At 39.1% G+C, this 57,671-nt stretch carries 54 protein-coding genes and 3 pseudogenes (2 of these 57 only partly in view); 28 read left to right on the top strand and 29 right to left on the bottom strand.

The genetic code is table 11. From position 1 onward, the window contains the following. On the bottom strand, positions 1-1,638 hold the 5' portion of the coding sequence (locus tag AC0L6R_RS05300; protein ID WP_473270235.1) for a sensor histidine kinase. The gene continues 138 nt to the left of window position 1, outside the view; 1,638 of the gene's 1,776 nt are visible here — the first part of the coding sequence; the start codon lies at positions 1,636-1,638; its stop codon lies beyond the left edge, outside the window. Positions 1,639-1,935: 297 nt separating this feature from the next. Here AC0L6R_RS05300 and AC0L6R_RS05295 point away from each other — a divergent pair, with 297 nt between their 5' ends. From AC0L6R_RS05295 to AC0L6R_RS05285, 3 genes are all read left to right on the top strand, one after another. Next, positions 1,936-4,197, top strand: a complete 2,262-nt coding sequence (locus tag AC0L6R_RS05295; RefSeq protein WP_283412983.1) for an aconitate hydratase — start codon at positions 1,936-1,938, stop codon at positions 4,195-4,197. 283 nt (positions 4,198-4,480) lie between these two features. Further along, positions 4,481-5,380 (top strand): hypothetical protein, encoded by a 900-nt coding sequence (locus AC0L6R_RS05290; RefSeq protein WP_473270234.1) that lies wholly within the window; start codon positions 4,481-4,483, stop codon positions 5,378-5,380. Beyond that, entirely contained in the window at positions 5,377-6,720 is a 1,344-nt protein-coding gene (locus AC0L6R_RS05285) for an ATP-binding protein (protein WP_473270233.1), read from the top strand. Before AC0L6R_RS05290 ends, AC0L6R_RS05285 begins: the two co-directional genes overlap by 4 nt. On the opposite strand, the gene AC0L6R_RS05280 is transcribed toward AC0L6R_RS05285, so the two are convergent. The 11 genes and pseudogenes from AC0L6R_RS05280 to AC0L6R_RS05230 form a co-directional block, all read right to left on the bottom strand. After that, positions 6,708-7,643 carry a tetratricopeptide repeat protein gene (locus AC0L6R_RS05280; protein ID WP_473270232.1) on the bottom strand — a complete coding sequence of 312 codons (936 nt, stop codon included), beginning with the start codon at positions 7,641-7,643 and terminating at the stop codon, positions 6,708-6,710. The two genes, AC0L6R_RS05285 and AC0L6R_RS05280, sit on opposite strands and share 13 nt — an antisense overlap. After that, entirely contained in the window at positions 7,627-8,733 is a 1,107-nt protein-coding gene (locus AC0L6R_RS05275) for an AI-2E family transporter (RefSeq protein WP_473270231.1), read from the bottom strand. The genes AC0L6R_RS05280 and AC0L6R_RS05275 overlap by 17 nt, the downstream gene beginning before the upstream one ends. 245 nt (positions 8,734-8,978) lie before the next feature. After that, positions 8,979-11,017 (bottom strand): annotated as a pseudogene (locus AC0L6R_RS05270) (M3 family metallopeptidase). Positions 11,018-11,107: 90 nt separating this feature from the next. Next, positions 11,108-11,368, bottom strand: a complete 261-nt coding sequence (locus AC0L6R_RS05265) for a hypothetical protein (protein ID WP_473270230.1) — start codon at positions 11,366-11,368, stop codon at positions 11,108-11,110. Then, entirely contained in the window at positions 11,365-12,411 is a 1,047-nt protein-coding gene (locus AC0L6R_RS05260; protein WP_473270229.1) for a tetratricopeptide repeat-containing protein, read from the bottom strand. Before AC0L6R_RS05260 ends, AC0L6R_RS05265 begins: the two co-directional genes overlap by 4 nt. 116 nt (positions 12,412-12,527) lie before the next feature. Further along, positions 12,528-14,063 carry a zinc-dependent metalloprotease gene (locus AC0L6R_RS05255; RefSeq protein WP_473270228.1) on the bottom strand — a complete coding sequence of 512 codons (1,536 nt, stop codon included), beginning with the start codon at positions 14,061-14,063 and terminating at the stop codon, positions 12,528-12,530. A 61-nt stretch (positions 14,064-14,124) separates the two neighbouring features. Continuing rightward, positions 14,125-14,670, bottom strand: coding sequence for a DUF5117 domain-containing protein (locus AC0L6R_RS05250; RefSeq protein ID WP_473270227.1), 546 nt, complete (start codon positions 14,668-14,670; stop codon positions 14,125-14,127). A gap of 37 nt (positions 14,671-14,707) precedes the next feature. Beyond that, positions 14,708-14,956, bottom strand: a complete 249-nt coding sequence (locus AC0L6R_RS05245) for a DUF5118 domain-containing protein (protein WP_473270226.1) — start codon at positions 14,954-14,956, stop codon at positions 14,708-14,710. Positions 14,957-15,021: 65 nt separating this feature from the next. After that, positions 15,022-17,124: a ComEA family DNA-binding protein gene (locus AC0L6R_RS05240; RefSeq protein ID WP_473270225.1), complete on the bottom strand. Its 2,103-nt coding sequence runs from the start codon at positions 17,122-17,124 to the stop codon at positions 15,022-15,024. After that, positions 17,124-17,942 (bottom strand): PorV/PorQ family protein, encoded by an 819-nt coding sequence (locus AC0L6R_RS05235; RefSeq protein ID WP_473270224.1) that lies wholly within the window; start codon positions 17,940-17,942, stop codon positions 17,124-17,126. Before AC0L6R_RS05235 ends, AC0L6R_RS05240 begins: the two co-directional genes overlap by 1 nt. A gap of 82 nt (positions 17,943-18,024) precedes the next feature. Then, positions 18,025-19,449, bottom strand: coding sequence for a POTRA domain-containing protein (locus tag AC0L6R_RS05230; protein WP_283412974.1), 1,425 nt, complete (start codon positions 19,447-19,449; stop codon positions 18,025-18,027). 102 nt (positions 19,450-19,551) lie between these two features. On the opposite strand from AC0L6R_RS05230, the gene yidD reads away from it, so the two are divergent. Continuing rightward, complete coding sequence (gene yidD, locus AC0L6R_RS05225; RefSeq protein ID WP_283412973.1) at positions 19,552-19,776, top strand: membrane protein insertion efficiency factor YidD; 225 nt, start codon at positions 19,552-19,554, stop codon at positions 19,774-19,776. Here yidD and AC0L6R_RS05220 read toward each other — a convergent pair. The 5 genes and pseudogenes from AC0L6R_RS05220 to AC0L6R_RS05200 form a co-directional block, all read right to left on the bottom strand. Beyond that, positions 19,773-20,876: a prolipoprotein diacylglyceryl transferase gene (locus tag AC0L6R_RS05220; RefSeq protein WP_473270223.1), complete on the bottom strand. Its 1,104-nt coding sequence runs from the start codon at positions 20,874-20,876 to the stop codon at positions 19,773-19,775. The genes yidD and AC0L6R_RS05220 overlap by 4 nt on opposite strands. Positions 20,877-20,886: 10 nt before the next feature. Next, entirely contained in the window at positions 20,887-22,725 is a 1,839-nt protein-coding gene (gene nadE, locus AC0L6R_RS05215; protein WP_473270222.1) for an NAD(+) synthase, read from the bottom strand. A gap of 32 nt (positions 22,726-22,757) precedes the next feature. Beyond that, positions 22,758-23,417 (bottom strand): ribonuclease III, encoded by a 660-nt coding sequence (rnc, locus tag AC0L6R_RS05210; RefSeq protein ID WP_473270221.1) that lies wholly within the window; start codon positions 23,415-23,417, stop codon positions 22,758-22,760. A gap of 89 nt (positions 23,418-23,506) precedes the next feature. After that, positions 23,507-24,758, bottom strand: a pseudogene (fabF, locus tag AC0L6R_RS05205) (beta-ketoacyl-ACP synthase II). A 19-nt stretch (positions 24,759-24,777) separates the two neighbouring features. Beyond that, complete coding sequence (locus AC0L6R_RS05200) at positions 24,778-25,014, bottom strand: acyl carrier protein (RefSeq protein WP_057940051.1); 237 nt, start codon at positions 25,012-25,014, stop codon at positions 24,778-24,780. A 152-nt stretch (positions 25,015-25,166) separates the two neighbouring features. Between AC0L6R_RS05200 and AC0L6R_RS05195 the strand changes: the two genes are divergently transcribed. Next, a complete protein-coding gene (locus AC0L6R_RS05195; RefSeq protein WP_283412968.1) occupies positions 25,167-25,595 on the top strand; it encodes an IPExxxVDY family protein in 429 nt (142 codons plus the stop codon). A 7-nt stretch (positions 25,596-25,602) separates the two neighbouring features. Continuing rightward, a pseudogene (gene pyk, locus AC0L6R_RS05190) lies at positions 25,603-27,028 on the top strand (pyruvate kinase). 182 nt (positions 27,029-27,210) lie between these two features. Here the strand turns inward: pyk and AC0L6R_RS05185 are convergent. From AC0L6R_RS05185 to AC0L6R_RS05165, 5 genes are read right to left on the bottom strand one after another with little or no spacing between them, the layout of a single operon-like run. Beyond that, the gene (locus AC0L6R_RS05185) at positions 27,211-28,791 is read right to left on the bottom strand and encodes an NFACT RNA binding domain-containing protein (RefSeq protein ID WP_473270220.1); all 1,581 of its coding nucleotides are present in this window, start codon (positions 28,789-28,791) and stop codon (positions 27,211-27,213) included. Continuing rightward, positions 28,791-29,555, bottom strand: coding sequence for an MBL fold metallo-hydrolase (locus tag AC0L6R_RS05180; protein WP_283412965.1), 765 nt, complete (start codon positions 29,553-29,555; stop codon positions 28,791-28,793). The genes AC0L6R_RS05185 and AC0L6R_RS05180 overlap by 1 nt, the downstream gene beginning before the upstream one ends. After that, a complete protein-coding gene (locus AC0L6R_RS05175; protein ID WP_283412964.1) occupies positions 29,552-29,830 on the bottom strand; it encodes a hypothetical protein in 279 nt (92 codons plus the stop codon). The genes AC0L6R_RS05180 and AC0L6R_RS05175 overlap by 4 nt, the downstream gene beginning before the upstream one ends. A gap of 2 nt (positions 29,831-29,832) precedes the next feature. After that, positions 29,833-30,210 carry a response regulator gene (locus AC0L6R_RS05170; protein WP_283412963.1) on the bottom strand — a complete coding sequence of 126 codons (378 nt, stop codon included), beginning with the start codon at positions 30,208-30,210 and terminating at the stop codon, positions 29,833-29,835. Further along, entirely contained in the window at positions 30,207-30,950 is a 744-nt protein-coding gene (locus AC0L6R_RS05165; RefSeq protein ID WP_473270219.1) for a response regulator, read from the bottom strand. Before AC0L6R_RS05165 ends, AC0L6R_RS05170 begins: the two co-directional genes overlap by 4 nt. A gap of 46 nt (positions 30,951-30,996) precedes the next feature. Between AC0L6R_RS05165 and miaA the strand changes: the two genes are divergently transcribed. After that, positions 30,997-31,905: a tRNA (adenosine(37)-N6)-dimethylallyltransferase MiaA gene (gene miaA / locus AC0L6R_RS05160; RefSeq protein WP_473270218.1), complete on the top strand. Its 909-nt coding sequence runs from the start codon at positions 30,997-30,999 to the stop codon at positions 31,903-31,905. Here the strand turns inward: miaA and AC0L6R_RS05155 are convergent. Both AC0L6R_RS05155 and pfkA read right to left on the bottom strand, forming a co-directional pair. After that, positions 31,893-32,228: a hypothetical protein gene (locus AC0L6R_RS05155; RefSeq protein WP_283412961.1), complete on the bottom strand. Its 336-nt coding sequence runs from the start codon at positions 32,226-32,228 to the stop codon at positions 31,893-31,895. The genes miaA and AC0L6R_RS05155 overlap by 13 nt on opposite strands. A gap of 1 nt (position 32,229) precedes the next feature. Continuing rightward, positions 32,230-33,204 carry a 6-phosphofructokinase gene (gene pfkA / locus AC0L6R_RS05150; protein WP_283412960.1) on the bottom strand — a complete coding sequence of 325 codons (975 nt, stop codon included), beginning with the start codon at positions 33,202-33,204 and terminating at the stop codon, positions 32,230-32,232. Positions 33,205-33,431: 227 nt separating this feature from the next. Here pfkA and AC0L6R_RS05145 point away from each other — a divergent pair, with 227 nt between their 5' ends. The 3 genes from AC0L6R_RS05145 to AC0L6R_RS05135 all read left to right on the top strand — a co-directional run bounded on the left by AC0L6R_RS05145 (position 33,432) and on the right by AC0L6R_RS05135 (position 38,786). Then, on the top strand, positions 33,432-34,322 hold the full coding sequence (locus AC0L6R_RS05145; protein ID WP_473270217.1) for an aldo/keto reductase: 891 nt from the start codon (positions 33,432-33,434) through the stop codon (positions 34,320-34,322). A 77-nt stretch (positions 34,323-34,399) separates the two neighbouring features. After that, a complete protein-coding gene (locus AC0L6R_RS05140) occupies positions 34,400-36,586 on the top strand; it encodes an acylase (RefSeq protein ID WP_473270216.1) in 2,187 nt (728 codons plus the stop codon). A 208-nt stretch (positions 36,587-36,794) separates the two neighbouring features. Then, positions 36,795-38,786 carry a M1 family metallopeptidase gene (locus tag AC0L6R_RS05135; RefSeq protein WP_473270215.1) on the top strand — a complete coding sequence of 664 codons (1,992 nt, stop codon included), beginning with the start codon at positions 36,795-36,797 and terminating at the stop codon, positions 38,784-38,786. A gap of 488 nt (positions 38,787-39,274) precedes the next feature. On the opposite strand, the gene AC0L6R_RS05130 is transcribed toward AC0L6R_RS05135, so the two are convergent. Together AC0L6R_RS05130 and AC0L6R_RS05125 are read right to left on the bottom strand one after the other, a co-directional pair. Next, positions 39,275-41,584, bottom strand: coding sequence for a GH92 family glycosyl hydrolase (locus tag AC0L6R_RS05130; RefSeq protein ID WP_473270214.1), 2,310 nt, complete (start codon positions 41,582-41,584; stop codon positions 39,275-39,277). 177 nt (positions 41,585-41,761) lie between these two features. Then, positions 41,762-42,133 (bottom strand): single-stranded DNA-binding protein, encoded by a 372-nt coding sequence (locus AC0L6R_RS05125; protein WP_283412955.1) that lies wholly within the window; start codon positions 42,131-42,133, stop codon positions 41,762-41,764. A gap of 249 nt (positions 42,134-42,382) precedes the next feature. Between AC0L6R_RS05125 and AC0L6R_RS05120 the strand changes: the two genes are divergently transcribed. The 6 genes from AC0L6R_RS05120 (at position 42,383) to AC0L6R_RS05095 (ending at position 47,270) form a co-directional block, all read left to right on the top strand. Then, positions 42,383-43,012, top strand: coding sequence for a hypothetical protein (locus AC0L6R_RS05120; protein WP_473270213.1), 630 nt, complete (start codon positions 42,383-42,385; stop codon positions 43,010-43,012). A 216-nt stretch (positions 43,013-43,228) separates the two neighbouring features. Then, positions 43,229-44,122, top strand: coding sequence for a ligand-binding sensor domain-containing protein (locus AC0L6R_RS05115; RefSeq protein WP_473270212.1), 894 nt, complete (start codon positions 43,229-43,231; stop codon positions 44,120-44,122). A gap of 99 nt (positions 44,123-44,221) precedes the next feature. Further along, complete coding sequence (locus tag AC0L6R_RS05110; RefSeq protein ID WP_473270211.1) at positions 44,222-44,479, top strand: hypothetical protein; 258 nt, start codon at positions 44,222-44,224, stop codon at positions 44,477-44,479. A 441-nt stretch (positions 44,480-44,920) separates the two neighbouring features. Further along, complete coding sequence (locus tag AC0L6R_RS05105; protein ID WP_473270210.1) at positions 44,921-45,622, top strand: hypothetical protein; 702 nt, start codon at positions 44,921-44,923, stop codon at positions 45,620-45,622. A gap of 15 nt (positions 45,623-45,637) precedes the next feature. After that, on the top strand, positions 45,638-46,498 hold the full coding sequence (locus AC0L6R_RS05100; protein ID WP_473270209.1) for a hypothetical protein: 861 nt from the start codon (positions 45,638-45,640) through the stop codon (positions 46,496-46,498). Positions 46,499-46,559: 61 nt separating this feature from the next. Continuing rightward, positions 46,560-47,270, top strand: a complete 711-nt coding sequence (locus tag AC0L6R_RS05095; RefSeq protein ID WP_473270208.1) for a TonB family protein — start codon at positions 46,560-46,562, stop codon at positions 47,268-47,270. Positions 47,271-47,361: 91 nt separating this feature from the next. Here the strand turns inward: AC0L6R_RS05095 and AC0L6R_RS05090 are convergent, their stop codons facing one another. Continuing rightward, the gene (locus AC0L6R_RS05090; protein WP_473270207.1) at positions 47,362-47,733 is read right to left on the bottom strand and encodes a single-stranded DNA-binding protein; all 372 of its coding nucleotides are present in this window, start codon (positions 47,731-47,733) and stop codon (positions 47,362-47,364) included. A gap of 251 nt (positions 47,734-47,984) precedes the next feature. Here AC0L6R_RS05090 and AC0L6R_RS05085 point away from each other — a divergent pair, with 251 nt between their 5' ends. From AC0L6R_RS05085 to AC0L6R_RS05070, 4 genes are all read left to right on the top strand, one after another. Next, entirely contained in the window at positions 47,985-48,398 is a 414-nt protein-coding gene (locus tag AC0L6R_RS05085; RefSeq protein WP_473270206.1) for a hypothetical protein, read from the top strand. Positions 48,399-48,610: 212 nt separating this feature from the next. Continuing rightward, entirely contained in the window at positions 48,611-49,444 is an 834-nt protein-coding gene (locus AC0L6R_RS05080; protein WP_473270205.1) for a hypothetical protein, read from the top strand. Positions 49,445-49,570: 126 nt separating this feature from the next. Continuing rightward, a complete protein-coding gene (locus AC0L6R_RS05075) occupies positions 49,571-49,975 on the top strand; it encodes a hypothetical protein (protein ID WP_473270204.1) in 405 nt (134 codons plus the stop codon). Positions 49,976-49,982: 7 nt separating this feature from the next. Beyond that, complete coding sequence (locus AC0L6R_RS05070; protein WP_473270203.1) at positions 49,983-50,291, top strand: hypothetical protein; 309 nt, start codon at positions 49,983-49,985, stop codon at positions 50,289-50,291. Positions 50,292-50,445: 154 nt separating this feature from the next. Here AC0L6R_RS05070 and AC0L6R_RS05065 read toward each other — a convergent pair whose 3' ends face one another. Beyond that, entirely contained in the window at positions 50,446-50,643 is a 198-nt protein-coding gene (locus tag AC0L6R_RS05065) for a single-stranded DNA-binding protein (protein ID WP_473270202.1), read from the bottom strand. 281 nt (positions 50,644-50,924) lie between these two features. On the opposite strand from AC0L6R_RS05065, the gene AC0L6R_RS05060 reads away from it, so the two are divergent. Then, positions 50,925-52,373, top strand: coding sequence for an MBOAT family O-acyltransferase (locus AC0L6R_RS05060; RefSeq protein ID WP_473270201.1), 1,449 nt, complete (start codon positions 50,925-50,927; stop codon positions 52,371-52,373). Between the two features lie 3 nt (positions 52,374-52,376). Next, on the top strand, positions 52,377-53,423 hold the full coding sequence (locus AC0L6R_RS05055) for an alginate O-acetyltransferase AlgX-related protein (RefSeq protein WP_473270200.1): 1,047 nt from the start codon (positions 52,377-52,379) through the stop codon (positions 53,421-53,423). A gap of 156 nt (positions 53,424-53,579) precedes the next feature. Here AC0L6R_RS05055 and AC0L6R_RS05050 read toward each other — a convergent pair whose 3' ends face one another. Further along, a complete protein-coding gene (locus AC0L6R_RS05050) occupies positions 53,580-53,951 on the bottom strand; it encodes a single-stranded DNA-binding protein (RefSeq protein WP_283412955.1) in 372 nt (123 codons plus the stop codon). Positions 53,952-54,198: 247 nt separating this feature from the next. Here AC0L6R_RS05050 and AC0L6R_RS05045 point away from each other — a divergent pair, with 247 nt between their 5' ends. The 6 genes from AC0L6R_RS05045 to AC0L6R_RS05020 form a co-directional block, all read left to right on the top strand. Beyond that, complete coding sequence (locus AC0L6R_RS05045; protein ID WP_473270199.1) at positions 54,199-54,660, top strand: hypothetical protein; 462 nt, start codon at positions 54,199-54,201, stop codon at positions 54,658-54,660. Between the two features lie 153 nt (positions 54,661-54,813). Further along, positions 54,814-55,380, top strand: a complete 567-nt coding sequence (locus AC0L6R_RS05040) for a hypothetical protein (protein ID WP_473270198.1) — start codon at positions 54,814-54,816, stop codon at positions 55,378-55,380. Between the two features lie 103 nt (positions 55,381-55,483). Beyond that, positions 55,484-55,993 (top strand): Pycsar system effector family protein, encoded by a 510-nt coding sequence (locus AC0L6R_RS05035; RefSeq protein ID WP_473270197.1) that lies wholly within the window; start codon positions 55,484-55,486, stop codon positions 55,991-55,993. Then, entirely contained in the window at positions 55,994-56,731 is a 738-nt protein-coding gene (locus AC0L6R_RS05030) for an adenylate/guanylate cyclase domain-containing protein (protein ID WP_473270196.1), read from the top strand. A gap of 226 nt (positions 56,732-56,957) precedes the next feature. Next, positions 56,958-57,377: a hypothetical protein gene (locus tag AC0L6R_RS05025; RefSeq protein WP_473270195.1), complete on the top strand. Its 420-nt coding sequence runs from the start codon at positions 56,958-56,960 to the stop codon at positions 57,375-57,377. A 155-nt stretch (positions 57,378-57,532) separates the two neighbouring features. Beyond that, on the top strand, positions 57,533-57,671 hold the 5' portion of the coding sequence (locus tag AC0L6R_RS05020) for a hypothetical protein (RefSeq protein ID WP_473270194.1). Its footprint extends 305 nt past the window's final position; only the first 139 of its 444 coding nucleotides appear in the window; its start codon is at positions 57,533-57,535; the stop codon falls past the right edge of the window.

Raw genomic sequence — 57,671 nt, 5'->3', positions numbered from 1 at the left:
AGACTCATTGTTTTCTCCTACTGTAGTAAAGGATATTCCTTCATTTATTTTCGCAAGATTTTCGGAGGAAATTCCTTTTCCGTAATCTTCAATGCAAATCTTTACTAAGCCTAATTCATCGTGAGTGGAGATTTTGATTTTTCCTCCTTTCTTGGAAAACTTAATTGAGTTACTCATTATGTTTCTGAGTGCTAATTCAATCATGTTTTTATCTGCGATCACCTTTGCGTTTGCGTTGGCTTTTATTTCAATTTCTATATGCTTTTCAGTAGCTATTCGTTCCAAAATACTCTTTTGCTGCTCCAGGATTTTATGAATATCAAATTCCTGGGGCTTTACCATTTCACCTCCTTTTAGCTGAGAGCTAGACCAAGCTAAAAGATTTTCTAATAGCATTGCAACCTGTTCCATGTTTCTGGAAACTTCTGGCAGCATACTCATAAATTCATCTTGTGCGACCATTCCTGAATTAGTCAGGTGGATCAGTTCCTTGATACCGAAAATTGGTCCTTTAAGATCATGCGAAATAATACTGAAATATTTGTCCTTTAATTCATTTAGTTGCTGAAGTTCTTGTTTTTGGTTTTTTAAAGTTTGGTTGATGGATTTTTGTTCTGTAATGTCATCAAAAAGTAATACTAAGCCACTATTTACTGTTTTCTTGTCTAAAAGTGGAATGGCTTCTATTTTGAAGACTTTCATGTTTTTATTGGATCCGGTCGTGGTCTCGATGATATTGGCCTCCCCTTCGTTGATCAATTTGAGGATATCGAGACTATTTTCGAAAATCTCCTCCGCTTTTAGGGCAATTTTCGCCTTGCTACCTATTTCAGGAAAGGTTAAGAAAGCTGGGTTGAAATCTACAATTTGGGTTTGGGAATCTAAGACCAAAACACCTTTTGTAATGGCCTCAATCACTTTGGTACGAGCAATCGGTTTCAAGCTGAAAAGTTGGTGTTTTAGGATAGCAAATCCCAAAACTAAGTAGGTGACCAAAAATGCATAAGGAGTTAAATCTATAACTTCAAATGGTCTGAATAGGTGGGTTTGGTAAACAAGATTAAATATCAGCGGAAAAATTCCTGCTAATAACATGAGTCTAGTTTGAGTTTTGAAAAGCTGATCAGAAAATCGGAATCTTCTCCAGATTATCAAGCTTCCAAGTAAATATACAATGTAAGTATAAATTAAATTGACAATGTACCAAGGCCCTATTTCGATGTTGGCTATCGAGAGCGCGCCAGATTCAATAATCGTAATTGATTTATAGAAGAGGCGATGCGACTCATTGGTCAGTACCATGACATAAGTCAGGATAGGAATCAACAGGATTAAGACTAGCAAAATGCGATAATATTTTGTCCTAAAACTGGTGTAAATCAAGCTAAAAATTAGCCAAAAGGCACCTAAAAATGAGATTCCTAAGTATTCAAGTTTAATAAAAATCAATATGGCTTCCCGAGTAGACACGCTAAGTTCGAGACCATAGAAAAAACCCCAAATAGACGCGCAAAGCATGGTAAGTGCAATCCACCTCGTAGATCCTTCTACCTTGACGGAGATATAAATTGACAGTGCTCCTACAAGTAATCCGGAAATAATAAGCGTTACTGAAAATGGATTGAGAATAAACTCCATTCAAATATTTAGTTGTTGACGCAAAGTAAATATTATCTGACTATAATTATAGCTGAGATTTATTTCCTTTTCGAAATCTATCCTTCTGTTTTTCGAAATTTCATCCTTCTATTTACTATTTGACTTAAAATTAAGCAATACTATTAAAGTACTATGATTTAAAGCAAAGCTAAAATGGTTTTAAATAAGGAAAAGGATACTTTACACTGGGTAAATGGTTACAGATTATTGGGCTAACTTCCTATATTTGCAGTCGTTAAAATCGAAACTTTTACCAAACAAAAAAATCCCTATACAATGGCTTTTGATATTGAAATGATCAAAAAGGTGTATGCCAGATACCCTGAGCGTATCGAAGCAGCTCGTAAGGCTGTGGGGCGTCCACTTACTTTGACTGAAAAGATTCTTTATGCACACCTAAGCGAAGGTGCCGCTTCACAGGCATATGACCGTGGTGTTTCTTATGTTGATTTTCAACCAGATAGGGTTGCAATGCAAGATGCTACAGCACAGATGGCTTTGCTGCAGTTTATGCAAGCTGGCAAAAGTCAAGTAGCAGTGCCTTCTACTGTACACTGTGATCACTTGATCCAGGCTGAAGTAGGTGCAGTTCAGGATTTGACCAAAGCAAAAGACAAAAACAAGGAAGTTTATGATTTCTTGGCTTCTGTTTCTAATAAATATGGTCTTGGTTTCTGGAAACCAGGAGCAGGTATTATTCACCAGGTAGTTTTAGAAAATTATGCATTTCCCGGTGGAATGATGATAGGTACGGATTCTCATACGCCTAATGCTGGTGGTCTAGGAATGGTAGCTATCGGTGTCGGGGGAGCAGATGCATGTGATGTAATGGCAGGACTTCCTTGGGAACTGAAATTCCCTAAGTTGATCGGAGTAAAACTTACCGGTAAACTTTCCGGTTGGACTTCAGCCAAAGATGTGATTTTGAAAGTAGCTGGAATTCTAACTGTAAAAGGTGGAACCGGAGCAATCGTCGAATATTTTGGGGATGGCGCTAAGTCACTTTCTGCTACTGGAAAAGGCACTATCTGTAACATGGGGGCTGAGATCGGGGCAACTACTTCAATCTTTGGATACGATGAAAAGTCAGCTGCTTACTTAGCATCAACAGAAAGAGCTGATGTCGCTGAATTGGCAAATGGAATCGCTGAACACCTTACTGGTGATGACGAGGTTTATGCTAATCCTGCTACTTACTTCGACGAAGTAATCGAGATCAACCTTTCTGAATTGGAGCCTCATGTGAATGGACCATTCACTCCTGATTTGGCTTGGCCTATTTCAAAATTTGCTGCTGCTGTGAAAGAAAACGGCTGGCCAGCAAAATTGGAAGTTGGTTTGATCGGCTCGTGTACGAACTCTTCTTACGAGGATATTTCAAGAGCTGCATCGCTTGCTCAGCAAGCAGTAGATAAAAAGCTTGTTGCTAAATCTGAATATACAATCACTCCAGGGTCTGAGCAGGTGAGATTCACCGTTGATAGAGATGGTTTCTTGGACACTTTCGGTCAAATGGGCGGAGTAGTTCTTGCAAATGCTTGTGGACCTTGTATCGGACAGTGGGCTCGTCATGGAGCTGAGAAACAAGAGAAAAATTCTATTATCACATCCTTCAACAGAAACTTTGCAAAGCGTGCGGATGGAAATCCAAACACTCACTCTTTCGTAGCGTCTCCTGAGATCGTGACCGCATTGGCAATCGCGGGAGATTTGACATTCAATCCTATGACAGATAGTCTAGTGAATGAAGAGGGGGTGTCTGTGATGTTGGATGAGCCAAGCGGACTTGAGCTACCTACTAAAGGTTTTGCAGTGGAAGATGCTGGTTACCAGCAGCCAGCAGAAGATGGATCTAATGTCACGGTGGTTGTCAGTCCAACTTCAGATCGTCTTCAATTGCTTGATTCCTTTAAGCCATGGGAAGGTACAGATCTGAAAGGTCTAAAACTCCTCATCAAAGCAAAAGGAAAGTGTACAACAGATCATATTTCTATGGCTGGACCATGGTTGAGATACAGAGGTCACTTAGATAATATCTCCAATAATATGCTTATTGGGGCTGTTAATGCTTACACTGATGCTACTAACTCCGTGAAGAATCAGTTGACTGGAGTATATGGTGAAGTTCCAGCAACGCAGAGAGATTATAAAGCAAATGGAATCGGTTCTATCGTTGTAGGTGACGAAAACTATGGAGAAGGTTCTTCTAGAGAGCATGCGGCAATGGAACCTAGATTCCTTGGTGTACGAGCTATCTTGGTGAAATCTTTTGCGAGAATTCACGAAACTAACTTGAAGAAGCAAGGTATGTTAGGATTGACGTTTGCTAATCCAGCTGACTATGACTTGGTTCAGGAAAATGATTCTATAGATATTCTTGGCCTGACTACTTTTGCTCCAGGCAAGCAATTGCAAGTAGTGCTAAACCATTCAGATGGGTCTTCTGATACTATCCAAGTAAATCATACTTACAATGAAGGACAGATAGAATGGTTTAAAGCCGGATCAGCACTAAACCTGATCAAAGCCAAAGCCTAATAATATTTGCTAATAATTTCAAAGCCGTAACAGAATTGTTACGGCTTTTTTTTGTCTAACTAATTCTAGAAAATCTAATTTTTGGATTAAACTAAGCAGTACTTGTAAAGAGTAGTGATTTATCTAGTTTGCCGGCCATCAAAATAATGTCAAATAAATGTATTTATAAATCAAATAGTTTGCTACGAAATACAAATTGCTGTATGTTTACGTCATAATTAGTCGTCCCAACGAATTATGGTTTTATCAAGATCATAGCTCAAGCTAAGTAAGCACCATTTCAATGCAGGAAAGAGGAATTAACAGTACATTCAAGAAACTTATTTACGAGTCATCCGAGATGGTGTTTCTTGCCGATGATACCTTCCCTTATCCTATTTTTTATACCAATAAAGCTTTTGAAGATCAAATTGGGGCAAATTTGACAGATAGGAGTCTCGTTGGGTTGGGGTTGGACATTAGCAGTTTTATTTTCAAAGAAACCTTAGAACTAAGTCATGATGGAAATGAGTATAATTTCCAAATTGAACTTCCCCAGGATAGCTCAACAAACTATTTTCTTTTTTATAAAGGCGAACAAGTTAGGAAACAAGGCTTACCCACTACTGAAGAATTTCAACAGTTTTTACTAGAATCTCCAGATCCTCAATTAGTGCTTAAGCCAAGTGGAGAGGTATTTCTTTCAAATACCGAAGCGTTGAGCCTTTTTGGATATTCTGGTGAAAAAAAAATACATCATTTAAGTGAGGTGCAAGGGTTGTTTGATGATCCTCTTCAATGGGGGAATTGGTTGAGTAGTGCAGTATCTGACCATAAAATTCATCGTTTTTATACCATCCTTACTATTTCCTCCGGTTCTCCACTGAATCTTGAAATTGCCTCAAAGCAGCTTAAAGTGGACGGGATTCAGTATGTTTTGCTATCATTTAAAAATATTTCTGAAAAAGTTCTATTGGAGAAGAATCTGGAGGACAGTAGCAATTTCTTGATTAACCTAACTGAACAAGTTCCAGGTGGATTGTATCAATTGGTGATGGATTCAGACGGGAAAATGAATTTTTCATTTTTATCCAAAGGGATAGCACAGGTATTAGGCTTAAAAGCAGAGGAGCTTGAGAATTTTTCAGATATTTCTATGGCAATTTTCGTGTTCATCCAGTTGACCTGCCTCAGGTCATCATGAGTTCAATTGCTTCAGCTAAAAAAGTTGAACCATGGCAATGTCAATTCAGAGTAAACGCTGATCCTAAATCTGAAGATTATCGCTGGATTCTGGGAGCTGCCAGACCACAAGTTCTCGAGAATGGAGATATGGTTTGGTATGGATATTTGACAGATATCAGTAGTCAGAAGGAGTTTGAATCAACCTTGGACGAATCAAGGAAGGCAGCCGAAAAGGCTAATCAGATCAAATCTGATTTCCTTTCCATGATTAGTCATGAACTTCGTACGCCATTGAATGCAATTTCAGGTTCTACGTATTCCTTAATCCATGATCATCCGCAAGTCCATCAAAAATCCGAGTTAGATACGATCAATTTTGCAGTGGATAATCTGATCATTATGATCAATGATCTGCTGGATTTTCAGAAAATAGAAGCAGGTAAACTAACAATAGAAAAAGCACCTTTCCATCTCAGTTCCTTTGTCAATCAAATAATCAAAGGCTTGACATTTCATGCTAGAGACAGTAAAAATAAATTAGAAGTCAAGCTTTCCGAAGGGTTGGATATCACGGTGTCTGGAGATAAAACCCGGCTTTCTCAAATCTTAAATAATCTTATTACTAATGCCCTCAAATTCACAAATGAAGGAGAAGTAAAGGTTAATGTTAGTTTGACCGAAAGAAGAAATGGTAAAGCAAGAGTATACTTTGAAGTTAGTGATAACGGGATAGGTATAGCGTCTGAACATCAGGATAAAATATTTGATGATTTCGATCAAGTAAGGCCCACCTTTAGTACAAAATATGGCGGAACTGGCCTAGGGCTTTCTATCACAAGGAAGCTATTGAATCTGATGGGAGGAGAAATTGGGCTTGATTCTGTAATAAACGAAGGAAGTAAATTCTACTTTGAATTAGAATTCGAGATTTCGGAAATGCAGCTGGAGAAACCTACACTTACTAAGGGATATAGCTACCAAAATTCATCCCTTCATTTATTAATGGCTGAGGATAATGATGTGAATGCATTAGTTCTTGGTAAAATTATTAATAAGTGGGGCTTCACCTACGAGCGAGTAACAAATGGCTTAGAAGCGGTTAATGCTGTAAAGCATACCAATTTTGATTGCATTTTGATGGATATTCAAATGCCTGAAATGGACGGTTTTGATGCAACCTTAGCGATCAAAAAAATCTCCGAAGCACCAGTCATAGCACTTACTGCGGCTGCTAAGCTTGAAATAAAAGACAGAATAAAAGAGTGTGATTTTGACGGTTTTGTAGCTAAGCCTATTGATGCTTCAGAGCTGCAGAAAATTATTCAAGAAGTTATTTTTGAGCGAAATCAGAGCGCCTGAGCCTTCTCTAAATATTCTTTTACCAAGTCCATATCTGGATAATTTTGGCTCAATTCCACTAAATACTGCAAGGCAGAAACTTTGTCTCCTTCCATTACATAGTAGATCCCTTTATTTCTGAAAGCAAAAGGATTGGTTGGATCCATTTGTATACTTTGGTTAATCAGGTTCAAACCTTCTTCTTTTTGATCTAGAAACAGGAGATATAGCCCTTTGTTATTGTAGAAATAAGGTTGACTCTTATCGAGAGAAATCGCTTTTTCCACAGCATCCAATGCTCCTGCATAATTTTGTTCATCAAAAAGGATCATTGATTGTAAATTATGAAGATTGGGTTCTAAGGGATTGACCGTTGTGGCTTTGCTTAAAATCTTTTTGGCAGCTTCAAAATCTTTCTGGTAATATAGGATTGTCGCCTGGTTTACGAGCAAGTCCGAGTTTTCGGGATTGAGTTTCGATGCCTCTCCAAATGCCGCTAGTGCCTCCGGGAAATTGGTTAGTTTTTCTTCAACTAAGCCAGTTAAAAAGTAGCTTCTCCAATTTTTATTATCAAGAGAGATTAGCTGCTTGGCATCTTCTCTAGCGTTATAAAACTCGCCATTGTCGAGGTAGCTTAAGCCTCTTTGGAAAATAGCATCATAATATCCAGGTTTAAATTTGATTGCTAAACTGAGATCCTGAATACTTGCTGTCAATTGATTTAGCTGAATATGGGCAAGTGCCTTATTGTAATAAGCTTCAGCATAAGTAGAATCCATTTCAAGCGCTTCTGCATAGAATTCCATGGCTCCTTTAGGGTCATTTTCTTCCATTTTCTCATTACCTTTTAGCAGAAATCTACCTTTTTTGCTCTCGTCTGAATCACAGGAAAGTGTTGTTCCTATCGTAATAAGAAGCAAAAGTGTTTTAAGCGTTGTTTTCATCTTCTATCTCTTCTATCTCTTCTATTTTTTCTTCATCCTTTTCCTCACCAAGTAAAAGTGCAAATGGCCGTGTGGACTCACTTAAATCAAATATTTCACGTAATATGGCCATTGCCGGAATAACTAAAATCATTCCTGCCACTCCCCAAATTGTACCACCGATTATCAGCCCAAGAAAAGTGATGAATGCATTTAAGTTGACATTCCCTCCCACAATTTTTGGTGTCAGAAAATTACCTTCTATCATCTGGATTATTTGATAACTGACAAGAACACCTGCAGGGTAAAACAAACTGTCTTTAGTAAGAAAGGAATAAATCATCGGTAGCATGGCACCGAAGAAAGGCCCTACATAGGGGATAATATTCAATATAGCACCTAGTGTACCGAAGAACACAGCGTGCTTAATTCCGAGTAAAGAAAATGCAGTGATATTAAGTATGGCCAGAATTCCCATCACTTTGACCACGCCTACTATGTAATTTAAAATCACTTTCCGTAAGCTGACAATGCGCATTTTAACCAATTCAGGATCTTTATCTCGATAGATGTGAATGATCACGTTGGTCAGATGATTCCTGTATAATAGAAAGAAGAACATGAAAACAGGGATCAAAACCAGTCCGGTAAGTGATCCGACAGCGTTCATGGCAAAGTCCCCTATGCTAGAACTGTTTTTGGTCAGCACGTTTTTTAGGTAATCAGTATTTGCTTTTTCGCTCAATTCTGGATCTACAGAAAATGTTTCTACGGACCATTGATCTATATCCTCAGCATAATCCGTGAGTCGTCCAGAGACATCATCAAAATCCTTGGTGAAACTCGCCACATTCCCGATAATAAAGGTCAGTAGACCACCGACTATGGCAATCATTACTAATAGTGATGTGATGCATGAGAGCGTCCTAGGGACTTTTTTAGACTCAAGCCACATAGAAAGTGGTGTAAACAAAATCGCAAAGAACCCGCCCATGAATAAAGGGACTAGCAAGCTTTTTCCTACAATCAAAAAGAAAACTAATACAATAATGAAAATCATTACTGATAGCGCCCGAAGGTATGTAGGTAGTTTATTACTTGAAATTTCCATCAAGGGTTGGATTTTGAAATTAATATATAGGTATATCCGCTTTTCTACCACTCAGGCGGCAAAAGCAATGTAAGATATGTTAAACTTAATAATTGAGGCTACTTCGGTCTTCGGTCACTTGTGCTGAGCGTTTCCAAAGGTTCGATCTCCCTATCTATTAAGCAAAGAATCTAATGTGACGTGCATCATTGCGGATAATCATATTAAAATATCTTTACAACATATGTTGAAGTAAAGAAAGCAAATTATTCTGAAATCAATCCTGCCCTTTTCAACAAGGCATCTTGTTTTGGTTCTCTTCCACGGAATCTCTTGTAGAGAACAGACGGATGCTCACTACCTCCGGCAGATAATATGTTTTTTACAAAAGAATCTGCCGTAGCCTTGTCAAATACACCTTTCTCCTGAAACAATTCAAACGCATCTGCATCAAGTACTTCTGCCCATTTGTAGCTATAATACCCAGAAGAATATCCGCCTTGGAAAATGTGAGAAAATGATGTGCTCATCAAAGTTCCTTGGACCTTAGGAAGTAAGTCGGTAGGCTTCATCACTTGTTCCTCAAAGTCTCGAATGCTTGTGATCTCACTCGGATCCTTACTATGATAGGCCATGTCTAGAAGTCCAAAGCTAATTTGCCTTAACGTCTGATAGCCCTGCTGGAAGTTTGAAGCCTTTTTGATTTTCTCAATTAGATCTTCTGGGATCTTTTCTCCAGTTTCATAATGCTTCGCAAATTGGTCCAAACATTCTTTTTCATAACACCAGTTTTCGAAAATCTGAGAAGGTAATTCTACAAAGTCCCAAAATACACTCGTACCGGAAAGCGATTCATAGCTTCCTTTGGCCATCATGCCGTGAAGCGCATGTCCAAATTCATGGAAAAGGGTAGTCACTTCATTGAATGTCAATAAACTAGGTTTTGACTTAGTTGGTTTGGTAAAGTTGCAGACAATAGAAACATGTGGACGAATATCCTGACCCTCCTTTATACTTTGTCCCTTATAGCTAGTCATCCAAGCGCCGTTTCTTTTACCTGGACGTGGGAAGAAGTCTGCATAAAAGACCGAAAGGTATTTTCCTTCCTTGTCTGTCACCTCATAAGCTGTAACGTCTTTATGGTAAACTGGTATGTCGGTTCTCGGGGTGAACGTTATTCCAAAAACTTTCTCGGCAGTTTGAAATACCCCATCAATTACTTTCTCTAATTGGAAATATGGTCTTAAAAGCTCATCATCAAGTGAGTATTTTTCTTTTTTCAAAAGCTCGGAATAATAGGCGAAATCCCATTTCTTCAACTCTTCAAGGCCATCAAGTTCCTTGGCAAAAGCTTCCAACTCTTTAATTTCTGTTTTGCCTTTAGGTTTGGCTTTTTCCAATAATGAATCCAAAAATGAAATGACTTGACTTGGGCTTTTTGCCATTCGCTCCTCTAGTACGAAATCAGCATGGCTTTTATAACCTAAAAGTACAGCTCTATCATGTCGAAGCTTCAAGATTTTATTAATGATTTCCTGATTATCCAGTTCATCGCCTTTGGCACATTTCGTCCCATTTGCCATAAAGAGCGTTTCTCGTAAAGCTCTGTTTTTTGCATAGGTCATTGCAGGGATATAGCTTGGATAGTCCAGCGTAAATGCCCATTTGCCAGGCTCGCCTTTTTCTTCAGCTATTTGTGCAAGGCAGCCTCCTTGATTCCTTCTGGCAGACCTTCCAGATCAGATTCCAGATCTACTATATGAACATATTTGTTTGTCTCAGCCAGAACGTTTTCACCAAACTTCAAGGAGTTTTGAGCTAATTCCTGATCAATTTTTCTTAATTGATCAGCTTTTTCTCCCTTTAGCTTAGCACCATTTCTCACGAAGGATTTATAAGTTTTATCTAGCAAAGTCACTTGCTCAGGAGATAATTTTAACCCGTCCTTTTGCTCAAAAACCTGTGCTACGCGCTGAAAAAGTGCTTGATCAAGTAAAATATCGTTTCCATGTTCGGTTAGAAGTGGAGAGATTTCCCGAGCTAAGGATTGAATTTCTTCACTGGTTTCAGCAGAATTTAGGTTGAAAAATATACCAGCAATAATACCCAGACGCTTACCGGAGCCATCAAGAGCTTCAATCGTATTTTCAAAGGTTGGTAATGCTTCCGCTTTAATCTTTGAAATATCTTCTTTTGCTTCAGCGATTGCTGATTTTATAGCTGGGAGAAAGTGTTTTGGAGTGATTTGATCAAAAGGAGCGGTATCAAATGGGGTGGCAAAAGTTGCCAATAAAGGGTTATTCATAAATCTAAAATAGTTTGGCTATCTAAACAGGGGCTTTCCAAGAAGGTTCCATAAAATGACCTGCTTTGGTCAATCCTACAGCTAATTTACCTATTTGCTCGGTAAAGCTTTCCACATCCAAGTAGGATGAGGGATATTTTTTGCAAGCTCTTTGTTTTTCTGATAGTTTTCAAATTGGCCTAGTCCAAAATAGGCCTCGGCCCGGTTTACAGATATCCAGAATTTTTGAGTATTGTAGTAATCTTGTAATTCTTGGGATTCTTTGGTGTTTGCATTCAAATTTACCGCATCATTTTGTTCTTTTGCTAATACTATTGGCCAATCGCGATCACATAGATAGAGAATTCTCACAGCTTTTTCGCCATCACCAAGTCAGTGATTTTTTCATTTTTGCTTGTAGCAAGTCCAGAATTTGCTCTGTAGACATAAGTAAGAGCTAGATTTATTCCATTGTATCTATTATTTAAAGTGTAATAACTCCTCAAAAAGTATAGGAGAGCCTCATCTAAGTGGTTTTCGCCTTCTCCATTTTCATATAATTTCTTTTCAATTGCACCAGCCAAGGATACGGTTTCTGGGTCGTTAGTATGAGCTAAATTGATTGATTGAAGAAGCCTCATTGATTCATATAGGGAACTGATTAAGTCAGGTTTGGCGGCCTTATAAGTTGTAAATGCCAATCTATGTGTCAAATACGTGTCTGGCTGTGAATTATTCATGTTGGCCAGGACTATTGCAGTTTGAAAGAGGAGTTTTGCTTTATCAAAATCTTTTTGCTCGATCAAATCTTCCGCATCTTGGATAATCTTGGATAATGCCTTTCCTGTTTCAGTAGGTTGTACTTCAGTGTTTTTTACCTTTTCAACAGTTTCATCCAATGCTTCTTTTATTTTAGGAGGAATCAAAGAATTTAAATAGGTGTAAACGGGACTATCGGACTCTTCTTTATTGATTACAGCATCTATTTGCTTTCCCAGTCCTTCTTTAAACCGTTCCGCTTCTTCAATATCAATAGCATCACCGAGATGGTTGTAGCTGTTAATTAGGATGTGATTTAAATCAAAAGGATAAGCAAGTTTATCTTCAGCAACGACAATTGTGGTATATGGACGCAAAGCATGCCTGATCCCGAGTTCATAGATTGCATTACTGTTGGCGGTAGAAAGATCAGCAATGACTAAGTCTGCCATTAAGAGCTCCTTGTACATTTGCACATCTATGGAGCCGGAGTGTAAAATTTCATCTGCCCTCACACATTCAATCCCTTTGGATTCAACTACAGGTTTGATAAGGTATTTATAGGCCTTATTTAGATCTAGCTTTCTCCCACTTACATAATCGGTTTTGGTACCAAAACCCATCACAACAAAACACCTCTTTTTAGATTCTCCCATAAAAATATCAGTTTTAAAATTCCAATATAATCTTTATCTATCTCGTGTTCAATTCCTTATTGCAATAAAAGCCGACATGATGTCGGCTTTTATGGGAAATTTGTTTCATGGGAAAATTAGTATTCAAAATCACAACTCATTTCTGACATACCAATAGGAGAGCCATCTGGAGCTTTCAAGGTTTCTTGAGTAATAAGTTCTTCCGGTAGGTCTAGAAATGCAGTTATTTTTTCGGCTAAGTAAGCTTGGTGCTGAGCTCTAGGATTTGCCCCTAATAATAGCCGACCATTAGCAGTAAGCTCCCTTAACCTCCCTCTGGCGATTGCTCTGATGGTATTGGAGACATCCGCATTTTTAGCTAATACAATCAAATGATCTACATATTTTGCTTGAGTCATTAGGATTATCTCAAGGTTAATGTCTTCGGCTGTGTAGTTATTGAAAACCTGCTTCTCAATACTTGTCAACATATCGTTAAGCCCAAAAAGATTACTTTGCTGTAAATGTTGTAGATAAACGCGGTTTACTCTAGCTCCATCTAGCAAGAAAGAAAATGTCAAATCAACGATGGTTTCTGCTGGAGCAATTGGATCGAAGATTGGGCTCACTCGTGAAACGAACGTCTCTCTATTTCTTCCATAACCAAACGGTCTAGGAGGGATTAATTTCAAAATATGATCCGGCACCCGAAGCTGCTCTGGGGAAATATTGACTAGTAGAGCTTCCAGAGCCTCTTTTTGCTGCGCAGAATTTACCCAACCATGAGTTGGCTGGTTGTCGCCTTTCACCTTGTATCGATAGTCCACACCACCCAGAAGCTTACTTGTGGCTTCAATCTGGAATCTGTGCATCAAATATAGAGGCACGAATACTTCCTCCAAAAGTGCTGTAGGCTGACCTTCAGGAATGGCATTTAAGCCAAAGTTTTTCATACGATTTTCTCTCAATTTCAGCATTCTCATTAATTCGTCAGAAGCAGATGAACCGTTGTCCCAAAGGTGCGAGGTTGGGTGTGCTCCACTTGGATTCCGGGAGTCGGAATCTGTGATGAATTGATGCCCAGCCTCATAGGTGTCTTCTAATGTTTTCTTAAGAAATGTAGCTTCATCCTGACCTGCAGGAGTGACAGCATACCCATATTTAATAGCCCACTTATCCCAATCGCCGATTTTGTCATCATAAGCATTGCTCAGATCCAGCTCTCCATTTGCTGTCTCAGTAATCAATGGGTAAGGATAATCCATTACGGAAGAGCGATTGTCAGCGGAAGTAGCATAGCTGTGTGCCAAACCGATTGTGTGGCCGATCTCATGAGCAGACAGCTGCTTTAATCTGGCAACGGCAAGCTCTAGCATTTCAGGATTGGCTGGAGCCCCATCTTCAAATGGCTGCAAAAGTCCTTGTGCAATCAAATAATCCTGTCTCACTCGCAGTGAACCAAGTGAAACATGACCCTTTAAAATCTCTCCAGTACGTGGGTCACGTACACTGGCTCCGTAGGACCAGCCCCGCGTGGATCGGTGAACCCACTGAATTACATTGTATCGAACATCCATTAAGTCCATGCCTTCCGGTGCTAGTTCCACTCGAAATGCATCGATAAACCCTGCTGCCTCGAAGGCTTGATTCCACCAGTTTCCTCCTTCTATCAATGCTGACGCTACCGGCTCAGGAGTGCCGCGATCAAGGTAATAGACAATTGGCTCTACAGCCTCAGACTTTGCAGCTAGTTGGGTCCTTCTTTTCCAGCCGGTGCCTTGCTATGAATTTTTTCATAATAGGCTCGGAGATCGGTGTAGTGAAATCCATGTAAGAAATGCTTCCAAAGCCAGCTCTAGGGTCAAATTCACGCGGCTGATAGTTATCATCAGGAAGCTCAATAAATGAGTGTCGCTGCCGCACTGTTACTGCATCAGGACTCGGAGTCACAGACCTTAGGTTGCCACCAGTGGCTTGTCCAGTTAGTGTAATTGTCATTTCCACCTCGGTATTTTGAGGGAAATTTTTTGTCATTGGATAGTACAACCCAGATCTGCTAGCATCTGGACGGAAAGAGCCCTGGCGACTTCTACTCAAGGTTTCTGCTACCCCATGCGTGTCTTGCAGGTAGAAATTTGTAGCATCGACGATCAGCTTGTCTCCATCTTTCTGAGCGATCTCAAATCCCCATATTATAGATTCTGCAAAGGCATCTCTAATGGATTGCACCTCGGCAGGGTTGTCAGAATAAGCTCTGAAATCATAGTTCTTGTGAACCATAAAAAGTTTATTTCCAGACTTTCTGAATTCGACAATCCTAGTGTCTCCGAAGTTGACCACGATCCAGCCCGATATCGTTAGAGCCAATACCGGCTGTCAGGGAGTTTACATATAGGAATTCCCATTCAAGTTTGTCAATTTCAAGATAGATTTTACCTTTTTCTTCATCTATATAAAAAGGAATGAATCCGTCTTTTTTTGTCATTTTGCTCAAATCTAGGCTCTGAGCAAAACCAAGATTCAATGAAAAGACGGTAATTAGAATAAATAGTAGATGTTTTTTCATACAGGTGGTAGTTTGTGTTCGAATTCTTAAATATGCAGATTCTTCTTAATACCATTGATGGAAATTTAGCGATGGAGCATGTAGCGAATCAGTAATGTGGTTTCAGTTTGTCTTGATCCATCGATTTCCTGAAGCCCCGAACTGATCGTCTCCCGGTCAGTATATGCTGTTCTGGAGATTCTAAAATAGGCTGTAATCTGCGAGTTGATTTGATATTGAGCTACTAAATAAGTGCGCATACCTTGACCGGAAAAAGCTGGGATTGAGAAAGTCCACAATACATTGTTTTCAAAGGCATAAAGTCTGGTGTCATAGTCATCAGTATCGAATAAAGCTACTCTTCCTGTCAGTCTGAATTTGTTAAAGGTGTATTGAGCATCTTGAGCAATCATAAACCCCGAGGATTTTTGATCATTAAAATTCACCCGGCTAAAAAGGATTCTTGATCGAAAAAAGAAGGCTTTGCTGACTTGATGTTCTAAGCTGAGAAGGCCATTTATTTTATTTAATGGTCGGATCTGGTAGGGGAGCGAAGGTTCCCCAGAATCTGACAAATTTCGATCTTTTTGTTCTTCTCTGATTTGGAAGAAAGCTGTGAGGTTGCGGTTCGGTTGGAAACTAATTCTTGCGAGCCATTCGTAGCCTTTGGAAGGAGCATATACACGATATCTCAACCACGGGAATCTGAAGTAGTCGTAATAGGCATTGATTTTCCATTTGGAAATTGGCTTGATTTGGATTCCTAAGTAAACTCCTTGCTCATTGATTGGTCGGGTACTTTCAGCAAATGCATTTGCATAAAAACTATGGAAATTTGAGTCGTATTTTCTCCATAATATTGAAAAGTCCACCTGCTTACTTAAGCTGGAAATAAATCCAATTACGTTTCCTCTTCCACCGGATTGAGAAACTGCAGATTCACCAAAAAGAAAAAAGCTTTTCCAGTTATAGCTCAGGTAGAGACTACCAACGCTATTGCTCCTTCCAGCAAAATCAAATCGATTATATAGCGTAGGTTCTTTAATCCAAGGGTGGTTGAACCGTGTAAATAGGTAGTTTGAGCCAAGCTGCAACTTTCCAGTGGTGGATGTATATTGAATGTTGCCACCAAGGCTTAATTCCCGAAATTGATTTTTGGTACTGAGCTCGCTGGATGTCCGGTGCAGACCACTTTGGTTGAAAGAATTGATGGTTAAATCCTCGGAACTGAGCGTATCTAGAGAGCTTGCTGCTCGGCCATCCCGTGGAGCATAGGACGAGATCAGGCTACTTTGCCAGTTTTTGTGTTGGTAGGTTAATCCAGCACCTCGAAAGAATCCAAATTCTAATGCTGCGGTATAAGGTAAGATACCCACGCTACTCCTGCGTACTGTCGGTACAGTTTCTGCACCTTTTCCCAATGAGTAGCCGGCTCCAAAAACTAGCCCTTGACCAAATTGAGCTTGAAAATCCCCCAATGCGATAGTTTTCCATTTGCCCACATAATATTTGGTGAAGTGAAAAGAGAAAAAATTAAAGCCAATTCGCGCTGTTTTGGTATCCCAAGTGAATGATTCTCCGGGATCTTTGTCCAATGTAAAACCCAAGCTAAAATCTCGTGTGTGCTGAATCCTAAATCTCAGATATAATTCATTGGGATCCCCCAAATATCGGGATGAAATTTTTCCAGTAGAGCTGGTATCTGCCGGAGTAAATCCTTTGCGGGTTTCCCAAGTCCTACGATGCCGTACTAAGAAATAGGATTGCTCTTCATTCAAAACTCGTGTCCAAAAGCCTTGAGTCTGATTGGAAGTTCCTGTTCCCATAGTTAAGAATGGAAGAATTTGCTCTATTGTTTTTAGATCGAATCCCTGAATTGCTTGAAGTTCATAGAGTGATACCAATGGCCCGAATTTGTCTCTATAGACAATCAAATTGCTGATTTGGTTGGGGTCAAGTAAATAGCTAGAGGCTAAGACTTCAGCGTTCGCACGGTTGATATCCATCGGGTTCAAATAAAGCTGCAATAGCACGTCATATATAGATTCGTAGTCTAGGTCTTCATCTTGAACCGGGAATAGTCGCTCTATAAATGACTCCAAATCTATCTCTTTGTGCGGTGGCTGCTGAGCTTTTGCTTCAAAGAAAAGTAAACTTGTGATACCTAAGAATAGAATGGCGGCCTTCATTAGTTTTTAAAAGCAAAAGCCAAACTCAAATGATGTGTACTTCCCAAAGCTTGGTTTTGACCAAAAGCATAATCCAATTTCATCCTGTTGGATTTCAGGCCCAAACCAAAAAATAGTCTGCTTGGATGGCTGTTGATCCCAGTTCTGAGAAATATCCAATCTCTGATTCCATATTCAATGCCGGCTTTTAGGATTGGCTTGATCTGAATATCTTTTTCTATTTCCAGTTGAATTTGAAGTTGTGAAATAGGGGTGTAGGATATTCCTAAACTCACGCCAGTTGGAAGCCTTGTTTCCGAGTCTTTTGAGAGTTTGGATCGGCTGAGATTTGAAATGCTCGCCCCAATAGAAAAGTTAGGACTTAGGTCAGCCATACCACCCAAACTAAAAATTAAGCTGCTACCCGATCCAAATCCTTCAATTTGAGTTTGAAACCATTCTAATTTTCCTCCCACACTTACAATTCCCAATTGATTTGCAAAAGCTAAACCAAGAGATTGTTGATTGAATAACTTTCCGCCATATCTGGAAAGCCCAAACCCTAAAGTTCCAGATTTGATTTTCCAAGCACCAACGAGATCTACGGAGCTGAGTTCTTTCAAACCAAATCTGCTATCGTATCCAGCTGAAACTACTGAAGTTTCCAATTTTGCCAGTCCTCCAGGGTTATTGAAATAGCTCCATGTATCCATTCCATGTACACGAAGGTTACCCATGCCCTGGCTTCTAGCACCATGCACTTGTGTGAGCGGGTCTGTTTGCGCTTTTGCAAAAAAAGTCAGACAAAACAGGAAGCAGAAAAAAATCCTTTGCTTCATAAATAGATTGAAAAAAGCCTTAACTAATTTAGTTAAAAACTTGATAATCAATTCATGTCCTTAGTTTTTTTTTACGCTGGAACTAGAAGGGGGTAGAAAAGTTAAAAAAGAAGTTGCCTTCTCCGCTATTGTTCAGAGAGTATTCAAACCGAAATACAGAATCGTAAAAGCCAATAAGATCAATTCCTGTCCCATACCCCATGAGGTATTTATTCGCCAGTCTAGCGTTTTCAGGAATATTGTTTCTATCCTTCACAAAGCCATGATCAAAATTTGCACTAAGGTAGAGTCGGATAGGGATGGTATTGAATTGCTCCAATGGTATCATATTCGAAATGTCAATTTCCCAATCAATGAATTTCCATCGAAAGCTGTTTTTGTGGACATACAGCTGTTGTCCTTCGATTACATTTAGTTCATATCCCCTAACGAAGTTTGGGTTATATCCTATCCCTCTCACTAAAGTATAGGGTTGGTTTGTACTTAGAAACCAATCAGCTGTCAATCCAGTATTAAAATGAAACTTGTCCGAAATTTTGAAATACTTATTGGCTGTTAGGTTTACTTCCACTTCGTCAAGCTCCTCGGTGTATATTATGCCGTATTTGGTAATGGATAGCTCCAGTAATTCCCCGTCTGTAGCATAAGAAACATTATCTCTTCGATCATGTCGAAAGGTATAGGTAGCAAATAAATAGCGTAGTTTATTGTCAGCAGACTGGAAATAGTTTGGGTTTTCTATCAAAACATCATCGCTGACCCAGGTGCCGCTATACCCCAAAGTAAGGAAGTGGTAGTTGTAATAACTTCTTCTATATGTATACCTTAGTGCTGCGGCGAAGCTTTTTTTAATAATGTCTTCGTTTTCATTGCTATAGAAAACTTGCTTATTGAAGGCAGACCTAATTGGGATGGTTTTATTCTCCTTAAATGTAAGCTGAGCAGCAAGTCCATGCTTTTGATTCTTATCTATATAGGGTTTGCTGTATTGCAGATCTAAGGCTTTGGTAAAGCCAAGTTGACCCGCAAATTTCATTTTTTCATTTCTCCCACCCACATTGCTATGACTTAGTCTAAGGCCATAATTTACCCTTGAGAAATCCCGGTTTTGATTAGTCCACCATTCGGAAAAGTTTCTGTCCGCAAGTTGAAAAATAACTTGAGGAAGTATATACCAACGTTCTTTGACCGTAATGAGGATTTCAGCCTCGTCATCTCCTGTCAAGAGTGGTGTGATTTCTACTGAGGTGAAAAGTCTGAGGTTATATATTTTCTTTTGATCGGCAATGAGGATTTCCAAAAAAGTATTCCAATCATAATAGAAGTCTGTAATAAAATCTAACTCTCTGAGGATTACACTTTTCTTCGTTTTTTCATTTCCCACTATGAAAATGTTATTCACTCTGACGCTATCTGGAGTTCCTGTACTTTTGGGTGCAAAAGTGGTATCAACCTGCTCTGCATAGCAACTATTGGCTTTAAACTCTAGAAAAAGAGCTAAAAACAAAATTGAGAAATAAAGGATATTTGTTTTCTTGAGGATCAAGAGGGAATTCTAAAATGTTGATATTGGTTAATTACGTAGCGACCACAATTATAGGACTAATCCATGGCAAAATCCATACTTCGAAAGATAGCTATATTTCCAGTCTTGGTGTATCAATACACCATTTCTCCCTTATTTCCTTCTAGCTGTAGATATACACCTACGTGCAGCCATTATATGAAAGAAGCTATCATGAAGCATGGAGTCTTCAGCGGAGGCTGGATGGGTCTGAAGAGAATTGCCCGTTGCCATCCCTGGGGAGGACACGGGCATGATCCAGTTCCTTAATTATTTATAGGTTTTAAGCCATTTTTCATCGCTCGAATCACGAGAATTATTCCGGCAATTACGAGAGGGACACTCAATAGCTGTCCCATATTGAAAGCCATTCCATCTTCAAATGCGACCTGGCTTTCTTTGAAGAATTCCCAGATAAATCGCATACCGAATACTGAAATCAAGAATAATCCAAGTAGAATTCCTTCAGGCAATCTTTCCTTGTATTTGTTCCAAAGACCAAATAGCACCAAGAAAATCACAAAGTAGGATAGGGACTCATAGATTTGTGTTGGGTGTTTGGTCCTGCCAAATGTCAGAACAGTCACTAAATAATAGTCTCCTTTATCTGAGATGCTCATGTTAAGCGGACTTTCGACAGGTTCAGCTAAATAATCTTGACTAGAACTGAATTGTGTCAGTGCATATTTAATATCCCGTCTCAAGGTCGTTTCCAGTTCTTCAAGACTATAGGATCCTTTATTAATTTCCAGATCAATATTCAATGGGACTATTCCATTGCCTACCAATTCACTCTCGCGATCTGTAGGTTTGTAAGGATCTATAGACTCCACAGGAACTTTCAATGTGGAAAGTAACTCCTCAGTGTCCCAAGCGTAAACTATTCCATAATCAGATCCCGTATCTTTTCCGCCGATTTCTGAATTCATCAAATTACCAAAGCGGATCAACGCTCCAGTCAGTGCTGTGACGATTACTATTCGATCCACAACCCAGAGGTAACTTTGTCCGGGAGTTCTTTTTGCGTATAACCAGAGCGCAAATAAGATAGCAATAGCAGCTCCATGACTTGCTAATCCACCTTCCCAAACTTTTAAAATCTCAATGGGATTGCTTAAGTATTTTGAAGGCTCATAGAATAATACGTGTCCTAGCCTAGCTCCAACTATGGTGGCAATGACCATGTAAATCGTCAGTTTATCAACTAATTCTGGGTTTTGCCCCTCTTTTTTGAAGAAGTGAACCATGAATTGCTGCGAAATGACAAAGCCTGCCGCAAATAAAATACTATACCAAGGTGGTCTTTCCCAGCCAGGAATCACAGATGGGCTAGGATCCCAGACGATATAGTTCATGATTAATTCAAGCATATTTATTGATTTATAGTTGATCTAATTGTGCAAGTTCTTCAGCAAATCCTCCCGACAAAATCGGGAATCTATACCAAGTTTTGGGATCTACGTTAAATTCGTCCAGATGAAATGAGGGGGCAAGGCGCTCACGTTTCCATTGATTTCGGGACCAAAGTTGGAAGAATTTTTTGATATAGCCTTTCAAAGTGTAAGGTTCCAATTTTAGTTCTTCAGAAAGAATATGATAAATATCCATTGGTGAACGTCGGTCCCGAATTGCAAGTTTTTCAATTTCTACAATAACTGAGTAAGGCATTAAATCCTTTTCGTCCGTTTGGGTTCTTTCCAATGGACGAAGTTCTGCCGTTGGTTGCAGCGAGTTTACCTTTGACAAGCCTGGATGATCCAAGTTTTTCTCTGCCCAGCTTAGCCAGTTTAGGATGAAATATTTATCTACAGCCGCAATCGGAGAGATACTTCCAGAGGTATCCCCATCCATAGTGGCATAACCAACATCGCCTTCACTACGATTGGAAGTAGAGAGTAAAAGGGCATTATTGATATTCGCTAGCATCCAGATTATAGGCGAGCGAGTACGTGCTTGGATATTTTGAAGCGTGATATCATCTTGCTCCCAAGTCAATTTTCTCCCTATTGCTTTTTCTATCTTAGAAGTGTAGGAATTCACTTCTTCGTCAATCTCCCAGTGGTAGAATGTGGCACCTATACTTTCCGCAAGAGTTTTAGCTGAAGAAAATGTGTCATCTGAAGAGTTTTTGGTTCCTTGATAAGCAGTTGTCAGAATCTGCTTCATCAATTCTTTTTCCGGGGTTTGAGAAGTAGGAGTATTTTTTATTCCAGCTTTATCACAAAATTTCAGCAGACCCAATTCATCAATTCCGCGCTTCACCATTTCTGCAACTAAAATTGCGATGGAAGAAGAATCGGCTCCACCTGAAAGAGAGAGTACAAAACCAGCGCTCCGACTTTTTCTCATGTAATCAAAAAGTGCCAAAGCCGAAGCTTGGACAAATTCCTCATTTTTTGAGTTGATAGGAGCGATGTCCTGAGTTTTTGGTTCTAGATAAAAGGATTTTACCTGAAAGTCTTCGTAAGAAAGAAGTCTGTTTCTAGAGAGTAATTCTCCTGACTTTGCCAATAGAATTTCCCCATCGAAAATCATTCTTCCAGCCTCGTTTCCCAGCAAATTTGCATAGCAATAATAGCAGTCGAAAGCCGCTGAGCTTTCCACAACTAGTTCTTTACGAAGCTGAGTTTTACCCATAGCAAAGTGACTAGCGCTGGGATTGAAAATCAAATCTACGTTACGCTCACAGAGCCTGTCGCCAGGTCTAGCCTTTCCTCTCCAGGCATCTTCACAGATTTCAAAACCGAAATGAATGTCTTTATGATAAAAAGTTAAGTCTCCAAATGGAACTTGCTGATCTTGAAATTCTACCTGAATTACTTCATTAGCTATCCAAGGGGTAAACCAACGAAATTCGTAATGTACCCCATCAATAGCCATGAACTGCTTTGCTACAAAACCTTTTACAATTCCATTTTCAATGACAGCAACGCAGTTATAAACTTTGTCCTGAATTCGTATCGGCAAACCGACTGCCACTGTAATTCCTAAGCAATGAGGTAAAATCAGTTCTAATTGAGCAAGTGCTTTCTTAGGATACCAATAACTTAAAAATAAATCTTCAGATCCATATCCTGTGATAGCTAGTTCAGGCAAGCAGAGAATTTCGACATCTTGATTTTTAGCTTCCTCTATAGCCTGAAAGATCCTGTTCAAATTGCCTGACCAATCTAGTGGTGTTTGATTGACGGTTGCTCCTGCTATTTTTATTGAAGACATAAATAGATGTGATTGAGCCTAAAATTACGCAGCTATGTGGCAATTCTTAGTGTTTCGCAGGCATTTTTGGAAGCTTCCTGCTCAGCTTTCTTTTTGGTGCTTCCTTTTCCTTGTGCTACTTCTTCTCCTTCTACCTGCAAAGCAACCTTAAATTCTTTGAACCTTTGGTTACCAGTTACGCTGAGCACTGAAAATTCTACTTGTTTATTTTCCTTTTGAGACCACTCGATAATTTTACTTTTGTAGTTCGTTGTAGTGGCGATCATACTTTCTACATCAAAGTGAAGTAGGATTCTATGGGTGATGAAATGCTTGGTGAAATGGTAGCCTTTGTTCAGGTAAATAGCTCCAAGAAAAGCCTCTAACATATCACCATATAGGGATTTGTTTCCGGTGAAACTACGCTCCCCAATCTCCATGTCCAATGCTTTCCGTAATCCAATTTTGATTCCGGTATCGTTCAATGTTTCCCTATTGACAAGCTTTGAACGTGTTTCTGTGAGAAACCCTTCATCGCGAAATGGGAATTTTTGAAATAAAAACTCAGCTATCACCGCACCTAAAATTGCATCGCCTAGGAATTCTAATCGCTCGTTTGAAAGTCGGAATCCCTGGGATGTTTCTTCTCCTAAGCTGGAAGGGGTGAGTGCAAGCTTGTATAGTGATAAATTAAAAGGCCTGCTCCCCGTCATCAATCTGATGGAGGCAGCAAGCCTTTTGTCTTTTTTACTAAAGAAGAGATTAGAAAATCCGAGCCTTTGAATTAATTTCAAAATCCAGATTAATTATATTTTTTGAAAATTACTGAACAGTTATGTCCACCAAATCCAAAGGTATTACTCAACGCATAATTAATCTCTCTCTTCTGAGCTTTGTTGAAAGTCAAATTTAATCTAGGATCAAATGCCTCATCGTCTTCGAAATGATTGATCGTAGGAGGTACAATACCCTTATTGATAGCGAAAATACAAGCTATGGCTTCGATAGCTCCTGCTGCACCAAGTAAATGGCCAGTCATTGATTTGGTGCTACTGATGTTAAGCTTGTAAGCATGTTCACCAAAAACTTGCTGAATAGCTTTAGTCTCACCTACGTCACCTAATGGGGTGGACGTACCATGAACATTGATGTAATCTATGTCTTCAGGTTTAAGGTTTGCATCATCTAAAGCGATTTTCATTACGCTACTAGCTCCTAATCCTTCCGGGTGAGGAGCAGTAATATGATGTGCGTCAGCAGTCATGCCACCACCTACAAGTTCTGCATAGATTTTGGCTCCACGTGCTTTAGCGTGTTCGTATTCTTCTAGAATCAATGCTCCAGCACCTTCACCTAATACGAAACCATCCCTGTCTTTATCAAACGGCCTTGAGGCTGTTTCCGGAGATTCATTTCGTTGAGAAAGGGCTTTCATCGCATTGAATCCACCTACACCTGCTTCAGTAACTGCTGCTTCTGAACCACCACTGATAAAAATATCAGCTTTACCCATTCTGATGTAAGTAAATGCATCAATAAGGGCGTTGGTGCCTGAAGCGCAGGCAGAAACTGTTACAAAGTTTGGACCGCGAAAACCATATTTAATTGATAGAAAGCCTGCGCTGATATCAGCGATCATTTTGGGAATAAAGAAAGGATTGAAACGGGGTGTTCCATCGCCAGTGGCGAAAGAAGTTACTTCATCTTGAAAAGTTCTTAACCCTCCAATTCCAGATCCCCAGATTACTCCGGCTCTTGATTTATCGATTTTTTCAAGATCCAATCCTGAATCGTTCATGGCTTCTTCAACAGAAATCATGGCAAATTGTGTGAATGGATCCATCTTTTCGAGCTTCTTTCCTATCCATAAATTGCTCTACATCTAGGTTTTTAACCTCGCAGGCAAATTGGGTTTTGAAAAGGGAAGCGTCGAATTTGGTAATCGGCGCAGCACCGCTCACACCATTAGACAGACCCTGCCAGAATTCTTCTGCGGTATTGCCTATTGGTGTGAGGGCACCTATACCTGTTACAACAACTCTTTTTAAATTCATAGAATGAATTTAGGAATTATTATTTTACGTTAGCTTCCAAGTAGGTAACTGCTTGTCCAACAGTACCGATTTGCTCAGCCTGATCATCAGGAATAGAGATGTTGAATTCTTTTTCGAATTCCATAATCAATTCTACAGTATCAAGAGAATCAGCACCAAGATCATTGGTAAAGCTCGCCTCCAAAGTTACTTCAGACTCTTCTACGCCAAGTTTGTCAACGATGATGGCTTTTACTTTTTGTGCAATTTCAGACATTTTGTGATCAGTTTAGTTAATAACACTTCGCAAAGAAATATATTAAATGCCTAATTGGCAAAGAAAAGATTCAAGTAAATTTTTATACAAATAGCTGCACCTTGAAGTTGAATTATATTTTCTAACTTTGTTTTCATTGATTTTTTCACTGAATGAAGAAGGCCAAGTTACTAATTGAACATACCTATGATTTCGAGCTTTTGGGGCTTGTATCGCCTGTTAAGGACTATAAAATGGCCTGGCTAATTAACAGGGATTTAGACTTGAACCTTATTAAATCTGATGATCTTTTATTGGAATTTATGACCCTTCCAAGCCTAAAAATCTCTCAATATTTCCTTTCTTTACCACATGGATTTGTTCAACTTTTAAGAAATAAAGCACTCAACTCCACAAATCAAGTGTCTTATCTGATACCAGAATTGAAATCAATGGATTATTTCCTTTTGGTCCAAGACGAGACCTTTCAAATAAGTATTAATACATTTGCGAACCAGCTGGCGAAAAATCGCTACATACAAAATGTCATGAAGCTGGATGTGAGCAAACTTAAATCAAAAGAAAACCTATTAACTTATTAATCCCCTAATGAGCCAATTCAATAAGACAAAGATTCTAGCAACTATAGGCCCTGCTTCAAATAATTACGAAACAATCAAAAGCCTGGCAGCTGCCGGCGCGAATGTATTTCGTTTGAATTTTTCACATGGTACGCACGATATCCATGCTGAAGTAGCAGGTATTATTAGACAAATTAATAAAGATGAAGGATTAAATCTCGGAATCCTTCAGGATCTGCAAGGTCCCAAAATCCGTGTTGGCGAAGTTGAAAACAACGGAGTGGAGATCAAACCAGGTGAATTGATCACCATTACTAATGACCCGGTAATTGGAACAAGCCATCTAGTTAGTACAGTTTACCAAAATCTTCCAAATGATGTAGTTACCGGAGATAGAATCTTGATCGATGATGGTAATCTGGAAGTAAGAGTAAATGATACGGATGGGAAAAATGTCAATTGTACTGTAATCCACGGTGGTATCCTTAAGTCTAGAAAAGGGATCAACCTTCCTAATACTAAAGTAAGTGCACCTTCCCTTACGGAGAAGGACATTGAAGATTTGGCTTTCGGACTTGAGCAGGAAGTGGATCTGGATCGCACTTTCATTTGTGAGATCAGCCGAAGATATTATTGATTTGAGAGAGCGGATTGAAGCGAAAGGCAAAGTTTGTAAGATCGTTGCTAAGATTGAAAAGCCTGAAGCGCTTGATAACATCGATGCAATTATCGAAGCTACTGATGCAATCATGGTTGCCCGGGGTGATTTGGGAGTAGAAGTTCCAATGGAAATTGTTCCTCTTTGGCAAAAAAGAATTGTTGAAAAATGTAAGCTTGCCTGTAAGCCTGTGATTATTGCTACCCAAATGATGGAGAGCATGATTACTAATCCTCGTCCTACCCGTGCAGAAACTAATGATGTTGCAAATGCTGTGTTGGACGGTGCAGATGCTGTGATGCTTTCTGCTGAAACTGCCTCAGGAAAATATCCTGTAAATGCAGTAAAAGCCATGAGTAGCATTATTAGCTATTTGGAGGAAAATGCAGATATCTATCACAATCTGTACAAAATCCCTGAGGACGATGATACCTTCTTGAGCAATAACTTGATCTTGATGGCTTCGAGACTTTCTAGAAATGTAAAGGCAAAGGCTATTGTAGGGATTACCTCTTCTGGCTTTACTGGATTTAGAATTGCTTCTCACAGACCATCTGCCAGCATTTTTGTTTTTACAAGGAATAAGCCATTAATTACTCAGATGAGCTTGGTTTGGGGTGTACGTGCGTATTTTTACGAAAATCAAGTGTCTACTGATGCCACGTTTACAGACATAGAAAATACATTGAAGTCAGATGATCACGTGAACTCAGGTGACATCATCGTAAATACAGGTAGCATGCCGCTAAAAGCAAATGGTAGAACCAACATGCTAAAAGTGCATATAGTAGAATAAGCTACTTCTCAAAAACAAAAAAAAGAGTCCTGGGTTTAATTCAGGACTCTTTTTTTGTTTTTGATTCTTTTATAAAAATACTAAACAGGACAAAGCAAATGTTGCTTTTCAAAAAGCACAAGTCTGAAGACTTGCGCCAATTTTGAGAGAACTGATCACTGCAACTGATCACTGTCTAATTTTTAATTCCCCTTTCCGAAAATCTCTTCCGGACCTTTAGGTATCACCATCAGTACTTTTTCTTTTTCTACGACCACCGAGCCAGCCGGAGAGCCTTTTACTTTTCTCACGTATTTCGCTTCAGTATGGATCACAGGAGCTAGAGTTTCATTCTTGTTTTTTGAATAAAACGCAGCCAAGGAAGCTGCAGTCTCAATTACAGCCAAGGGGATGCTTTTAAGCCCTGAAGTCTTAATGAGTACATGAGAACCCGGGACCATACGTGCGTGCAGCCATAGGTCATCTTTCTTAGTGTAGCCACGAAGCATTTCATCATTTGCCTGTGCGGATTTGCCTACCCAGATAGGAAAGCCCTCAAATTCAAAAGTTTTGAACGGTAAAATGACTTCATCTTTTTGTAAAGCCTTGTCCTCACCATGAGATTTCTTATAGCTTTTTAAGGAACGGAAATCATCAATTGCATTCAATTCCGAGATTTTGGATTCTAATATTTCAGCTTGGTTAACCTTCGCCGCAATTGTTTTTTCCAATTGCTCCCATTCTAGCTTTCGGTTTTTACTCTTTCGGTAAAGTGATGCAGCGTGATCCTGAGGCTTTTGATTTGGCTTGAGTTTAACATGGATGTTTTCTCCCGTATAGAAGTCCATTAATTCAGCTTCAAGTTTTCCATCTTGAAAAACATGCAAATTAGCCATGATCACATCGGCTAGATTGGAAGGGGGCGGGGAATTGCGAAGCTCATCCAGTTTTAGCGTGGACTTTTGAATATATGATTTGGTACGTTTAAGCTGCTCTTGGTATTTTTTGAGCAAGGAGTTTTTGTCTTTTTCAAAGTTCCCTCTTACCAATGCCAAATAAAACAACTCATTGATCGCGTGGATAGGATTGGAAAAGCTTTTGACAGAATTGTCATTTGGCAGAAGGCTTAGCAGAATATCTCCGTCTTGGTCTATTAAGGAAAATAGTGGCGTTTCCAGCATATCTAGCAATTCCAGCATAAGACCCCATTTAGTCTGTAGATCTGCATTTGGATATCCTCTTTCCTTAAGCCAGCTTCTCGGGATGGATCCTAAAGTAGGTAAAAACTGAGAGGCATTTCCTTCCAGTTTTTCAAAGCTTTCCCAGCTTAAATCATAATCTTTGTTTAGCGTGCTCCAGTCCAATTCCCGGTCTTCTGCTATACCATTTCGGAACAACTTACTCGGTACGGCTCTATCCTCCTCATAGAGCAAGATGTTACTTCGGTTGGCATGCAATTTAAAAAGGAGGGTTTTTTCCGAACTGAGAATGAAATAAAATGCACGTTCAAAACTCAATACTTGACAGCCTAGGATCTTTTCTCCGATTAGCTCTTTAAAAAGGTTGATGCTGTTTCTCTTGGCACGCTGAAAATTTGTTGGAAATGAAAGGTAGATCTGAGGCGGTAAAAAATGAGCTCGGATGAATCGCGACTCTTCGTCATATTCAGTTTCTATAATTAGCTCGCCTTTATTTTGTGAAAAACAAGCCACTATTTTTTTGCCCAAAAATGCTTTTTCCAGCTCAGGACAGAGGTGTTTCAGGAAGTGATAATTAAGATGCATTAGTCCAAAGTTAGCTGAAGCCCATCATAGGCCAAGGCTATTCCCTCAGGTAATTCCTTATCTACTGCACTATGCAGGCCAAGTTTATGCGAAATATGTGTAAAGTAGGTTTCCGTAGCTCCGATTTTCTGAGCCATTTCTACAGCTTCATCCAATGTGAAATGTGAGATGTGGGATTCTTTTTGGAGGGCGTTGAGGACAAGGATCTCGGTGCCTTCTATCAATTGCAGGGATTCCTCGGGAATATAATTAGCGTCAGTGATGTAGGTGAAGTCACCAATTCGAAACCCCAAAATTGGAAGCTTGTAATGCATCACTGGAATAGGAGTGATGGTGATTCCTTCAATACTGAATGGGCTTTCACTGATTTCTATGGTTTGTACTTGCGGCACACCAGGATATCTTTTCCCACTGAAAATATACGCAAACTCACGCTTGATTTGTTCTAAAACCTGAGGCTTTCCAAACACTGGCATGTCTTTTTGCTGCTTGAAATTAAATGGGCGAATATCGTCTAAACCGGCAGTGTGATCCTTGTGCTCGTGCGTGAAAATCACTGCGTCAAGGTCTGTGATACCCGCTCGGAGAACTTGTGTGCGGAAATCAGGTCCAGTGTCGATTACTAAGCTCAACTTACCCACCTGTAGATGGACGGATGATCTGAATCGCCTGTCTCTAAAATCTAATGAACGACACACTTCGCATGTACAGCCTATCACTGGAACTCCCTGAGAAGTACCAGTTCCTAAAAAGGTTACTTTCAAAATTTTAATTGTGTTTGCCTCAATTCTGTGAGGAAGTCATGATTTGCTTTATCCTTAAAATCGGATGGATCAAGATTTAGTTCGATCAGTATGTCAACCAGAGCGTTGATTTTCCCTTCTAAGGGAAAATATTTATTGACAATTACGATCTTAGCTTCATTCAATACACAATAGCCGGATTTGAAATTCCCTTTTTCATACCGCAGCATGTAATCTGATGAGGCGAATAGATTTTCGAGTTTATCTAAAAAGTGCTTGGTGTATTTTATAGCCATAGTTATACTAGAAATTTCTTGACTGTAGCTAATAGCCTGTCGTAATCGAGAGGTTTTTGAATAAAATCATCAAACCCCATCTTTCTGAATTCATCCATGGTGTAATTGTTCATGTTTCCGGTAATCGCAATTATTGGAAGTTTAGATTTGGTTTCATCATTAAGTTCCCGGATCATTTTAGTACAAGTAGCTCCATCAAGGACAGGCATATTTAAATCCATCAGAATAAGATCAAAATCCTCTTTTTCCAGTATATCCAGCACTTGCTTGCCATTTTTAGCGGCTTTCATTTGATATTTTTCAAACGAAAGAATGCTCCTAGTTAAGTTTAAAATGACTGAACTATCCTCTCCAACGAGGATTTTTTTTGAATTATTCATGGGTTAAAAATAGTTTCTTCTTCAAGATATTTTTTAAATATGACACGTTCATTTATCAGGTTTTTTAATGCTGTTCCCAAAGCGTCCCAGTTCTCAGCTCTAGCTAACAGATCAGCTTCACTGGAAAAAGTAAAAATAGCATTGACCCCTAAAGTGCCTGAATTGCCTTTTATGGTATGAAGATGTTTGATGAGGGTCTGCTTATCCTTTTCTTGGAAAGCCTTATCTATCAGATGTATTAGCCCATCAAATTCTTCAATATATTCAATATACAAAGACCTTAGGTTAATTACTGAATTAAATTTGGATAGTTGTTGAAATACCTTTTCATCAATTATTTCAGGAGGTTTACTAAAGGTGATTTTTTCGTCTTCAGTGCAGGAAAGAATGTCTGACACAGCTTCAAGAAAATCCTTTGGACGAATTGGTTTTGAAATCAATGCGGTAAAGCCCATTTCCAATAGGCATTTTTTTGAATGAGCTTCGGAATAGCTTGAAACAGCTATTATTGGGCAATTGTATGGAGACTTTCTCCATATAGTCTGGGCTGTGGTTATCCCATCCATTACTGGCATTTGAAGGTCCATCAGTATCAGATCAAATGCTACTTGAGATGCTTTTTCTACAGCTTCTAATCCGCTTTTCACCGATTCATATCCACATAAGTGCTCAATCAAGTTTTCAATTAACCGTCGATTCATATCATTAGCATCAACAATCAATACCTTTTTGGTTTTCATTACAATACTTTGGATTTTTGGCCTTCGACTACCTAACTAATTCACTTTGATAAATCAATCCTATTTAATCTTAGTAGTGGGACCCACTGCAGTTGGGAAGACAGATTTATGTCTAAATCTAGCTAAAAAATTCAAGACTGAAATCGTCTCTTGCGATAGCCGACAATTTTATAAGGAAATGATTTTGGGAACGGCAAAGCCCAATTCTGAGGAGTTGAAGCAAGTTCCACATCATTTTATAAATAATTTGTCCATCGAGGATGAATATGATGTTAGGAGATTTGAGCGGGAAGCTTTGGTTTTGCTGCAAGCTTTATTTGCACAGCATAAGCTAGTCATTATGACGGGTGGCTCCGGGCTTTTTGCAGATGCTGTAGTAAATGGATTGGATGAAATGCCAGAGCTGGATCCGAAGATCCGCAAGGAGATAATTCAGGAATATGAGCAAAAAGGTTTAGAATTTTTGCAGGAAGAAATTGCTAAAAATGACCCTGAGTATTTTGAAAAAGTTGATCAAAAGAACCCTCAGCGACTAATGCGAGCCTTGGAGATTTGGCGAGGTACTGGGAAAAAATTTAGTTCATTTAGGGTAAAATCAAAAAAGCATCGACCATTCAAAGTCATCAAAATTGGTTTGGAAAGAGATCGGGAGGAATTGTACTCCAGAATTGACCAAAGGATGGATCAAATGATCGAAGCTGGCTTATTTGATGAGGCTGACTCACTCTTCGGTAAGCGTCACCTGAATGCATTGCAGACTGTCGGTTACTCAGAGATCTTCGGGTTTTTAGAAGGGAAGTATGATAAAGAAGAAGCCATCCGATTGCTCAAAAGAAACTCAAGACGTTATGCTAAGCGTCAGATGACTTGGTTCAAAAAGGATGAATCAATTCATTGGTTTTCTCCCGATAAGCAAGATGAAATTTTAAAGTTTGTAGCAGATCAAATTGCTTGAAACCGAGCGATTTTTCCAACCCAATTATAAGGAGCTTTTTTTAGTAAGGCATTGTATTGAATACGGTTGACCTTTAGATCGCGTATGATTTTTAATGCTTTTTCTGTAATGCCTTTTTCAGTTTGCTTTTCCTTAAGCGCAGCAATAAGCAAGTCTGGATCGGATGAATCATCTACCAGAATTCCCAATGCTGGGTTCAAGGAGTTTAATTTGAAAAGCAGCTCTTTCTGCTGATTGAGTTTTCGCTGCAGCTCATTTTTCACAGTAAGGAAAAAAAGGAGAGCACCGCCTCCCAGCATAATAAATAGTGGTATGAACCCCATCTTAAATACTTAAGATTTTCATTAATTTAAGGTGATCTTCGATCAGCGGCTTGGTCTTACCTATACAATCTGCAAATGGTGTAAATACCACTTCTTGATTTACTACTCCAGCCATGTGAAATTGATGACCTGCAATTAATCCTTCGACTGCAGACATCCCGCATCTACTAGCTAAAACCCGATCACGGGCAGTAGGGTTTCCACCTCGCTGAATGTGTCCAAGAGTAGTTACTTTGAAATCCTTACTTGGGTCATTGACCTTGTTTTTGACAATTTCCATTACCGTTTGAGCATTACCTGCTTCATCACCTTCAGCTACAACAACAATACTGGAGAATCTGTTTTTTCTGTTGTTTTTTAATGACTTTACCACATCATCCAAGTTGGTTTTTGTTTCTGGCACCATCACAAATTCCGCTCCTCCACCGATACCAGATTCAATTGCAATAAATCCTGCATCTCTTCCCATTACTTCAATGAAGAAAATACGATCGTGTGCTGCGGCTGTATCACGGATTTTATCAATTGCTTCCAAAGCTGTATTTACGGCAGTATCAAATCCAATGGTATAGTCAGTGCCATACAAGTCGTTATCAATCGTCCCTGGACAGCCAATGGTAGGGATTCCAAATTCTTCGAAAAACACCTTTGCACCTGTAAAAGTACCGTCTCCGCCGATTGCGACCAGGCCTTCTATGCCATGTGCTTTGAGATTGTCGTAGGCTTGCTTTCTTCCTTCTGGAGTTTTGAATTCCATAGACCTGGCAGACTTAAGGATTGTCCCTCCTCGCTGTACAATATTACTTACAGAGTGAGATTGCAAGCGTTTAATGTCACCATCGATCATGCCTTCATACCCACGGTATATCCCGTAAACTTCTAATCCTTTGAAAATGGCTGTACGTACGACCGCTCTCACGCAAGCGTTCATGCCAGGACTATCTCCTCCAGAAGTAAAAACTGCTATTTTCTTCATATGCTAATATTGTTTTTCAATGGTCATAAGGAATCTCGCAACTTGAAAAAAATCGTCCCTATTAGTGACTTCTGAGTTATGCTCGATTTCATTGTTCATAGGTTTAAGATCCCAAAAATAGGGATAAATGAAAGAATGCTTCCAGTTTCTCAAATTATTAAACCTTTAATAAAAGCTAAATAGTTAAGCGGTTTGAATTCCAGTATTAATAATGTGAATTTGGGAGTATGGAAAAGAGAAAACTACCTGCCTTGTCATTTGAAGTAAGTCCACTTGCACTTGGATGTATGTCTTTGAAAGGCAGTTTAAAAGAAGATCAACAAATCATTGACGCAGCAGTTTCTGGTGGAATTAATTTCTTTGATACAGCAGATTTGTATCAAAAAGGCCTCAATGAAGAAATTGTAGGCGCTGCACTTAAAAATAGACGTAAAGACATTGTTCTAGCCACCAAGGTAGGCAACCAACTTCGACCAGATGGCAGTGGCTGGGCTTGGAATCCTAGGAAATCCTACATCCTACAAGCTGTGGAGGCAAGTTTGAAAAGATTACAAACGGATTACATTGATGTTTACCAATTGCACGGAGGTACGCTGGAAGATCCTTGGGAGGAAACCTTGGAAGCTTTTGAAATTCTTAAAAGTCAAGGCAAAATCCGGGCTTTTGGGATTTCTTCCATTCGCCCAAATGTGATCCGAAAAGTGCTAGCAATGAGTAGTCCTGCTACCATTATGATGCAATACAATCCACTGGATCGTCGACCGGAAGAAGAAGCATTTCCATTGATTTCTGAGTCTGACACAAGAGTTTTAGTCCGTGGAACTTATGCAAAAGGACTTTTAATCAATAAGTCTGCTGAGCCATTTCTCGATTATTCTGCTGCCGAAGTTAAAGACATACGTGAGTTGATTAGGGATTCTGGTGTACTTCCAGAAGCTTTTCTAATTCATTTTGGTCTAATACAGCCAGCGGTGGGTGCTTTAGTGATTGGAGCAAGTTCGGTTCAACAGGTCGAAAAAATGATTTTTGCTTATCAGCAGCATGAAATGTTTTCGGAGCAATTAATGCAAACGATCATTGCCAAAATACCGCTAAACCAATACACCCAGCATAGATAAAATTCCCATTGCCTAGAGACCACAAAAAGTCTATTTTGGAAGGATATATATTATTCCTCCTTTTAAATCACCCGACTATGAAAGTTAGACTGTTACTTTTTCTATTACCAGTGGTAATCTGGTCTTGCGAACCAAAAGAGCTTACCGAGGCCGAACGTTGGGAAGATACCGCTAGTCGGGTTGAGATAATTAGAGATGATTTTGGGATTCCTCACATTTATGGGAAAAGCGATGCCGATGCAGTTTTCGGCTTGCTCTATGCGCAGTGCGAAGATGATTTCAGGAGAGTAGAGCGCAATTACATTTGGGCAACAGGTCGCTTGGCTGAGTTGGAAGGTCCGGAAGCTATTTACAGTGATTTGAGAGCAAATCTCTACATGACTGAAGCAGAAGCCAAAGCTGCTTATGAAACAGCACCTGATTGGTTGAAGGAACTTTGTGTTGCTTTTGCCGACGGCATAAACTATTACTTGGCTACACATCCGGAAGTGACACCTCAAGTGATTACGCATTACGAACCTTGGATGCCAATGTTCTTCAGTGAAGGGTCTATCGGTGGAGATATTGAGCAGATTCCAACTCGCAGAATTCAGGCTTTTTATGCTGAAAAAGAGCCAGACGTAATGGCTTTATATGAAGAAGAATTTGTAAGAGAGGCTTTATTGGAGGAACCAAAAGGTTCGAATGGTATCGCGCTGAATGGTAAGATGACAGCTTCAGGTAATGCGATGCTACTCATCAATCCACACACCTCCTTTTACTTCAGGCCTGAAGTTCACGTGGTTAGCGAAGAAGGTTTAAATGCTTATGGTGCAGTGACCTGGGGACAGTTCTTCGTTTACCAAGGCTTCAATGAGAAAACAGGCTGGATGCATACTTCTACTCAAGTGGATTTTATTGATGAGTTTGTGGAAGAGGTGACAGAGAAAGATGGGAAATATGAATACCAATATGGAGATGAGAGTCGTGCAGTCGAGGAGTTTCAAGTTTCATTGAAATATAAGTCAGGAACAGAATTAAAGGAGAAACCTTTCACGTTTTACCGAACTCACCATGGCCCGATTACACATAAGATTGGAGATAAGTGGGTGGCGACTAAGATCAATTGGGATCCTGTCAATGCCTTGATCCAAAGCTTTACTAGGACAAAATTGAGCAATCACGAGGAGTTTAAAAAAATGATGGACATCCGTACCAATTCTTCCAATAATACGGTTTTTGCGGATGCTGATGGAAATATTGCGTATTTCCATGGCAACTTCATCCCAAAAAGAAATGAAGGTTTTGACTTCTCCGAACCTGTGGATGGTTCAGATCCAAACTCGGATTGGCAAGGTTTGCATACCGTGGATGAAAGTATTATGGTCTTAAATCCAGGCTCAGGCTGGATTCAAAACTGTAATTCCACTCCCTTTACTGCGGCAGGAGAGTTTAGCCCTAAACAGGAGGATTATCCTTTTTATATGGCTCCAGATCGCGAAAACTATCGTGGAATTCATGCGATGAAAGTGTTGAATGATACTACAGGTTTGACTTTGGATGGATTGATAGATTTGGCGTATGATCCTTATTTACCAGCATTTGAGGAACTGATTCCTATGCTGCTCAAAGCACATGAAAAGCGTGGTGTGGCAGATCCTCAATTCATGGAGCCAATAAAAATCTTGGAGGCTTGGGATTACCGCACTTCCAAAGAATCTGTTGCGATGTCATTGGCTCATTTTTTTGGGATGAATTTTATGAGAAATCATGGCAACATCAATAATTTGATCCCATTTAATATTGATCAAAACACGAATGTTCCTAAGCCTTCCCCTACAGCATTGCTAGCAACTTTCGCACAAACTTTGGATCAGATGAATGCCGATTTCGGAACATGGAATACGCCTTGGTCAGAGATCAATAGATTTCAGCGATTGACAGGAGAAATCGATCTGCCTTTTGATGATGAAAAGGAGTATAGCCCGGTTGGTTTGGCTTCTGGAACCTGGGGTGCTTTGGCAGCTTTCGGGGCGAGGACCTTTCCTGGGACGAAGAGATTGTATGGTTACAGAGGAAATAGTTTTGTAGCTGTAGTGGAATTTGGAGAGAAAGTAAAAGCCAAATCCATTCTTGCCGGTGGCCAGAGCTCAGATCCAAATTCTCCCCATTTCTACGATCAAACTCAGGACTATATCGACGGGAATTTCAAAGATGTTGCTTTTTACCGGGAAGATGTGGAGGCTAGAATGGAGGAGCGATATGTGCCAGGGAAGAGGGAGTAGGCAGTGACCAGTTGCAGTATTCAGTTTGTTGACCTTTGAGGTTTCTAAAACCTCGAAGGTTTTATGTTTATAGTATAAATTGTGCCAGTAAAAATTAAAATAAATTTATAGTCAGCTTATCAATTCAATGCTTCGTTTATTCCCATTGTTTGCCGGAGGAAAGGATTTTTTGCTGAGTTATCCATCTTGAACAAACCCACCTTTACTTATGAGAAAAATACTTTTTTTGATGCTCCTGAGCAGTTCAGTTGCTTTTGCGCAGCAAGAAACTAAACCACTGCGATCATCAATAGAAACGGATACCCGCGCTATCAGACAGGACGTCCCGATGACGAATTCTATTCGAAAAGCTTTCGAGGAAGGCTCAAGAAACTTTACAGGAAAACCAGGTCCAAACTACTGGCAACTTGAGACTGATTTTACGATCAAGGCTAGCTTGGATCCAAGTACACAGACCATCAAAGGTTCCGAAAAGATTTTGATACATAACAATAGCAAAGAGGATATGACTTCCATTGTGCTGCGGTTGGATCATAATATATTTAGGGGAGATGTTCCTCGTGGATCGTCAGTTCCAGCAGAAAATACAGAGGGGATGGTAGTGACTTCAATCAAAGTAGGAGGGGAAGCTGTGGAATTAAATGCTCCTCCTATTCAGAGAAGAAGAAATGAGCCAGCTCAAACGCCAAAACTTAGCGTTAGAGGGTTGCAGAGCACTGTAGCTACGATCACCTTGGCTGACCCAATCAAAGCTGGTGCCACGGCTGAACTTGAAATTGACTGGCATACGAAACTGCCGGGGGGAGATAATGGCCGAGGTCATAGAATGACGCAACGTTTTGACAGTACCTTATTTCAGCCAACTCAATGGTTCCCCAGATTGGCGAAGTTTGACGATCTAAGAGGATGGGAAACCAGCCTTTACCTAGGTCCTGCTGAGTTTCATAACAATTTTGGGAAATTCGATGTGTCGATCACTGTTCCAGCTGGCTGGATAGTAAGTGGTACTGGCGTATTGCAAAATCCAACGGAGGTTTTGACTCCGACTGTTGCGGAGAGATTTGCAAATGTTCTTAAATCTGACGGTGAAGTTACCCTGGTTAGTGAAGATGAAAAAGGTCCTGGAAAAGCGACTAAAGCAGGAGATAAATTGACATGGCACTTTGTGGCAGATAAAGTCAATGATTTTGCTTGGGCGACTTCAGATAGATTTATCTGGAAAGCAACCAAAGCTGATATTCCAGGTAAAGGTCCAATTCCAATTTACATGGTTTTCATTCCAGAAAGAGCCAGACTTTTTGAAAAGGCCGGTGACTATACCAAGCATGCTTTGGAGTTTTATTCCAAGCTTTGGGCGCCTTATCCTTTCCCTCAACTTACGCTTCAAGACGGTCCGAGTGATGGTATGGAATACCCGATGGTAATCAATTCAAATGAGCGAGCAGCAGATCATGAGGCAGCACACCAGTGGTGGCCTATGATGGTAGGGACGAATGAAACCCGCTACGGCTGGATGGATGAAGGTTTTAATCAATACATGAATATACTCTCCGGTGCAGATAGCCGAGGAGTGGATTATAATTTGGATGGATTGGGACAAAGCTACGGGCGTGTAAGTGGACTTGAGGATGAAGCGCCTATGATGTGGAGCGCGAATGACGCAGGAAATATGTATGGCTTTCAGACCTATTCGAAGACGCCATTGATGTTATCCATGCTTGGTGGTATAGTGGGTGATGAAGCGGTGATCAATGCTATGAAAAAGTATACAGCGACATGGGCTTATAAGCATCCATCTCCTTGGGATTACATGTTTTTCATGAATAATGAATTGGGGCAAAATCTGGAGTGGTTCTGGTATTATTGGTTGTTTACCACAGAATCTGTGGAAGGATCTATCCAAAATGTGACTACTTCAAATGGTGAAACGACCGTGACGGTACATCAGGCAGGGCAAATGCCTTCTCCAGTTGTGCTTCAAGTTGAGTTTGAAGGGCCGGCGGATGTACAGATGCCACATGCTAAAAAGATCAATGATACTACTTTTGAAATGACCTGGCCAGTTTCGGTGTGGTTTGATGGAAGCAAAACTTTTGATGCGGTGATGGATTTCGGAGATTCGAAAATCAAGAAAATTACGTTAGACCCTCATGGGCGATTCCCGGATAAAGATAAGGCTGACAATGTTTGGCCAAGATGATTGAAATTAAAATGAGGCTTGAAAGAGCCTCGTTTTTTTTCTCGTTTTTTACCGCTGTGGGCGCGAAGGATTACGTAGAGGTCGCAATTTAAAGTTGTCCTGCTTCTCCAGAAGCTGGACTTTGTAGATCTATCTGCGAATTTCAAGGTTTTTATTTAACCGCAGTGGACACAGAGGGTCACGCAGAGGGCGCAATTTAGAGTTGTCCTGCTTTTTCAGAAGCAAGACTTGATGTTAAATCAGAAAAAGGGCTGAAAGTCCTAAATAACTAAGCCCAGCTCGATAGGGCTGGGCAAGAGAAAGTTGAAATAGAAATAAAGCTCTGCAAGAGCGAAATAGCTGGAAGATGATCCAAAGAGATCGCGAATAGAGTTGAAACTCTGTTTAGATTATGGTTTTTCACTCTAGGTTATCCAGCTTTTCCAGAAGGTGGACATGGAGCCCATTTTTATTTCCGTTCGGGAGACACGAACGGTGGCTTAGTACTTTTACTTTTTGGGAGTTTCACTCATTTCTAATTTCAACTCTCCACCAGAGGTAATCTGGCTATGGGAAAGTTCAAGATGACCAAAGGTTTGATTCTTCCAATTCGCAGAGTTTACGTAGACACTAGAAGGGCTATTCCCTTCAGTTTTGATGATAAATTCCTTCCCTGAGTAATAGTCTGGATTAAGTGCTATGGTGATTTTATCAAAAATTGGACTACCAATTTGATAAGCTGGATTTGCTTCCGTTCCTCCGTTCATTTGAAACAATCCAATCTTCATTAATACCGCTAGACTTCCCATCAATCCTTGGTCTTCATCTCCATTATAACCGTTTTCAGGGCTGAGGTCAGAATAAATTCTCCTCACAATCGCCCTTGACCAATACTGAGTCAAATCAGGTCTTCCCAATTTGTGGAAAATGAATGCCGTCTGAATCGAAGGCTGATTTCCGTAATTGATTGGAATTCTTCGATATTCTGGATGTGTTTCCTGTGAGTGCGAAGTGCCTGAGGTGAAACCAAGTTTTTCAGATTCTACGAAGGAAGTGTTTAATCGTTCGATGGCTTTTTCTTTCCCTCCCATTAATTCGGCAAGTCCATCCAGATCATGAGGAACAAACCAAGTTCCCTGACTTCCATTTGCCTCATTGAAACCTGCATTGTATTCGTAAGGATCGAAAGGAGTTTTCCAGCTTCCATCTACATTTCTTGGACGCATCCAGCTTGTTTCAGCATCAAAGGTGTTTTTGTAGTTTTCTGATCTTTTCAAAAATTCCTGTTCACCAGCTTTGTCTCCCAATGCTTTTGCCAATTGAGCCAATGTCCAATCCTGATAAGCATATTCCAATGTCAGACTTGGTCCATCCTGATGGTAACCGAAGTTTCCCTCAGGAATTGGCCACGGCACATAGCCGTTCTTTAAGTAATAAGAAAAGCCGCCGCCCAAGGAAGTTTTATGCTCATACCCGGCTTTTTCCATGATTCCTCCAGGACGGTGATTTTTCTTTAGTCCCTCATAAGCCAGCTCAATATCAAAGCCTCGAATCCCTTTTTGGTAGGCGCTGACGATAAATGGAGTGCTCGAAGCCCCCGTCATTACGTAAGTGTAATTACCTCCAGAAGGCCCTCGTGGAATAAGGCCTCCGTCTTGATAGTATCGCAGCATGGAATTAACAAATTCCTCCGTGATCTCAGGATAAACTAAGTGCCAAAGGGTATTGATAGTCCACTGAGCTCCCCAAAATGAATCTGAATTGAAGTGTCGGAATTTGGGTTTTCCAGCTTCGTCCAGCGGAATTTGCTTGGTCAAATGCGTTCCGCTGGTCAGGTCAGCATATTTGCCATTTACATCCGAAATCGTTCTTCTGCCTTGTAGCGCATGGAAAAGATCAGTATAGAACCTTCTTCTGTCTTTTTCTGTAGCACCTTCTACTTTGATTCTTCCCAAATAGCTATTCCATTCTGCAAATGATTCATTCCGTATTCGGTTAAAATCCCAATGCGCTAATTCAGTATCCAGATTCAACATTGCCTGCTCCACACTGACGTAGGATATCCCTACTTTCATGAGTAGTTCCTCCGTAGATTTATCAAAAGTCAGTAGCGCGCCAGAATCTTTTCCTTTGATTTCAGACAGGGTAGAGGTGACTCCATTTTCTGACCAACCGCTAATCTCAGCGATATTTCTATTGAGTTTGATAGCAAAGAAGATAGGAGTGTCATTCGGTCTTCTCACCGTTGGACCGTTAATCAAATGACCAGTTAAAGTGGTCTTGTTTACCTGGGTGAGTTCTCCGTCGATGATGTCCGAGGGGCCTAGCATGCCACCAAGTCTGATCACTACTTGCTGCTTTGCTTCTTTAGGGAAAGTATATTTGTGAAATCCGGTACGTAAGGTGGAAGTAAGTTCCACTCTGATCCCATAGCGATCAAGTGTAAGTTGATGATAACCTGGCTGCACTATCTCAGTTTCATGGGAAAAGGGAGAAGCAAAATTTCTTTTTCCCTCCAAACTCACCTCAGAAACCGGTAGTACCGAAAGTCCCGAAAGTTGCCATGCATGCACATGGCTAAGCCCTTTGATGGAATCACTTTCATATCGATATCCTGATCCCCAAGCTCCGCCTGTATCCGTATCAGGACTGAGATTGACCATCCCGAAAGGTCTAGTGGCAGTATTGAAAAAGAACCAGCGGGAATTTTTACTATCTACATAAGGATTTACCAAATCTGCGGGGGACTCGTTTGATTGGGAAAAAGCGAAAGCGGAAATTTGAAAAAACAGGATGGCAAGGCAATATCTTAGGTTCATCTTTTGCGTCAATTGAATTAGGAGCTTAAGTAAGGTGCAAAAGTCCGTAAATCAAACTCCGTGATCAGGGATATTACGGAAAGGATTTCAGAATCTTCTCTCCCATAGGTATAAAAAGAAAAAGGCTGGAAGTTTAATACTCCCAGCCTTTCAATAAGAGTGATTTCAGGATTTATCTTAGAAAGGAAGATCCGCTTCTTCAGACACGTTTGCTTTTCTTTCACCCATCAGTAGGATGCTTTGTACCACCACCTCAGAAATGTAGCGCTTGACACCTTCTTTGTCTTCGTAGGAGCGATTGCTGAGTTTGCCTTCTATGGCGATTTCCGAACCTTTGTCAGTGTACTTGTCAAGTAATTCGGCTTGCTTGCCCCAAGCCACGATGTTGTGCCAGGTAGTTTCTTCTACGCGTTCACCTTTTTGGTTTTTATAATATTCGTTAGTAGCGAGAGATACTTTACCTAAGGTCTTGCCGCCTTCCAGATTTTTGATTTCTACTTTGGATCCTAGACGTCCGATTAGCTGTACTTTGTTTCTTAGCGTGCTCATAATGTTTGTTGTTTTGGTTAGAAAATTTGTTTGTCGTTTTCGCCAGAGGAAAAACTTATGATCCAAAGTTGGGGGATCGGTCAGAGCTAAGTCGGTAGCTAGTCGTTTGTATTCGATAGTATCCGTTTGTTGTCGGATAAAGTGTGTTTATTGGGCTTAAGAGGTGGTTGGGGTTTTATAAAAGTTTAGTAGGTTTAGAGAGGGGAAAGCGGAGGTGCGTATATATAAGTGTTGTGTACAATTTGAAAAATGAGATTTAACAAACCAGCATATCCAACAGTTCATTTTAGCGAAGAAATTTGGGTTAATTGTCCAAAGTGCTCTGAACCTGCTTTGGTAAAAACCGAACTACCAAAATATACGATACTTTTTCCTTGGGGACACAAATCAATCTGTAGCTGCAGTCATTGTGGATTCCAAGAAACGAACGAGAGTAATTGGTCGGGGTTTGTTCAGGGGTTTATTAACCGAGCATGCGGAAATTGTGGAAGTGGAATATCTTACACCACGGAACCGACAAAAGAACCATATGAAACATCAGAAATTACATGTGACGTATGCAAGGCAACAAGAGAGTATGAGATTAAATGGTATCGCTACCGAAATGACAAACCTACAGACCCTTATTTTGGGTTTGATTTATTTCTTCAAACCAGTATAAAAGATAATGTACTTTGGTTGTACAATATTGACCATTTAGACTATCTAAAAGAATATGTTGAAGCTAAGCTTAGGGAAGATGATGGAAGACACAAATACTCTATGATAACAAATTTACCTCAATGGGTTAAGTCAAGTAAGAATCGTGAAGTGATTGTCAAAAAGGTTAATAAGTTGAGGCACGAATTAGAAAAGAAAACTGTACACAACAACACCTAAGAAAACATGCCCTTCGGGACACGTTTCTTAGCCAAACGTAGCTGCAACCTAAAACATCAAAAACACAATAATGAAATTTCTTCTGTCAACATTCACTTTACTTCTGTTTTTTTCTTGTGACGGACAGCAACACAAAACTGTTGAATTAAAAGAACCTAAAGTTTATACGAGTGCTGACATTGTTACAAGCAATTTACTAGACAAAAATGGAAACCTATGGTTTGGAACATCAACCGAAGGACTTTAAAATATGACGGAAAAACATTCACTAATATTAATGAAGAAAAAGGTCTTTGTTCTAATCAAATTTGGAGCATTATTGAAGATGACAAAGGGATAATCTGGCTGGCAACAAATAAAGGATTGTGCAAATACAATGGCAAGGTGTTTACACAAATTTCACTTCCCTATGTTGAAACAAGTAGCGAATGGTACAAAAACATTTACCCAACAGTCAACCCAAATCAAGCAAATTCAATAATTCAAGACAATATTGGAATATTTTGGATTGGAACTTCAGGTGGTGGTGCTTACAAATATGACGGAACAACATTTCAAAGCATATTGGCTGACAAAGGCAGAAAATATGAAGACAGTCTTCATCACAATGTCATACAAAGCATTATACAGGACAAAAATGGAAACATTTGGTTTGCTTCAATGAGTAATGGGGGACTTACAAAATACAATGGCGAAACATTCCAAGAGTTCAAAACGGAAAATGGATTAAGTGATAATATGGTTCGTTATCTCTATCAAGACCAAGAAGGAAATATTTGGATAGGAACAAATGGAAATCGAAATGGTGGATTGGATAAGTTTGACGGAAAAGACTTTAGTAACTTTAATGAAAGTAATGGTTTGTGCAGTAATAATGTTGCCGTTATATTCCAAAGTTCAGACGGAATAATTTGGTTAGGTAGCGACAGAGAAGCTCTTTGCTATTTTGAAAATGGAAGTTTCAAATCTTTAAACAAATTATCAGGAATTTCGATAAGGACAATCATAGAAGATAAAGATGGAAATATTTGGTTCGGTGGCAGAAAAGGAAATTTGTGGAAATATGACGGTGAGAAATTGACAGACCTAACCCAATTGAAAAATGAATAAAAGGCAGCAGCGAACAAGGTATGTGCATGGCTTCCTAACGTCAGCCACGACACTATATATAAACCGTTGTTGTAGGGCATTTGCCAAAGACGTAACACTATGATTACAGCAGAGAAAATAGAAATTTATCGAAAATACGGAGGAGATATTGATGGTTTATCTCGAGGAGGTAAAAGCGAAGAAAAGGCATTGTTAGAAGATAAAGATTGGTGGTTAATTGATAGCATATTACAAGATTTAGAGATGATTAACAAAGGACTATGTTCTTGGGACTTTATAGCGCGATTTGAAAAATTTTTGGAAGATAATTTTGACAGTGGAGCAAGAGAACTGATTTGTAGGAACTGTTTATATTAATAAATAACACTCCGAAACGCAAAGGATTGTTTAAAGTAAACAAGGAGAATTATGTACTCAATGTTTATCGACTGATTGAGAAAATGGATAAATGAAATATAAAAACTACAAATCAACCATTCACAATTTTGCACATTCGTTCATGAGCATTAATTATAAGAAAAGTAGTCGATTAGCAATTAATGTTCTGATTGATCACTAGCTCGTGGAACAATAAGATTAAAATTGAAACATGGCTATAACATTTTCTAGGAATGAATAGGGAGGCTTCGGTCTGGATATTTTCGTGGGAATTACAAAGTCCGCCACAATTTATAGATTTAAAACAAGAGGTGACTTTGAGCAGCTAAAAAGGTTAGTGAATTCTAATCTCCACTTATCTATAGCTCAGCGTTGGGAAATTTTAAGAACGTTGTAACCAATAATTCAATCAAATTCAAAGTGAATATATTTTCTTATCATTTAGTAAAGCTTCCATTTTTTGATGCGATAAAATGTATATTCTCGAATCCTATTTCCAAGAACACCATAGGGCTGGTTCACTCAGAATGTATGACAACGATGACCTTAGGTTCTCCTATCTTTTCTACCTCTAGGGTTTTAATCGGGCAAGTCGCCATTTTCATACAGTGGGAAGATGAAATTGCACTCGAGAACTATTTAGATAAGGACAGTTTTGGTAGAATTCTAGCAAAAGGCTGGCACGTGCGGATGTCTTTTATCAGAGCATGGGGGAGAATCAGGGGATTTAAAATACCAGATAGTAGAACCAACTTGGAAACTACAAATTCTCCAGTGGTCGCTGTGACTTTGGCCCGAATGAAACCTTTTGCAGTCCCAAGATTTATTCATTGGGGAAGGCCTGTAGAAAAGCTGGTACGAGACCATCCAGGAACCATACTTTCGTTAGCATCAGTGAAGTTTCCAAACACCGTTTCAACTTTTTCAATTTGGAAAACCGAAAAAGAAATGACAGATATGGTTCGTGGGCATAGTGCAGTTGAAAAACCTAAACGACATTCGGCTGCAATGGAAGAAAGAGAGAGGAAAGAATTTCATTTTGAGTTTGTGACACTAAGGTTTCGACCTATTTCTGAATTTGGTAAATGGAAAGGCCAATCGAATTTTATTTCCAGCACTTAAAGTATTCCAGGAAAAATGGGAACAGCATCTAGCAAGCAGAGCGTACAGGATTGGGTTACTCAGCAATGGGTCATTCTTTTTGGAAAAAAAATTGATTTCATAGAGCATAAATGGCTTATGGGACCTTTTGGCAACACCAATGGGATCGGTATAAAATTTATAAAGCAATTAGCAGAAAAAGAACATTTAACTATTGCTAAGGAGGAAAATGATAAAGGATTAATTCAATCAATAAAGCAACTCAATCTGACTAAAATTGAATTGCATTCGCTATCTGAAAATGTGATTGACTTTTATCAGAACACTTCGAATTACGACCTTCAATTAAGCGTAAAATGGAATCCATTTTTTAAAGTATTCGGTATTTTGCTGCGGATCCTTTTCAGTAAAAGGATAGAACAATTAAATGTTCCCATTCAACGTGTTAAAGACTCCAAGGGATTGACAAGTGAAATAATCCAGCTGCTTGATCCTGTGACAAATGATGTTAAAAGGACAATTTGGTTAAGGACATTTAAATCAACAGGTCAAGTCGTTTACTCTGGTGTGTATGAAATTTGTATCATGCCATCTGGAAAAGCATGTATAAAAGCGATTTTCCCACTGCCCAACGGAAATGCAACTGTGATTTTGTCTCCCAGAGTTGGAGGAAATGGTGAGCTTATTTTAGAATCATCGGGGAAACAAATTGGTGATAGTGGATTTTACTTTTTGCTAAAGGATTCAAAAGGACACTTATGGACAAAATTTTTAAAATCATTTAAAGACAAACTTGTAGTAAGAAGTTTAAATGAAAGTATTTCTGCTACACAAACTCTGACTTTATGGGATATGAGAGTTTTAGAATTTGAATACGAAATAAAGACCAAACACTAGTAAATTAATACTGAAAACCAGAAGGTAAACTTAGCAAAGACAAACAATGCCACCAATAAAGATGAGACACCTACTATTATTGTTTTTTGTCCTGAACGTACAGGCGCATGCTTTTGGACAGCAATCTGACACAGTTTGGTTTAATAATAAATGGGAGCAGACTGAACGGGCAAACAAACACTACTACAGAGTGATTCAAAAGGATTCTGTTAATGGAAGAAAATTCATTGTACAGGATTTCTATCCAACTGGGCAATTGCAGATGAAAGGAAATTATGTTTCTATTAATCCAGAAAAAAGAGATGGTGAATTTATTTGGTGGTTTCAGAATGGTAGCATTCAAAGAGAGGCATTCTATAAGAATGACACAATTGTTAAAATGACTGATTGGGATGAAAACGGAAAAATAGTACGCCAGCAAGAATACCTACGGACCGTAACATATCAGGATGGGGAGCCTATCTATGATTTAAAATCAATTGACGTCGGTCCAGAGTTTCCTGGAGGCAATGCTGCTTTGTATGCTTTTATTTCTAAAAACTTGCAGTATCCAATAGAGGCAGCAAAAAATGGGATTACGGGGAAAGTAGTTGCCAAGTTTGTGATCGATCGAAAAGGAAAGGTTAAGAATCTAGAGATAATTCAAAGTGTTCATGAACTTTTGGATCAAGAGGCGTTAAGAGTGATGCGTTTAATGCCTAAATGGACGCCAGGAGAGCAAAATGGTAAAAAGGTGAACGTAATGCTCGCCCTGCCTATTAATTTTAATTAGCGAAAAATATGCTGACAAATCACTAAAAACGAAGGGAAGTCCGGAATTTCAAACCTTCCAAGCTTTGCAAATTGCTAAAACTAAGTTCTATTTATAGTACGGGATTAGCCTCATCACTAGCTTTGTAATTTATTTTGAAGAGTGCCAAGAAGTCATTTACTACGATCTTCGGAACGTAGCGCTTGACACCTTCTTTGTCTTCGTAGGAGCGATTGCTGAGTTTGCCTTCTATGGCGATTTCCGAACCTTTGTCAGTGTACTTGTCAAGTAATTCGGCTTGCTTGCCCCAGGCCACGATGTTGTGCCAGGTAGTTTCTTCTATGCGCTCACCTTTTTGGTTTTTGTAATATTCGTTAGTAGCGAGAGATACTTTACCTAAGGTCTTGCCGCCTTCCAGATTTTTGATTTCTACTTTGGATCCTAGACGTCCGATTAGCTGTACTTTGTTTCTTAGCGTGCTCATAATGTTTATTGTTTTGGTTAGAAAATTTGTTTGTCGTTTTCGCCAGAGGAAAAACTTATGATCCAAAGATGGGGGATCGGTCAGGGCTAAGTCGGTAGCTAGTCGTTTGTATTCGATAGTATCCGTTTGTTGTCGGATAAAGTCTGTTTATTGGGCTTAAGAGGTGGTTGGGGTTTTATAAAAGTTTAGTAGGTTTAGAGAGGGGAAAGCGGAGGTGCGTATATACAAGTGTTGGCAAGCATTAAAACAAAATGGAAATAAATTATGCAATAACTGGAATCGGAATCTCTTATGGAATCAATTTCCTTCTGTTGTATACCAGAAAACAAAGATGGAATACAGACCAATTAAGATGGATTCTTACAAGTGTTTCTTTTATAATCGGAATTGCTGGGTTACTTGAATTTATTAACGTAAATGAGAAAGACTTTCAATTTTTTTCTTGGTGTTTAATAACTCCTTTTATCTATAACACCCTTGATAGGATGTTTAAGAGAATTAGTGAAAAAAAGTACAAAAGAGATTTCTATCTGTGGTTAAGGGGTTCGTTTGAAATAGATGATTCCCTATTTGGAAAGAATCCTCATGTCAGCGGATTAGATAAATTATTTTCTATGGTTCTATTGTTTGCGATTATCTTTTTACCGCTGATAGGAATAAAATAACGACTTGCCAACAAGGTGTATAGCCAATAGGGCAATTAGAGATAGAATGAAAGTCTAGTTCTTTGAGCAGGCAACGCCAAAACAAAGTTTTGACGTTTATTGAAATAAAAATTAAAACCGTTTGTTTTGGCTCAGCGGTAAACCGAAAGTGAAATGCTTCGAATCTGCCCTACTGTCCATACACTGAACGTTGGCGTGCATATAAATAAACAATGAGCAGAATTGACAAAATATGGACTGACTTAAAGGACTTGACAACCGATACTCAAGTTTTAAACTATTGGGAAAACCGACAGTCCAGAATTTTGGAAAACCTAAAAACTGTGAACTCGGACTTTGACATGGTAACGGATATTATTCATCGGCTTGCAAAATCGCTTAACGACAGAGAAAAGTATTCTGCTGTTTATTACCTATACAAAGCGGGCTATCAACCGATAGAAAATAAACTTACTAAGACAGACCAATTAAATGAGGTCAAATACGAACTCAGACGTGGACTTCACCACAACAGAAAATATGACCATTCTAAAAGACTTTTTAATGAGTTAGCAAATACGGACTTTGACACAAGCCGAATTGACGGATGGTGGAATCAAACAGCCTTTGAGAGTACACGAGAAAGAATTTGGTTCAAAACGGACGTGTTACCTGCAATTGGAAGATTTGCAATTATGGTCGCCTACATTCTGATTGCTATTAAAACAGAAGATTTTCTAATCTCAACAACAGTTTTCATCGTTCTTTTTGAGGTTTACGAGATTTGGTGGTATCAATTCAGAGTATCAAGCTATTTAAAGGAATTTGAAGGCTTTACAGAGACCGCAGACATTAAAAAGAATATCAAGAAAAAGATAATGATAGAACTTGGGATTTCACTCCTGTTCTATCCTATTTACTTTTTGAAACAAGAATGGTTACTTCCATTGGTTTTGATAATTGCAGTTTCTTTTCAGGTGTTCCATTATGGACTGAATTTCTACTATTTGCCAAAATTGATAGGAGAATTAAATAGAAAAAACACGACACGCCAACAAGGTGTATAGTGCATACCCTGCGGGATACGCACCATACACAGACCGTTGTAGGGCATTTTAAAGACCGGCACATAGACAATGAAATTTAAGAATTATAAATCAGCTATTCACAACTTTGTAGACTCATTTCAGAGTTTGGACTACTCCAAAAGTGGGAAGTTGGCTTTTAATGTTCTAATTCATTTGAACAACCTTAAACTTAAACCTTCTGTAACATTTGACTTCATTCACAAGACAATTCAACCAGAAGAAGCAATTTCAAAAGAAAGTAAACACTTGCTAAACGATTATCATGACTGGTTGCCGACACATTTTAAAAATCACAATTGCGACCTTGATAAACTTGAAAAATTAACTATAGACATTTCAGCAGACTTTGACCAAGCCTTTTATCCTTCAGGTATGAATAAAGCCAAGCAAATATCCATAAAGACAAATACCAATTGGAAAGCTAACAACAGAGACGAAGAAACAATAGAAATTATCTTGAATGAAATAGTTGATGATTACTATCTAAAAACAGGAATTCCTGAAATGTGATTTACAAATGAGAGCATATCTATACATAGACAATGATAAAATTGGAGAAGTGAACTTTTTAGTTACAGACGAAAGTATGGGCGGAATTGGCGGAGACCTAATCGCAAACGACAATTACAAAAAATATCAGCCGACTATTCAACAACATTTTGAGAAGCAAGGAATTACTAACATAGACAATTTTAATTTCCGAATTCTTCTTGAAGACAACATAGAATTAAAACCAGAGGGCGGTATTGGTGTATCAGACTCCGCAGACTTTGACGAAATTTACGTTGAATCTGCTGGGTTGGACCTATCAAAACTTCAAGAATGACAATGGACAAAAAAACGCTCTATAACAGCACCTACCCAAAAGGCAGGGTTTTGTGTTCCAAAAACAGTTTGGTGGTTAAAGTCACGCCCTTCGGGTTTCCGCGAAACGTTAAAGCCAATTCATAAAATGGTCAAACTAATTCCCACGATAATACTTAGCCTTTTTTGGATAAATGCAAGTATTGCACAGATTGACTCAGATGTATTAGAAAGAGTTCACCTTTTTGGTTTTTATAATACTCGCAAGTAGCGAGGGATACTTTACCTAAGATCTTGCCGCCTTCCAGATTTTTGATTTCTACTTTGGATCCTAGACGTCCGATTAGGTATACTTTGTTTCTTAGCGTGCTCATAATGATTGTTGTTTTGGTTAGAAAATTTGTTTGTCGTTGTCGCCGGAGGAAAAACTATGATCCAAAGTTGGGGATGGGTCAGGGCTAAGTCGGTAGCTAGTCGTTTGTATTCGATAGTATCTGTTCCTTGTTGGATAAAGTGGATTTATTGACTTTTGAAGGTGGTTGAAGTTTTAGAAAAGTTTAGTAGGTTTATGCCAACCAAGATTGCAAGGGGAATACTGCTCATCGTGTAGGTTCACTGTGACCTCCCAAAAATTATCTTATCGATTAAAAAATAGATGCTTTTTAATTCCATAGACTTTGCAGTATTCTTACCGATAGTATTTACGATTTATTGGTTTTTGGTAAACAGAAACCTCAGGCAGCAAAATTTTTTAATAGTCGTAGCAAGTTTGGTTTTTTATGGCTGGTGGGACTGGCGATTTCTATCTCTAATACTTTTTTCTGCGGTGGTTGATTATCAGATAGGCAGAAGACTCAACAACGAGGAAAGTCAACCTAAGCGGAAGATTCTTCTGTGGATAAGTATTTTAGTGAACCTAGGCTTTCTTGGTTTTTTTAAATATTACAATTTCTTCCTTGATAACTTTATTGGTGCTTTTTCATTTTTTGGAAATGAAATTCAAGCGAATTCTCTAAATATCATCTTGCCAGTGGGTATTAGCTTTTATACATTTCAAACGTTGAGCTACACTATAGATGTATATCGAAAAAAGTTAACCCCTACGAATGATTTTGTGGCATTTTTAGCCTTTGTGAGTTTTTTTCCGCAATTGGTGGCAGGGCCTATCGAAAGGGCAACGAATCTCTTACCTCAGTTTTTTGAAAAACGTAGATTCGACTATTCCAAGGCCGTTGACGGCATGCGTCAGATACTGTGGGGATTATTCAAAAAGATAGTTATTGCTGACAACTGCGCTGAGTTTGCCAATTTGATTTTCAACAATTCAGAAAACTACTCTGGAAGTACCTTAGCCTTTGGTGCACTATTTTTTACTTTCCAAATTTATGGAGACTTTTCGGGCTACTCTGATATAGCAATAGGGACTTCTCGTTTATTTGGTTTTGAGCTAAAACAGAACTTTGCTTTCCCATATTTCTCAAGAGATATGGCAGAATTCTGGCGCCGTTGGCATATTTCCTTGTCCACCTGGTTTAGAGATTACTTGTATATCCCACTCGGTGGCAGTAGAGGTGGAACTTGGATGAAAGTGCGCAATACTTTTATCATCTTCATTGTAAGCGGTTTTTGGCATGGAGCTAACTGGACCTTTATCGTGTGGGGCGTGTTAAATGCGATTTACTTTTTGCCACTTTTGCTGACTGAGAATAACAGGAATAACCTAAATGTGGTAGCCAAAGAGAAATACCTGCCTAGTTTCAGGGAATTTTCTTCGATGGTCTTAACTTTTGGCTTAACAGTGTTTGCATGGATATTTTTCCGAGCCAACTCTATGGGGCATGCAGCCACTTATATCGCTGAAATTTTTTCTCCTAGTTTATTTACGGTGCCAGATTTTGAAGGGATAGGCAGGGCTTTCAGGTTATTCTTACTGGTGATTACTTTCATGTTAGTAGAATGGAGAGGACGAGGAGATCAGTATGCCATGGAGAAATTGGGTTTGAAATGGAAACGACCTGTACGTCGAGCACTCTACTTTGGGATCATTATTTTACTCTTTTGGTTCGGACAAAACGAGCAGCAGTTTATCTATTTTCAATTCTAAGGCATGAGAAAATTCATCTTAAATACGCTCGTTTTTGTAGTTCCTTTTTTTGGATTGTATGTGTTCAATTTGTTCAATTATAGCCAAAGAGGAGCAGAAGGTGATCTAGCGCGTATGGGGTATTTTTATGCTAATCCTTCTCCAAGAAGTGTCATTGACAGCCAGCATGTTATACCTAAAGAATATTTACTTCTTTCTGAGGTTGGGTTTGCATCAAATCAGAAATTTGATGTGATGACGATAGGTGATTCTTTTACAGAGCAGGACAACTTGGGGTATAAAAATTACCTTGCTGCAACGGGAGCTTCCGTCTTGCATGTAGATAGATTTATATCAGGAAGTAATCCAATTCAGACTTTGGTGTCATTGATGAATTCAGGTTTTTTTGACCTGATCCAGCCAGAGTTTGTGGTGTTGCAGTCCATAGAGCGGGATTTGAATGATAGAACGCAGACTATTGACTTTGATGAGAGATTGGATTTAGCGATCCTTTCCAATGAGGTCAAGCAGCACAAAAGAGCAACTCCCAATTACGATCTTCAGTTTTTCTCAGACGCAACGCTGAAAATGCCCTTGAACAACTTTCAGTTTTCCTACACAGACAAGCCCATCTTCTCCAATACACATCAGGTGAAAACCAACAGAACTGATTTGTTTTCAAATTCCCCAGATAAGTTGCTTTTCTATAAATCTGACCTTAGAAAAATGGGAGCAAAAAATGATTCTTTGAAAACTCTAAACAGCGTCAAAGTATTAGGTGAATTGAGCGCATTGCTCTCCAATATCAATATTGAATTGATCGTGTTAATCAGCCCCGATAAATATGATCTGTATTATCCTTACATAGCGGACAAATCGAGTTTTGTTACCCCTACTTTTTTCGCCACGTATGACAAAGCTCCTAAGGCTTACTATAACGTAGATGCCTATAGAGTTTTCTCTGAGAAAATGGGAGTGGAAAAAGATATCTACTACTATGACGACACGCATTGGTCGCCTGTAGGAGGGAAGATCGTCGTGGACGAGATTTTGGAAATAATGAAGAAGTAATTCTCAAACCCAATCCAGGTGCTTATCAGTCAAGAATAAACCTGGCTTTGCAAGTGATGGAGTGTAGCATTGAGTAGCCCCCAAAAAGTATAATACATCTTGAGGGCTAGGAGGTAAATTTATTTATGTTTTGAATTAGAGGGGGAATCCTTTTTCCTAAAAAGGAAGATCCGCTTCTTCAGACACGTTTGCTTTTCTTTCACCCATCAGTAGGATGCTTTGTACCACTACCTCAGAAATGTAGCGCTTGACACCTTCTTTGTCTTCGTAAGATCGGTTGCTGAGTTTGCCTTCTATGGCGATTTCCGAACCTTTGTCAGTGTACTTGTCAAGTAATTCGGCTTGCTTGCCCCAGGCCACGATGTTGTGCCAGGTAGTTTCTTCTACGCGTTCACCTTTTTGGTTTTTGTAATACTCGTTAGTAGCGAGGGATACTTTACCCAAGGTCTTGCCGCCTTCCAGGTTTTTAATTTCTACTTTGGATCCTAGACGTCCGATTAGCTGTACTTTGTTTCTTAGCGTGCTCATAATGTTTGTTGTTTTGGTTAGAAAATTTGTTTGTCGTTTTCGCCAGAGGAAAAACTTATGATCCAAAGTTGGGGGATCGGTGAGGGCTAAGTCGGTAGCTAGTCGTTTGTATTCGATAGTATCCGTTTGTTGTCGGATAAAGTGGGTTTATTGGGCTTAAGAGGTGGTTGGGGTTTTATAAAAGTTTAGTAGGTTTAGAGGGGGGAAGCGGAGGTGGGTAAATACAAGTGTTGGGCACAAGCTGAAAATGAAACTATCGACAATAATATTGACCCTTCTAATTTTAGCCAGTTGTAGCAATTTACGTGACGGACTAACCAGAGAAAGAATAGTATTTCCAAAGAAACTCCTCGGCTACAGAACCTCGTATTCTATCAAAGTGCCTGAACTTGAAAACATTGAAAAAGAAATTTCTTTGATCTGGGGTGGACATGGACATGGATTTCAGATTGTTTATGCCGACTCTTCAATGATTTACTACGACAATGACGATGCGACTTCAATACCAAACGCCAGGAATTATAAGACTGTGGACTGGAAGGGATTTTCAATCTTTAATCCAGTACAAGACACCGTCTTACATGGACAACAAGAAAACGGACTATATTGGAAAGAAATTAAAAAGGGAGAAGATTATATCGGGTACTTAAATGTACCTGCGTCTGAGAAAGAACTTTTTGACCAATCAATTCAGACTTTAAAAAAATGAAAAAAGCCAGTGCACAACAAAACCTAAGCTTCAGGCGGGCTGAAGGCTGTCCGCAAGTTTTTTGCTTATCTGCTATCTTTGGTTACAGCCGACAGTTTAGCGCTTGTAAAATCCGCCCGAAAGCTAAGCCAAACCGTTGTGTTTAATTAATAAATGACAAATTCATCTGACCTCATAAAAGGATTTTTAGGCAAACCAATTTGGGGAGCACGAAAAGGACATGGTTCATTTCTGATTTTTAATTTAGGCGAACCTAGAATTGAATTTGAAGAACCGAAAATTCAAAAGGCCTTCTCAGATTCTGAAATCAGATTTCCTAAGAATACTTATAAAAGTCGTCTTGTCACAATTAAAGGAGATTATTTTATCTGGATATATTGTTGTGATTGGACCTTTTCAATTGAAGAGAAGATAGTTGCTCAAAATGAATCAAATGACAAAGAAATATTAAATGCCATTGAATTTATAAATGGGCAAATCATCTCAAGTATTTACATTGATTCTGGGAAATTTGAAGTGAAATTCAATTTCGACTTAGCTGGGAGCTTGACACTTAGAAAAAATGAATACTATGAATCTGAGGCAGAATTGCTAATTATGGAGAATAATGGAAAATGGTTATCTATTAATGATCAGAAAGAACTTAAAGTTGAAGATAGTCACAGAAATATTATCAATAAGGAGGTGATTGAAACCGAACAAATAGATATTAAAAACTAAACACAACATTATGTATAAAATCATAGCCGTACGAGGCAAACGCACAAGCTAAAGCTACGATTCATACATTAAGCGTTATGGGCAAGCTTAAGAACGACAACATATGGACAAAATAAATTATGCTCTAGAGTCTTTTAAAAATATTCAAGACTTAATAAAATTTGCTGACCAAAAAGCAGGTGCAGTTTTAATTGTAATAGGATTAATTTTTACAGCTTTTGTCCAATACTTGGAAAAGTTAACCTTCTCAATTGCTAATGTGACAGTAATTGGAACGATTACTTTTCTTGCTGGACTTGCTACTTTAATTTGTATGATATTCGTTCTGTACTATTCAGTTTTCAAAATTCTGAAACCGAGATTTGCAAAGAACTACCAAGAAGGAGAATTATCCACATTCTACTTTGAGCATATTAGTAAAGTTAATAAAGGACTTCACGAAAAATATGAAAATATAAGTGATGTAAATATGCTGAAAGACATTATTGACCAGCAGATTGAAGTTTCACATATCCTAAACGAGAAAAATGAAAATTTAGCAAAATCCTTTATTTGGCTCTTTGCAGCACTTTTCGCTTCAATGGTTTTTATAATTCTTTCAATTCAGTTGTAGATGGCACTTAAAGACGATATAAAATCAAAGGTAAAGGCAATCCTTGATGAAAGGCTTGTAGTAACAGAGGTAACTTATGTTCCTCGACTTGACGACCCTAAACTAACCTTTGGTAATACAGGCTTAAAATTTACAGGGTCTTCATTGTTTATTGATATTCGAGGTTCTACTTCCGTTTTGAACACTCATAATAAGCCGATTGTTGCCAAACTTCATATGGCTTTTTTTCACACCATAGTAAAAATTGCAAATAGCCATGGCGGTAATGTTAGAAGTTTTAATGGAGATAGTTCCTTAATATTTTTTCAAGGAAATCTAAAAGTGACACTTTCAACAGCAGTAAAATGTGCAATGCAAATAAAGTATATGATAGACAATTCGGAAGATGGAATAAATGAATTATTGAAAAAATATTCAAAGCTAAATTTTGGAATTGGCATTGACCACGGCAATATTCTTTGCACTAAAGTAGGTGTAGGTGGTGAACATAACAGAGATATATTTTGGATTGGCAATCCCGTTAACAAATCAACTGTATTGGGTGACAATAGTAAAGCACCTAACCATATTGCAATATCAAGTTATGTTTACAATAACCTTTTAGATTGGGCTAAATACCATACAAGAAAAAATGCTTGGGGTCAAGATGAAAAAGTGGATATGTGGACTCGTGGAATTTTTACATATAATGGGCAAAATGAATACTATTATTACACGAGTTATCATTGGACATTATAGAAAGCCAGCCCATAACAGCGTATATAACTTATGGCGGGGAAAATGGTAAATTCAAGCTTGGGGCTTTTAAGTAAGTTTGGTGCAAACCGACAAGAAAGTGCTTCGAAATCCGCCACAAGTCATATACGCAAACCGTTGTGAGTAATTGCCAATCAAAGATTATCAATCATACATGAGATTAAGAATTTGGATTTTCTTTTTTGTAGTTGTTCTTAATAGTTGTTCAATGTCTAAGAATTCGGACAAATTCGACAGGAAAGTCTGGCTATCCAATAGCGACATGACTGACACTGGAAATCCAAGAGCTCAAATGACCAAGGACTTACTTGAAAACTATTTGAGACCTGGGATACATCGAGATTCAATCCTGACTCTTTTGGGCGAGCCACACTTGGAACATGTTGAGAATAGGCTTCCAAAGGGACTTGATGTTCCTGACTCACTTTCGCTAGTTGACTCTGAGAACTTTGAAAAGGAAAATCAGGACAAGGCACTCGACAACTTTAATCAATGGTATAAGGACAATGGACAACCAGACACATTAATGCTATATCCAGTTGGCTGGTCAACGATTGACCCAAACTTTTTGGTGATCAAATTTAGACCTGACAGTATTGCTAATGAATTTTGGATCGAACAACATTGAAGTCCAACTATTAATCATTGTGAAAGGCAATCATCCACAACAACCGTAATTCATATGCTTTAATGTAGATTCTTACCATGTGTGCTATTATTTTGGCAGCAACTTGGGAGAAATATGTAGGCATTTACATGCATAGATCTTACAGCTAGGTGTTATTGGCACATATAAAAATGATTAAATCTAAACTCAATATAATTTGCTTTTTCATAAGCTTTCTTGTCTTATTTGGCTGTCGTGAAACACAATTCAATTATAACTGTGGGCTAGCCCCGTCTACCCCCACTGACTTGACTA

The sequence above is a fragment of the Algoriphagus sp. 10J20-15 genome (assembly GCF_055809615.1).
The sequence above is the reverse complement of the archived record's forward strand: the minus strand, read 5'-3'. Positions and strand labels throughout refer to the sequence as shown.

What these genes read in the sequence shown, in the direction of transcription:
- AC0L6R_RS05085 (WP_473270206.1), top strand. Translation starts at nt 47,985, where the DNA reads ATGGAAATAAATTATGCAATAACTGGAATCGGAATCTCTTATGGAATC.
- AC0L6R_RS05110 (WP_473270211.1), top strand. Translation starts at nt 44,222, where the DNA reads ATGATTACAGCAGAGAAAATAGAAATTTATCGAAAATACGGAGGAGAT.
- AC0L6R_RS05295 (WP_283412983.1), top strand. Translation starts at nt 1,936, where the DNA reads ATGGCTTTTGATATTGAAATGATCAAAAAGGTGTATGCCAGATACCCT.
- AC0L6R_RS05195 (WP_283412968.1), top strand. Translation starts at nt 25,167, where the DNA reads ATGAAGAAGGCCAAGTTACTAATTGAACATACCTATGATTTCGAGCTT.
- AC0L6R_RS05235 (WP_473270224.1), bottom strand. Translation starts at nt 17,942, where the DNA reads ATGAAGCAAAGGATTTTTTTCTGCTTCCTGTTTTGTCTGACTTTTTTT.
- AC0L6R_RS05260 (WP_473270229.1), bottom strand. Translation starts at nt 12,411, where the DNA reads ATGGGAGAATCTAAAAAGAGGTGTTTTGTTGTGATGGGTTTTGGTACC.
- AC0L6R_RS05200 (WP_057940051.1), bottom strand. Translation starts at nt 25,014, where the DNA reads ATGTCTGAAATTGCACAAAAAGTAAAAGCCATCATCGTTGACAAACTT.
- AC0L6R_RS05245 (WP_473270226.1), bottom strand. Translation starts at nt 14,956, where the DNA reads ATGAAAAAACATCTACTATTTATTCTAATTACCGTCTTTTCATTGAAT.
- AC0L6R_RS05095 (WP_473270208.1), top strand. Translation starts at nt 46,560, where the DNA reads ATGAGACACCTACTATTATTGTTTTTTGTCCTGAACGTACAGGCGCAT.
- AC0L6R_RS05165 (WP_473270219.1), bottom strand. Translation starts at nt 30,950, where the DNA reads ATGAAAACCAAAAAGGTATTGATTGTTGATGCTAATGATATGAATCGA.
- AC0L6R_RS05140 (WP_473270216.1), top strand. Translation starts at nt 34,400, where the DNA reads ATGAAAGTTAGACTGTTACTTTTTCTATTACCAGTGGTAATCTGGTCT.
- AC0L6R_RS05025 (WP_473270195.1), top strand. Translation starts at nt 56,958, where the DNA reads ATGTCTAAGAATTCGGACAAATTCGACAGGAAAGTCTGGCTATCCAAT.
- AC0L6R_RS05290 (WP_473270234.1), top strand. Translation starts at nt 4,481, where the DNA reads ATGCAGGAAAGAGGAATTAACAGTACATTCAAGAAACTTATTTACGAG.
- AC0L6R_RS05175 (WP_283412964.1), bottom strand. Translation starts at nt 29,830, where the DNA reads ATGGCTATAAAATACACCAAGCACTTTTTAGATAAACTCGAAAATCTA.
- AC0L6R_RS05040 (WP_473270198.1), top strand. Translation starts at nt 54,814, where the DNA reads ATGACAAATTCATCTGACCTCATAAAAGGATTTTTAGGCAAACCAATT.
- AC0L6R_RS05275 (WP_473270231.1), bottom strand. Translation starts at nt 8,733, where the DNA reads ATGGAAATTTCAAGTAATAAACTACCTACATACCTTCGGGCGCTATCA.
- AC0L6R_RS05145 (WP_473270217.1), top strand. Translation starts at nt 33,432, where the DNA reads ATGGAAAAGAGAAAACTACCTGCCTTGTCATTTGAAGTAAGTCCACTT.
- AC0L6R_RS05280 (WP_473270232.1), bottom strand. Translation starts at nt 7,643, where the DNA reads ATGAAAACAACGCTTAAAACACTTTTGCTTCTTATTACGATAGGAACA.
- AC0L6R_RS05080 (WP_473270205.1), top strand. Translation starts at nt 48,611, where the DNA reads ATGAGCAGAATTGACAAAATATGGACTGACTTAAAGGACTTGACAACC.
- AC0L6R_RS05135 (WP_473270215.1), top strand. Translation starts at nt 36,795, where the DNA reads ATGAGAAAAATACTTTTTTTGATGCTCCTGAGCAGTTCAGTTGCTTTT.
- AC0L6R_RS05250 (WP_473270227.1), bottom strand. Translation starts at nt 14,670, where the DNA reads ATGGTTCACAAGAACTATGATTTCAGAGCTTATTCTGACAACCCTGCC.
- AC0L6R_RS05100 (WP_473270209.1), top strand. Translation starts at nt 45,638, where the DNA reads ATGGGAACAGCATCTAGCAAGCAGAGCGTACAGGATTGGGTTACTCAG.
- AC0L6R_RS05130 (WP_473270214.1), bottom strand. Translation starts at nt 41,584, where the DNA reads ATGAACCTAAGATATTGCCTTGCCATCCTGTTTTTTCAAATTTCCGCT.
- AC0L6R_RS05030 (WP_473270196.1), top strand. Translation starts at nt 55,994, where the DNA reads ATGGCACTTAAAGACGATATAAAATCAAAGGTAAAGGCAATCCTTGAT.
- AC0L6R_RS05065 (WP_473270202.1), bottom strand. Translation starts at nt 50,643, where the DNA reads ATGAGCACGCTAAGAAACAAAGTATACCTAATCGGACGTCTAGGATCC.
- AC0L6R_RS05120 (WP_473270213.1), top strand. Translation starts at nt 42,383, where the DNA reads ATGAGATTTAACAAACCAGCATATCCAACAGTTCATTTTAGCGAAGAA.
- yidD (WP_283412973.1), top strand. Translation starts at nt 19,552, where the DNA reads ATGGCAAAATCCATACTTCGAAAGATAGCTATATTTCCAGTCTTGGTG.
- AC0L6R_RS05125 (WP_283412955.1), bottom strand. Translation starts at nt 42,133, where the DNA reads ATGAGCACGCTAAGAAACAAAGTACAGCTAATCGGACGTCTAGGATCC.
- AC0L6R_RS05220 (WP_473270223.1), bottom strand. Translation starts at nt 20,876, where the DNA reads ATGCTTGAATTAATCATGAACTATATCGTCTGGGATCCTAGCCCATCT.
- pfkA (WP_283412960.1), bottom strand. Translation starts at nt 33,204, where the DNA reads ATGAAGAAAATAGCAGTTTTTACTTCTGGAGGAGATAGTCCTGGCATG.
- AC0L6R_RS05185 (WP_473270220.1), bottom strand. Translation starts at nt 28,791, where the DNA reads ATGCATCTTAATTATCACTTCCTGAAACACCTCTGTCCTGAGCTGGAA.
- AC0L6R_RS05045 (WP_473270199.1), top strand. Translation starts at nt 54,199, where the DNA reads ATGAAACTATCGACAATAATATTGACCCTTCTAATTTTAGCCAGTTGT.
- AC0L6R_RS05070 (WP_473270203.1), top strand. Translation starts at nt 49,983, where the DNA reads ATGAGAGCATATCTATACATAGACAATGATAAAATTGGAGAAGTGAAC.
- AC0L6R_RS05170 (WP_283412963.1), bottom strand. Translation starts at nt 30,210, where the DNA reads ATGAATAATTCAAAAAAAATCCTCGTTGGAGAGGATAGTTCAGTCATT.
- AC0L6R_RS05050 (WP_283412955.1), bottom strand. Translation starts at nt 53,951, where the DNA reads ATGAGCACGCTAAGAAACAAAGTACAGCTAATCGGACGTCTAGGATCC.
- AC0L6R_RS05090 (WP_473270207.1), bottom strand. Translation starts at nt 47,733, where the DNA reads ATGAGCACGCTAAGAAACAAAGTACAGCTAATCGGACGTCTAGGATCC.
- AC0L6R_RS05115 (WP_473270212.1), top strand. Translation starts at nt 43,229, where the DNA reads ATGGTTTGGAACATCAACCGAAGGACTTTAAAATATGACGGAAAAACA.
- rnc (WP_473270221.1), bottom strand. Translation starts at nt 23,417, where the DNA reads ATGACGGGGAGCAGGCCTTTTAATTTATCACTATACAAGCTTGCACTC.
- nadE (WP_473270222.1), bottom strand. Translation starts at nt 22,725, where the DNA reads ATGTCTTCAATAAAAATAGCAGGAGCAACCGTCAATCAAACACCACTA.
- AC0L6R_RS05035 (WP_473270197.1), top strand. Translation starts at nt 55,484, where the DNA reads ATGGACAAAATAAATTATGCTCTAGAGTCTTTTAAAAATATTCAAGAC.
- AC0L6R_RS05055 (WP_473270200.1), top strand. Translation starts at nt 52,377, where the DNA reads ATGAGAAAATTCATCTTAAATACGCTCGTTTTTGTAGTTCCTTTTTTT.
- AC0L6R_RS05060 (WP_473270201.1), top strand. Translation starts at nt 50,925, where the DNA reads ATGCTTTTTAATTCCATAGACTTTGCAGTATTCTTACCGATAGTATTT.
- AC0L6R_RS05285 (WP_473270233.1), top strand. Translation starts at nt 5,377, where the DNA reads ATGAGTTCAATTGCTTCAGCTAAAAAAGTTGAACCATGGCAATGTCAA.
- AC0L6R_RS05155 (WP_283412961.1), bottom strand. Translation starts at nt 32,228, where the DNA reads ATGGGGTTCATACCACTATTTATTATGCTGGGAGGCGGTGCTCTCCTT.
- AC0L6R_RS05240 (WP_473270225.1), bottom strand. Translation starts at nt 17,124, where the DNA reads ATGAAGGCCGCCATTCTATTCTTAGGTATCACAAGTTTACTTTTCTTT.